The 57671-nt window shown below is 36.1% G+C and carries 59 protein-coding genes, 5 tRNA genes and 2 riboswitches (1 of these 66 running past the window's edge); of the genes, 44 read left to right on the top strand and 20 right to left on the bottom strand.

Features of this window, described 5'->3' with window-relative positions; genetic code table 11:
• The 14 genes from gyrA to dnaA form a co-directional block, all read right to left on the bottom strand.
• Nucleotides 1-1817 carry the 5' portion of a DNA gyrase subunit A gene (gene gyrA, locus ACESM9_RS02300; RefSeq protein ID WP_372994878.1) on the bottom strand. Its footprint begins 616 nt before the window's first position, so only the first 1817 of its 2433 coding nucleotides appear in the window; the start codon lies at nucleotides 1815-1817; its stop codon lies off the left edge, out of view.
• Between the two features lie 232 nt (nucleotides 1818-2049).
• Nucleotides 2050-2886, bottom strand: a complete 837-nt coding sequence (locus ACESM9_RS02295) for a MetQ/NlpA family ABC transporter substrate-binding protein (protein ID WP_372994876.1) — start codon at nucleotides 2884-2886, stop codon at nucleotides 2050-2052.
• A gap of 120 nt (nucleotides 2887-3006) precedes the next feature.
• Nucleotides 3007-3675, bottom strand: a complete 669-nt coding sequence (locus ACESM9_RS02290) for a methionine ABC transporter permease (protein ID WP_372994874.1) — start codon at nucleotides 3673-3675, stop codon at nucleotides 3007-3009.
• Nucleotides 3659-4681 carry a methionine ABC transporter ATP-binding protein gene (locus tag ACESM9_RS02285; protein WP_372994872.1) on the bottom strand — a complete coding sequence of 341 codons (1023 nt, stop codon included), beginning with the start codon at nucleotides 4679-4681 and terminating at the stop codon, nucleotides 3659-3661. Before ACESM9_RS02285 ends, ACESM9_RS02290 begins: the two co-directional genes overlap by 17 nt.
• Nucleotides 4682-4754: 73 nt before the next feature.
• Nucleotides 4755-4861, bottom strand: a riboswitch (SAM riboswitch).
• 60 nt (nucleotides 4862-4921) lie between these two features.
• A riboswitch (SAM riboswitch) is annotated at nucleotides 4922-5028 on the bottom strand.
• A 65-nt stretch (nucleotides 5029-5093) separates the two neighbouring features.
• Nucleotides 5094-5888, bottom strand: coding sequence for an ABC transporter ATP-binding protein (locus tag ACESM9_RS02280; RefSeq protein ID WP_372994894.1), 795 nt, complete (start codon nucleotides 5886-5888; stop codon nucleotides 5094-5096).
• A complete protein-coding gene (locus tag ACESM9_RS02275; RefSeq protein ID WP_372994869.1) occupies nucleotides 5863-6750 on the bottom strand; it encodes an ABC transporter permease in 888 nt (295 codons plus the stop codon). Before ACESM9_RS02275 ends, ACESM9_RS02280 begins: the two co-directional genes overlap by 26 nt.
• Nucleotides 6747-7781: an ABC transporter substrate-binding protein gene (locus ACESM9_RS02270; RefSeq protein ID WP_372994867.1), complete on the bottom strand. Its 1035-nt coding sequence runs from the start codon at nucleotides 7779-7781 to the stop codon at nucleotides 6747-6749. The genes ACESM9_RS02275 and ACESM9_RS02270 overlap by 4 nt, the downstream gene beginning before the upstream one ends.
• Nucleotides 7782-8000: 219 nt before the next feature.
• A complete protein-coding gene (locus ACESM9_RS02265; RefSeq protein ID WP_372994865.1) occupies nucleotides 8001-8417 on the bottom strand; it encodes a HutP family protein in 417 nt (138 codons plus the stop codon).
• A gap of 106 nt (nucleotides 8418-8523) precedes the next feature.
• Nucleotides 8524-10446 (bottom strand): DNA topoisomerase (ATP-hydrolyzing) subunit B, encoded by a 1923-nt coding sequence (gene gyrB, locus ACESM9_RS02260; RefSeq protein WP_372994863.1) that lies wholly within the window; start codon nucleotides 10444-10446, stop codon nucleotides 8524-8526.
• A gap of 20 nt (nucleotides 10447-10466) precedes the next feature.
• Complete coding sequence (gene remB / locus ACESM9_RS02255; RefSeq protein WP_372994861.1) at nucleotides 10467-10736, bottom strand: extracellular matrix regulator RemB; 270 nt, start codon at nucleotides 10734-10736, stop codon at nucleotides 10467-10469.
• Between the two features lie 33 nt (nucleotides 10737-10769).
• Nucleotides 10770-11879, bottom strand: coding sequence for a DNA replication/repair protein RecF (gene recF, locus ACESM9_RS02250; protein WP_372994859.1), 1110 nt, complete (start codon nucleotides 11877-11879; stop codon nucleotides 10770-10772).
• A 19-nt stretch (nucleotides 11880-11898) separates the two neighbouring features.
• The gene (yaaA, locus tag ACESM9_RS02245; protein WP_372994857.1) at nucleotides 11899-12105 is read right to left on the bottom strand and encodes a S4 domain-containing protein YaaA; all 207 of its coding nucleotides are present in this window, start codon (nucleotides 12103-12105) and stop codon (nucleotides 11899-11901) included.
• A gap of 15 nt (nucleotides 12106-12120) precedes the next feature.
• Entirely contained in the window at nucleotides 12121-13212 is a 1092-nt protein-coding gene (dnaN, locus tag ACESM9_RS02240; protein ID WP_372994855.1) for a DNA polymerase III subunit beta, read from the bottom strand.
• A 228-nt stretch (nucleotides 13213-13440) separates the two neighbouring features.
• Nucleotides 13441-14775, bottom strand: a complete 1335-nt coding sequence (dnaA, locus tag ACESM9_RS02235) for a chromosomal replication initiator protein DnaA (protein WP_372994853.1) — start codon at nucleotides 14773-14775, stop codon at nucleotides 13441-13443.
• Nucleotides 14776-15278: 503 nt separating this feature from the next.
• Here dnaA and rpmH point away from each other — a divergent pair.
• From rpmH to noc, 9 genes are all read left to right on the top strand, one after another.
• Entirely contained in the window at nucleotides 15279-15413 is a 135-nt protein-coding gene (rpmH, locus tag ACESM9_RS02230) for a 50S ribosomal protein L34 (RefSeq protein ID WP_372994851.1), read from the top strand.
• Between the two features lie 52 nt (nucleotides 15414-15465).
• Complete coding sequence (gene rnpA / locus ACESM9_RS02225; RefSeq protein WP_372994849.1) at nucleotides 15466-15819, top strand: ribonuclease P protein component; 354 nt, start codon at nucleotides 15466-15468, stop codon at nucleotides 15817-15819.
• Nucleotides 15816-16025 carry a membrane protein insertion efficiency factor YidD gene (gene yidD, locus ACESM9_RS02220; RefSeq protein WP_372994847.1) on the top strand — a complete coding sequence of 70 codons (210 nt, stop codon included), beginning with the start codon at nucleotides 15816-15818 and terminating at the stop codon, nucleotides 16023-16025. Before rnpA ends, yidD begins: the two co-directional genes overlap by 4 nt.
• 85 nt (nucleotides 16026-16110) lie before the next feature.
• Nucleotides 16111-16776 carry a YidC/Oxa1 family membrane protein insertase gene (locus ACESM9_RS02215; protein WP_372994845.1) on the top strand — a complete coding sequence of 222 codons (666 nt, stop codon included), beginning with the start codon at nucleotides 16111-16113 and terminating at the stop codon, nucleotides 16774-16776.
• Nucleotides 16777-17457, top strand: coding sequence for an RNA-binding cell elongation regulator Jag/EloR (gene jag / locus ACESM9_RS02210; protein WP_372994843.1), 681 nt, complete (start codon nucleotides 16777-16779; stop codon nucleotides 17455-17457).
• A 52-nt stretch (nucleotides 17458-17509) separates the two neighbouring features.
• On the top strand, nucleotides 17510-18889 hold the full coding sequence (mnmE, locus tag ACESM9_RS02205; protein WP_372994841.1) for a tRNA uridine-5-carboxymethylaminomethyl(34) synthesis GTPase MnmE: 1380 nt from the start codon (nucleotides 17510-17512) through the stop codon (nucleotides 18887-18889).
• Between the two features lie 13 nt (nucleotides 18890-18902).
• Nucleotides 18903-20777, top strand: a complete 1875-nt coding sequence (gene mnmG, locus ACESM9_RS02200; protein ID WP_372994839.1) for a tRNA uridine-5-carboxymethylaminomethyl(34) synthesis enzyme MnmG — start codon at nucleotides 18903-18905, stop codon at nucleotides 20775-20777.
• 7 nt (nucleotides 20778-20784) lie between these two features.
• Nucleotides 20785-21504 carry a 16S rRNA (guanine(527)-N(7))-methyltransferase RsmG gene (gene rsmG / locus ACESM9_RS02195; RefSeq protein WP_372994837.1) on the top strand — a complete coding sequence of 240 codons (720 nt, stop codon included), beginning with the start codon at nucleotides 20785-20787 and terminating at the stop codon, nucleotides 21502-21504.
• Between the two features lie 288 nt (nucleotides 21505-21792).
• On the top strand, nucleotides 21793-22590 hold the full coding sequence (gene noc, locus ACESM9_RS02190) for a nucleoid occlusion protein (RefSeq protein WP_372994892.1): 798 nt from the start codon (nucleotides 21793-21795) through the stop codon (nucleotides 22588-22590).
• 147 nt (nucleotides 22591-22737) lie between these two features.
• Here the strand turns inward: noc and ACESM9_RS02185 are convergent, their stop codons facing one another.
• Entirely contained in the window at nucleotides 22738-23007 is a 270-nt protein-coding gene (locus tag ACESM9_RS02185) for a TMEM165/GDT1 family protein (protein WP_372994835.1), read from the bottom strand.
• 1 nt (nucleotide 23008) lies between these two features.
• Nucleotides 23009-23281, bottom strand: a complete 273-nt coding sequence (locus tag ACESM9_RS02180) for a hypothetical protein (protein ID WP_372994833.1) — start codon at nucleotides 23279-23281, stop codon at nucleotides 23009-23011.
• Nucleotides 23282-23384: 103 nt separating this feature from the next.
• Between ACESM9_RS02180 and ACESM9_RS02175 the strand changes: the two genes are divergently transcribed.
• The 5 genes from ACESM9_RS02175 (at nucleotide 23385) to ACESM9_RS02155 (ending at nucleotide 26859) form a co-directional block, all read left to right on the top strand.
• Nucleotides 23385-24158 carry a ParA family protein gene (locus ACESM9_RS02175; protein ID WP_372994831.1) on the top strand — a complete coding sequence of 258 codons (774 nt, stop codon included), beginning with the start codon at nucleotides 23385-23387 and terminating at the stop codon, nucleotides 24156-24158.
• Nucleotides 24155-24991, top strand: coding sequence for a ParB/RepB/Spo0J family partition protein (locus tag ACESM9_RS02170; RefSeq protein ID WP_372994829.1), 837 nt, complete (start codon nucleotides 24155-24157; stop codon nucleotides 24989-24991). Before ACESM9_RS02175 ends, ACESM9_RS02170 begins: the two co-directional genes overlap by 4 nt.
• A gap of 107 nt (nucleotides 24992-25098) precedes the next feature.
• Nucleotides 25099-25965, top strand: coding sequence for a PhzF family phenazine biosynthesis protein (locus ACESM9_RS02165; RefSeq protein ID WP_372994827.1), 867 nt, complete (start codon nucleotides 25099-25101; stop codon nucleotides 25963-25965).
• 69 nt (nucleotides 25966-26034) lie between these two features.
• A complete protein-coding gene (locus ACESM9_RS02160) occupies nucleotides 26035-26532 on the top strand; it encodes a DUF4446 family protein (RefSeq protein WP_372994825.1) in 498 nt (165 codons plus the stop codon).
• A 45-nt stretch (nucleotides 26533-26577) separates the two neighbouring features.
• Complete coding sequence (locus tag ACESM9_RS02155) at nucleotides 26578-26859, top strand: YkuS family protein (RefSeq protein ID WP_372994823.1); 282 nt, start codon at nucleotides 26578-26580, stop codon at nucleotides 26857-26859.
• On the opposite strand, the gene yyaC is transcribed toward ACESM9_RS02155, so the two are convergent.
• Entirely contained in the window at nucleotides 26860-27480 is a 621-nt protein-coding gene (gene yyaC, locus ACESM9_RS02150) for a spore protease YyaC (protein ID WP_372994821.1), read from the bottom strand.
• Between the two features lie 163 nt (nucleotides 27481-27643).
• Between yyaC and ACESM9_RS02145 the strand changes: the two genes are divergently transcribed.
• Genes ACESM9_RS02145 through ACESM9_RS02135 form a run of 3 tightly spaced genes read left to right on the top strand, consistent with a single transcriptional unit; the run spans nucleotide 27644 to nucleotide 29986 of the window.
• Nucleotides 27644-28723 (top strand): DUF5711 family protein, encoded by a 1080-nt coding sequence (locus ACESM9_RS02145; protein WP_372994819.1) that lies wholly within the window; start codon nucleotides 27644-27646, stop codon nucleotides 28721-28723.
• 13 nt (nucleotides 28724-28736) lie between these two features.
• A complete protein-coding gene (locus ACESM9_RS02140) occupies nucleotides 28737-29342 on the top strand; it encodes a CvpA family protein (protein ID WP_372994817.1) in 606 nt (201 codons plus the stop codon).
• A gap of 11 nt (nucleotides 29343-29353) precedes the next feature.
• Nucleotides 29354-29986, top strand: a complete 633-nt coding sequence (locus ACESM9_RS02135) for a hypothetical protein (RefSeq protein ID WP_372994815.1) — start codon at nucleotides 29354-29356, stop codon at nucleotides 29984-29986.
• Nucleotides 29987-30156: 170 nt separating this feature from the next.
• Here ACESM9_RS02135 and ACESM9_RS02130 read toward each other — a convergent pair whose 3' ends face one another.
• Together ACESM9_RS02130 and ACESM9_RS02125 are read right to left on the bottom strand one after the other, a co-directional pair.
• Complete coding sequence (locus ACESM9_RS02130) at nucleotides 30157-31317, bottom strand: DUF4097 family beta strand repeat-containing protein (protein WP_372994813.1); 1161 nt, start codon at nucleotides 31315-31317, stop codon at nucleotides 30157-30159.
• Between the two features lie 15 nt (nucleotides 31318-31332).
• Nucleotides 31333-31695: a DUF2089 domain-containing protein gene (locus ACESM9_RS02125; RefSeq protein ID WP_372994811.1), complete on the bottom strand. Its 363-nt coding sequence runs from the start codon at nucleotides 31693-31695 to the stop codon at nucleotides 31333-31335.
• 309 nt (nucleotides 31696-32004) lie between these two features.
• Here ACESM9_RS02125 and yedF point away from each other — a divergent pair, with 309 nt between their 5' ends.
• From yedF to ACESM9_RS02040, 17 genes are all read left to right on the top strand, one after another.
• Nucleotides 32005-32586 (top strand): sulfurtransferase-like selenium metabolism protein YedF, encoded by a 582-nt coding sequence (gene yedF / locus ACESM9_RS02120; RefSeq protein WP_372994809.1) that lies wholly within the window; start codon nucleotides 32005-32007, stop codon nucleotides 32584-32586.
• 156 nt (nucleotides 32587-32742) lie between these two features.
• Nucleotides 32743-32955, top strand: a complete 213-nt coding sequence (locus ACESM9_RS02115) for a DUF951 domain-containing protein (RefSeq protein WP_372994807.1) — start codon at nucleotides 32743-32745, stop codon at nucleotides 32953-32955.
• 104 nt (nucleotides 32956-33059) lie between these two features.
• On the top strand, nucleotides 33060-33344 hold the full coding sequence (gene rpsF / locus ACESM9_RS02110; RefSeq protein ID WP_372994805.1) for a 30S ribosomal protein S6: 285 nt from the start codon (nucleotides 33060-33062) through the stop codon (nucleotides 33342-33344).
• Between the two features lie 18 nt (nucleotides 33345-33362).
• Nucleotides 33363-33770: a single-stranded DNA-binding protein gene (locus tag ACESM9_RS02105; RefSeq protein WP_372994803.1), complete on the top strand. Its 408-nt coding sequence runs from the start codon at nucleotides 33363-33365 to the stop codon at nucleotides 33768-33770.
• Nucleotides 33771-33824: 54 nt separating this feature from the next.
• Nucleotides 33825-34040: a 30S ribosomal protein S18 gene (rpsR, locus tag ACESM9_RS02100; RefSeq protein ID WP_372994890.1), complete on the top strand. Its 216-nt coding sequence runs from the start codon at nucleotides 33825-33827 to the stop codon at nucleotides 34038-34040.
• Nucleotides 34041-34302: 262 nt separating this feature from the next.
• The gene (locus tag ACESM9_RS02095; protein WP_372994801.1) at nucleotides 34303-34614 is read left to right on the top strand and encodes a MazG-like family protein; all 312 of its coding nucleotides are present in this window, start codon (nucleotides 34303-34305) and stop codon (nucleotides 34612-34614) included.
• A gap of 11 nt (nucleotides 34615-34625) precedes the next feature.
• Nucleotides 34626-35591, top strand: a complete 966-nt coding sequence (locus ACESM9_RS02090) for a YybS family protein (RefSeq protein ID WP_372994799.1) — start codon at nucleotides 34626-34628, stop codon at nucleotides 35589-35591.
• Complete coding sequence (locus tag ACESM9_RS02085; protein WP_372994797.1) at nucleotides 35591-37588, top strand: DHH family phosphoesterase; 1998 nt, start codon at nucleotides 35591-35593, stop codon at nucleotides 37586-37588. The genes ACESM9_RS02090 and ACESM9_RS02085 overlap by 1 nt, the downstream gene beginning before the upstream one ends.
• Nucleotides 37588-38034, top strand: a complete 447-nt coding sequence (rplI, locus tag ACESM9_RS02080; RefSeq protein WP_372994795.1) for a 50S ribosomal protein L9 — start codon at nucleotides 37588-37590, stop codon at nucleotides 38032-38034. Before ACESM9_RS02085 ends, rplI begins: the two co-directional genes overlap by 1 nt.
• 15 nt (nucleotides 38035-38049) lie before the next feature.
• The gene (lonC, locus tag ACESM9_RS02075) at nucleotides 38050-39864 is read left to right on the top strand and encodes a Lon family ATP-dependent protease (protein ID WP_372994793.1); all 1815 of its coding nucleotides are present in this window, start codon (nucleotides 38050-38052) and stop codon (nucleotides 39862-39864) included.
• A gap of 24 nt (nucleotides 39865-39888) precedes the next feature.
• Nucleotides 39889-41217, top strand: a complete 1329-nt coding sequence (gene dnaB, locus ACESM9_RS02070; RefSeq protein WP_372994791.1) for a replicative DNA helicase — start codon at nucleotides 39889-39891, stop codon at nucleotides 41215-41217.
• A gap of 497 nt (nucleotides 41218-41714) precedes the next feature.
• Entirely contained in the window at nucleotides 41715-43124 is a 1410-nt protein-coding gene (locus ACESM9_RS02065; RefSeq protein WP_372994789.1) for an NAD(P)/FAD-dependent oxidoreductase, read from the top strand.
• Nucleotides 43125-43328: 204 nt separating this feature from the next.
• Nucleotides 43329-43404: transfer RNA gene (locus ACESM9_RS02060), tRNA-Lys, on the top strand.
• Nucleotides 43405-43410: 6 nt separating this feature from the next.
• A tRNA-Glu gene (locus tag ACESM9_RS02055) sits at nucleotides 43411-43485 on the top strand.
• A gap of 8 nt (nucleotides 43486-43493) precedes the next feature.
• Nucleotides 43494-43569 (top strand) — tRNA-Val (locus ACESM9_RS02050).
• A gap of 16 nt (nucleotides 43570-43585) precedes the next feature.
• Nucleotides 43586-43662 (top strand) — tRNA-Asp (locus ACESM9_RS02045).
• Nucleotides 43663-43670: 8 nt separating this feature from the next.
• Nucleotides 43671-43746, top strand: a tRNA-Thr gene (locus ACESM9_RS02040).
• A 38-nt stretch (nucleotides 43747-43784) separates the two neighbouring features.
• Here the strand turns inward: ACESM9_RS02040 and ACESM9_RS02035 are convergent.
• Nucleotides 43785-44693, bottom strand: coding sequence for a LysR family transcriptional regulator (locus tag ACESM9_RS02035; RefSeq protein ID WP_372994787.1), 909 nt, complete (start codon nucleotides 44691-44693; stop codon nucleotides 43785-43787).
• Between the two features lie 367 nt (nucleotides 44694-45060).
• Here ACESM9_RS02035 and ACESM9_RS02030 point away from each other — a divergent pair, with 367 nt between their 5' ends.
• From ACESM9_RS02030 to ACESM9_RS01985, 10 genes are all read left to right on the top strand, one after another.
• Nucleotides 45061-46236: a Gfo/Idh/MocA family protein gene (locus tag ACESM9_RS02030; protein ID WP_372994785.1), complete on the top strand. Its 1176-nt coding sequence runs from the start codon at nucleotides 45061-45063 to the stop codon at nucleotides 46234-46236.
• Between the two features lie 219 nt (nucleotides 46237-46455).
• Nucleotides 46456-47370: a hydroxymethylglutaryl-CoA lyase gene (locus ACESM9_RS02025; protein WP_372994783.1), complete on the top strand. Its 915-nt coding sequence runs from the start codon at nucleotides 46456-46458 to the stop codon at nucleotides 47368-47370.
• Between the two features lie 48 nt (nucleotides 47371-47418).
• Nucleotides 47419-48891 (top strand): aldehyde dehydrogenase family protein, encoded by a 1473-nt coding sequence (locus ACESM9_RS02020; protein ID WP_372994781.1) that lies wholly within the window; start codon nucleotides 47419-47421, stop codon nucleotides 48889-48891.
• A gap of 39 nt (nucleotides 48892-48930) precedes the next feature.
• Nucleotides 48931-50724 carry a thiamine pyrophosphate-binding protein gene (locus ACESM9_RS02015; protein ID WP_372994888.1) on the top strand — a complete coding sequence of 598 codons (1794 nt, stop codon included), beginning with the start codon at nucleotides 48931-48933 and terminating at the stop codon, nucleotides 50722-50724.
• 26 nt (nucleotides 50725-50750) lie between these two features.
• A complete protein-coding gene (locus tag ACESM9_RS02010; RefSeq protein ID WP_372994779.1) occupies nucleotides 50751-51572 on the top strand; it encodes a sugar phosphate isomerase/epimerase family protein in 822 nt (273 codons plus the stop codon).
• Nucleotides 51573-51628: 56 nt separating this feature from the next.
• Complete coding sequence (gene aroE, locus ACESM9_RS02005; RefSeq protein ID WP_372994777.1) at nucleotides 51629-52507, top strand: shikimate dehydrogenase; 879 nt, start codon at nucleotides 51629-51631, stop codon at nucleotides 52505-52507.
• A gap of 49 nt (nucleotides 52508-52556) precedes the next feature.
• Nucleotides 52557-53135 carry a TRAP transporter small permease gene (locus tag ACESM9_RS02000; RefSeq protein WP_372994775.1) on the top strand — a complete coding sequence of 193 codons (579 nt, stop codon included), beginning with the start codon at nucleotides 52557-52559 and terminating at the stop codon, nucleotides 53133-53135.
• Nucleotides 53135-54418: a TRAP transporter large permease gene (locus ACESM9_RS01995; protein ID WP_372994773.1), complete on the top strand. Its 1284-nt coding sequence runs from the start codon at nucleotides 53135-53137 to the stop codon at nucleotides 54416-54418. Before ACESM9_RS02000 ends, ACESM9_RS01995 begins: the two co-directional genes overlap by 1 nt.
• Nucleotides 54419-54467: 49 nt before the next feature.
• A complete protein-coding gene (locus tag ACESM9_RS01990; RefSeq protein ID WP_372994771.1) occupies nucleotides 54468-55547 on the top strand; it encodes a TRAP transporter substrate-binding protein in 1080 nt (359 codons plus the stop codon).
• Nucleotides 55548-55640: 93 nt separating this feature from the next.
• Nucleotides 55641-57380 (top strand): methyl-accepting chemotaxis protein, encoded by a 1740-nt coding sequence (locus ACESM9_RS01985; RefSeq protein ID WP_372994769.1) that lies wholly within the window; start codon nucleotides 55641-55643, stop codon nucleotides 57378-57380.
• Nucleotides 57381-57671 lie beyond the last annotated feature (291 nt).

Genomic DNA, 57671 nt, shown 5'->3' with positions numbered 1-57671 from the left:
TCAAACCCTTTTATAGGTATTACAGCATTGACCGCTTCATTCCTATCCAGTTGAAGCAGATTTACCAACGCAGTGCCTTTCGCCTGTCTTCCTGCCTCAGGAATTTCATAGGCCTTGAGTCTAAACATTCTACCCTTGTTTGTAAAGAATAGCAAGTAATTATGTGTTGAGGTGATAAACAAATGTTCGACAAAATCATCTTCTCTCGTCTGAAGAGCAGTGATGCCTTTGCCTCCCCTCCTTTGGCTCTTATAGGTGTCTGCAGGAAGCCTCTTTATATAGCCAAAATGGGTTAGAGTAACTGCAACCTCTTCCTCTTCTATGAGATCTTCCTCATTTACTTCCTCAACAGAGTGAGTTATTTTGCTTCTTCTTTTATCTCCATATGTCTTCTTTATATCCAGAAGTTCCTGTTTTATTATATTGGAAACCATGAGTTCACTGGCTAATATGGACTTATAGTATTCAATGTCCTTTATCAAACCAAGATATTCTTCTTCAATTTTACTTCTTTCCAAACCTGTAAGACTCTTTAATCTCATCTCTGCTATAGCAGTTGCTTGAGCATCAGATAAGCCGAATCTTTCCATCATTCTCTCTTTTGCCTCGGGTACTGTTTTTGAGCTTCTGAGAATGTTAATAATTTCATCTATATGATCCAAGGCAATTCTTAAACCTTCTAATATATGAGCTCTTTCTTCTGCTTTCCTTAAATCATACTGGGTTCGTCTGATTATTATTTGTCTTTGGTGGTCTATATATTTTTGTATCATATCCCTCAGGTTCATAACCTTAGGTTGACCATTATCCAAAGCCAGCATTATTATGCTGAAGGAACTTTGCAACTGGGTATGCTTATATAATAGGTTCAATACTATATTGGCATTGGCATCTCTTTTCAGCTCAATTACAATTCTCATACCTTCTCTATCAGATTCATCTCGCAAATCAGAAATGCCTTCGATTTTTTTATCCTTTACAAGATCCGCAATCTTCTCAATCAGATTGGCTTTATTCACTTGGTAGGGAATCTCAGTGACAACTATTCTTTGCCTATTGCCAGACATGCTTTCGATTTCGGCTTTAGCCCTTATTATTACCCTTCCTCTTCCGGTAGCATAGGCCTTTTTGATTCCATCTCTACCCATTATCAAAGCGCCTGTTGGGAAGTCAGGACCTTTTATGTGTTTCATTAACTGGTCCAATTCTATTTCTGGATTATCTATAGTAGCAATAACCCCATCTATTACCTCGCCTAGATTATGAGGCGGGATAGATGTTGCCATACCTACTGCAATTCCGTTGCTTCCATTGACCAATAAATTTGGAAATTTAGAAGGGAGCACAGAAGGTTCCTTTAAGCTTTCATCATAGTTTGGAACAAAATCAACAGTTTCTTTATTGATATCCCTCAGCAACTCCATAGATATTTTGGACATCCTGGCTTCTGTATAACGCATTGCCGCAGCGCTATCTCCATCTATGGAACCAAAGTTTCCGTGGCCATCAATAAGAGTATATCTATATGAAAAATCTTGTGCCATTCTTACCATGGTATCATATACAGCAGCATCACCATGGGGATGATATTTACCTAAAACTTCACCGACAGTAGTTGCTGATTTTCTGTGAGGCTTATCAGGAGTAAAACCCATAGAGTGCATGGCATACAGTATTCTCCTGTGTACAGGCTTAAGACCATCTCTCACATCTGGAAGAGCTCTTTGTACAATAACGCTCATGGCATAATCAATAAAGGAATTCTTCATCTCATCTTCTATATTAATCTGTAATACATTTCCCTCTGTATTTTCCAAAATATACACCTCCTTCAGTTATATTACAATTAATTGATTTTTGACCATAATACTATAATTATAATTCTATGAAAGATTTTTGTCCAATCAAGATTATTATCGAGTATTTTAAATATTATTACCCTTATATTTTGTATTAAAATTGGTTCAGACAACAATATAGGCAGCCATCTATATTATTATTGGCCACCTATATATTATACTTCAAATTTGAAATTTTGTCCTTTATTGATTAAAATGCAGGAATTATAGCACCTTCATATTTTTCTTCGATGAATTCTTTTACTTCATTGCTGTTCAACACATTTGCCAACTCTTTCAAATCTTCTCTGCTTTCCTCTCCTTGTCTAATAACCAGTATGTTGGCATAAGGAGAGTTTCCATCTTCTATTATAAGAGCATCTTTAAGAGGGTTCAGGCCAGCAGGTATAGCAAAGTTTGTATTTATTACTGCTGCATCCACATCTTCCAAGACTCTGGGTAATTGTGCCGCTTCAATGGCTTCAAATTTAATATTTTGGGGATTTTCCACCACATCTAGCTCTGTGGATGTAATAGTTCCTCCGTCCTTTAGTTTGATAACTCCATTAGCCTGGAGGAGCAGCAAAGCTCTTGCATTGTTTGTGGCATCGTTAGGGATTGCTATAGTACTGCCATCTTTTAATTCATCTATATTTTTTATAGTCTTAGAATAAAGTCCCAATGGCTCTACATGCACTTTAGCTAAAGACACAAGATTCAAATCTCTTTCTGCATTGAAATTATCTAAATAAGGCTGATGCTGAAAGAAGTTTGCATCTATTTCTTTATCTGCCAATGCAGTGTTTGGCTGAACATAATCATCAAATACAACCACTTCAAGTTTTATACCCTTTTCTTCCAGTAAAGGCTTAACAACTTCAAGTATCTCTGCATGAGGTACAGGCGTTGCCCCCACTTTCAAGACTTTTTCTCCTTTTTCTTCTCCTGTTGCAGTTCCTGGTGCAGGTGCTGGTTGTTCTGTTGAACAGCCGATTAATAATGTACTAAATAAAGCTATTGCTATAACTAGTGATAATATCTTTTTCAATTTTTAACATCCTTTCATTTTTCATTGTTTTGATTTTCTTATTCAACTGGCCAGGTTGAATTAGAATTAAGTATATTTTAATTATCGATAATTATTTTTGAGTTGATATTATTATTAAATCTATTTTAGAAGTTTTCTGTATATCCTTGTTCCTATATCCTGAATTATTTGAACCATTAAAATCAGAACGATTACTGTCCCTATCATTACATCTTCCTGAAATCCCTGATAACCATATCTTATTGCCAGATTTCCCAATCCTCCGCCTCCGATAGCTCCCGCCATGGCAGAATAGCCAATAAGGTTTATTATAGTCAGTATTATTCCCGAGGCTATGGAAGGTAAAGCTTCAGGTATCATAACCCTGAACACAATCTGTTTTACATCAGCTCCCATAGATAGAGCAGCTTCTATGATGCCCGGGTTTATCTCCTTTATTGCAGTTTCAACAAGCCTGGCAACGAAAGGTATTGCGGCTATAGTCAACGGCACTATAGCCGCTGTGGTACCTATTCTTTTTCCTACTATCAGCTTTGTCAGAGGAAATACGGCAATCATCAGTATTATGAAGGGAAAAGATCTTGTTATATTTATTACGCTATTTAGAATTCTGTTTAAATTCTTCTTCTCCCAAATATTACCCTTCTCAGATATTGCTGTGATGATGCCTAAAGGCATTCCAAATATTACAGAAAACAATGTGGATGCAAATACCATATAGAAGGTTTCAAATAAAGGTACCGGCATTAAGAGTACAACTTTTTTTATTGATTCAATTAGAGCTTCCATTATGTTTCAATCCCTCCACTACTAATCCTTCATCTTTCAAATAATCTATGGCATCCTTTACATTTCCATTGGATCCTCTCAGTCCAACAACCAGATTTCCATAGGTCCTTCCCTGTATGCTGCTCATCTTTCCAGACAATATATTTGCTTCCACATCAAAATTTTTGATAATCTTGTATATCAAAGGCTCCTTTGCCTTGTGATCGAAGAATGTAATTCTCACTAATTTAGTATTTTCAGGATCATCTAAAGAATCTTTATCTATGTTTAGTGTTACATCTTTTAGAAAGCTCTTCGTTATTTCATGAGAAGGCTTAGAAAATACATTGTAGGTGTTACCCTGTTCTACTATGCTTCCATTAGATATTACAGCAACTTTATTGCATATTTCCTTGATGACCTCCATCTGATGGGTTATTAGGACAATTGTAATTCCTAAGGTTTTATTTATGTTTTTTAATAACTTAAGTATTGAAGCTGTGGTATTTGGATCAAGAGCAGATGTAGCTTCATCACAGAGGAGTATTTTTGGCTTGGTAGCCAATGCTCTTGCTATGGCTACTCTTTGCTTTTGCCCACCGCTTAATTGACTTGGATAAGCCAATTTTTTATCCTTTAGCTCTACAATGTCCAGAAGTTCATCAACTCTTTTCTCAATTTGCTCTTTATCGTATTTCATAATTTTTAATGGGAAAGCTATGTTTTCCTTACAATTTTTCCTGCTCAATAGATTAAAATGCTGAAATATCATGCCTATGTTCCTTCTCATATCCCTAAGTTGGTTCTTGTCTAGATTAACTACATCCTTACCATCAATGATAATACTCCCCTTTGTAGGTTCTTCCAGTCTGTTTATACATCTGATAAGGGTTGATTTTCCAGCTCCGCTCAGACCTATTATGCCAAAAATATCTCCCTTTTCAATTTTAAGGTTAATATCCTTTAATGCTTCTATACCGCCTTCAGTATCTAAAAATGTTTTATATAAACCTTCTATGCTGATCATTCTAACGCCCCCTCTTGCTGCTGCTTTTTTTAAAAATAAAAAATCCCTCAACGATAAAAGAGGGATAACGCCTCTCTTATCTTTCAGCTTATGCTGCTGGAATTGACACCGCTGCATTCGAATGAGAATGCCGGTTGTCGGGTTTCATTGGGCCAGTCCCTCCACCTCTCTGGATAAGAGCATGATATTCTATTTCTAAAAAACAAAAACTCTCCTGAAAAACAGAAGAGAATAATTTCCTTTCTATCTTTCAGCTTATGCTGCTGGAATTGACACCGCTGCATTCGAATGAGAATGCCGGTTGTCGGGTTTCATTGGGCCAGTCCCTCCACCTCTCTGGATAGAATAAATATTCATTTGAAAAGTAGTATAGCATCATACCACAGTTTTGTCAATTACTTTTTTATCCTATTTACGCCAACATCAACCGGTCACTCAACATATCTGACTTTTCTTTATCACTAAATAGTACCATGAGCCTTTCTGGTGTCAAAGATTTCTTTTCTTCTCCCTCGATGTCTAAAATAATCCTTCCTCTATGCATCATTATCAATCTGTTTCCCATGCTTATAGCCTGTTTAAGATTATGGGTAACCATTAAAGTAGTTATTTTGCTGTCAGTTACAATTTTATCTGTAAGTTGGGCTATTATTTCAGAAGTATTGGGATCTAAGGCTGCCATATGCTCATCCAATAATAAAAGACAGGGATTTGAGATTGTAGCCATAAGGAGGGCCATAGCCTGCCTTTGACCTCCTGATAAAAGTCCCACCTTTACTTCTAATTTATTTTCTAAGCCTAATGATAACTTTGAAAGTGAATTCTTTATTTCATTAATTTTTTTCCTTTCTATGCCCCAGGAAAAACCAAATAATTTATTTTTATTCAATGCCATAGACATATTTTCCAATACAGTCATTGAAGGAGAAGTTGCCATTTTAGGGTCCTGAAATACCCTTCCCACTAACTTGCTTATTTTATGCTCAGGAATATTTGATATATCCTTTTCATTAAGGAATATGGAACCTTCATCACAGGGTATGGTTCCTGATATAATATTCAAAAGTGTTGATTTTCCAGCCCCATTGCTCCCTATTACAGTAATAAAATCTCCTTTTTTTACATTGAGGGATAATCCTTGGAACAGCTTATTTTCATTTACTGTATCCTTATTAAATGTTTTATACAGATTTTGAATTCGTAACAGTTTTCACACCCCCTAAGTTAAAACTCCCCTTCAATTTCATTTTCAATCCTCCGTTATATATTACAAGAGCAGCTATAACTATAACAGATGTGATAAGCCTCAGGTCTGTAGCCGGCAAACCTGCCCTGAGAGCGGCTGCTATACTTCCTTTGTAGAATAAAGAGCCTAACAGTGCACAGGAGGTACTAAACCTGATTGGAAGCGCTTTCAATACAGATTCTCCCATTATTATTGATGCCAAACCCATAACCATTACACCTGTTCCCATGCCCACATCAGAAAAGCGCTGATATTGAGCCATTACAGAACCGGACAGAGCTACTATACCGTTTGCAATCATTATTCCTATAATTTTAATCATACCGATATCCACGCCTAATGTAGTAACCATATTGGGATTATCCCCTGTGGCTTTTAATATGAACCCGAATTTTGTCCTGAACATAATATCCAACAATACTTTAACAACCAAAGCCAAGGAGATTATAACCACTATTGATGGAGCATTCGCCGAAAAGATTGTCTTTTCAGTAAAAAAGGGTGTGTTTGATTTACCCATTATTCTTAGATTAATTGAATATAAACCTAGCATTACCAATATCCCTGATAACAGATTTGTTATTTTGAACTTTACATGGAGTATACCGGTTACTAAACCTGCTGCCATTCCTGCAATAATTGAAATAATACATGCAAATACTGGGTCTGCTCCTTTTATAAGCAGCATTGCAGTTACGGAGGCACCTAATGGAAAGGTGCCATCCACAGACATATCAGGAAAATTCAATATCTTATATGTTATATAGACTCCAAGGGCCATTATAGAAAATATGAAGCCTTGCTCTAATACTCCTCCAATCACTGTACTTCACCGCCTTTTACTATTTCAGCCCTCTCCAACATTTCTTTTGATATTTCTATATTAAGCTTTTCTGCTGTATCCATGTTTATGGTAAGGGTTGTATCTTTCAAAGTCTCTATAGGCATATCTTTTGTGCTGGCTCCCTCCAATACTTCAACAGCCATAATTCCTGTTTGGAAACCCAATTTGTAGTAATCTATTCCTTCTGTTGCAAGGGCTCCCCCTTCTACATGGCCTTTTTCAGAGCCAATTATAGGTATGTTATTTTCTATACATTTTTCAGATATTATTGCTATAGCCGAAGCTATAAGATTGTCTGTAGGAACATAAAGCACATCAATCTTATTCATTAAAGAATCAAGAGCCTGAGGTACTTCATTGGTGCTTGTAACGCCACTGGCTATTATCTCAATATCAAAGGAATCGGAAAGCTCCTTTGCCATCTCTACTTGTATTTCCGAATTTCTTTCGCTGGTATTATATAAAATTCCTACTTTCTTTGCATGGGGTATTAAATTCTTTAATAGTTCCATCTGTCTTTCCATAGGTGCTGCATCGCTTGTACCCGTTACATTTGTTTCTGGTTTTTCCATTGATTTAACTAAACCTGCGTCCTCTGGATCAGTTACAGCCGTTATGAGTATTGGTATATCCTTTGTAGCATTGAATGCTGCCTGAGCTGAAGGTGTGGCAACAGCAAATATCATGTCTTTCTTGCTGCTTGCGAAATTTTGTGCAATAGTCTGAGCTGTAGGAATATCACCCTGGGCATTTTGGAAATCTATTTTAAGGTTTTCACCATCTCTATAGCCTTTTGAAGCCAATGCATCAATAAAGCCTTGTCTTGCTGAATCCAAAGCCGGATGTTCAACTATTTGGGTTATTCCTATTTCTATGGGTTTGTTTGATTTAATTGTGGATTCTGAATCTTGATTATTTACCGTTGCTGCATTATTGCTGCAGCCGGATAACAATGAAATGATTAATAAAAGAACCACAAAAAGAACTGAAGATTTTTGTTTTACTACCATACTACCATCCTCCATTTTTATGTTTGAAATATTGTATTGTATAAAAAAACTGACCCTGATAGATCAGTCTTTTGACAAAATATACTGTAAACTACCATTCTACTAAACTACAAACTAACAAGTAACCATATTGTACATGATCTCTTAATATAAATAAATATGAATATGATTTTATAAGAATTCTTTACAGTTGTCAATACCTTATCTTTATAAAATTTTCTAAAGTTCTGGTACGGCTCTATGAGCTAACCCGATAACCACATCGTTTAAGTACAGCAATCCTAAACTCATAAATATGCATATGCTTAGGTGTTCGCCTGATCTGGCTATGCCAATTTTTCCACCTATACTATAACCGCTTGCTTTCATACTAATTTGCACAAGCGCTTCTCTCGTTGCACCTGCAACAGCACCTTCATGTACATGACATTCCTTTATGATTCCGCTTCTTTTTGCAGCTACAACAGCCCTTTCAATTATTTTGGGAATCGAAGAGTTAAAATCTCCGCCTATATCCACTGCAGCACCGATTATATTCCTGGTTCTAAGTTCCTTTATTATGGTTTCCTCTGAAGTCCTTGAAGATATGGCCAGATTTATAGCAGCCTTAGCAACATCAGAACTATCATATGGCATGATATTACCTCCATTTGCTTTCAAATATATTTATATCTTAGTTTATAATATTTTGCTTGGAAAATAAAGAAAAAAAGGTTTCTGAAAGGCACAGAAACCTTTAAAATCATATATCTAAATTCCTTACATACTTTGCATTTTCTTCGATAAATTCTCGCCTTGGTTCTACTTTATCTCCCATAAGAATAGTGAATATTTCATCTGCCGCTACTGCATCCTCCAAAGATACCTGAAGCATAGTCCTTGTCTCAGGATTCATTGTGGTATCCCAAAGCTGCTCAGGATTCATTTCACCGAGACCTTTGTATCTCTGTATTGAGGTATTATCTCTGCCTATTTGTTTTAAAACATTTTCCAGTTCTTTATCGCTGTAAGCATAATAATCCTTTGCTTTTCCTTTGCCTGTTTTTCTTATTCTATAAAGCGGCGGCTGAGCTATATATACATACCCTGCTTCCAGCAAAGGCCTCATATATCTGTAGAAGAATGTGAGCAGCAGTGTTCTTATATGAGCACCGTCTACATCCGCATCCGTCATGAGAATTATTCTTCCATATCTCATCTTTTCTATGTTAAAATCATCACTTATGCCGGCACCAAAAGCTGTTATCATGGCTCTTATCATTTCACTTGATAAAATCCTATCTAATCTTGCTTTTTCAACATTCAATATCTTGCCTCTCAAAGGCAGTATTGCCTGAAATCTTCTGTCTCTACCCTGCTTAGCAGAGCCTCCCGCAGAGTCTCCCTCAACTATATAAATTTCACACAGTGAGGGATCCTTTTCAGAACAATCTGCAAGCTTGCCTGGCAATGTGGTGCTTTCTAAAGCTGTTTTTCTCCTTGTAAGCTCTCTGGCTTTTCTTGCAGCTTCTCTAGCCCTGGATGCAGTAATAGCCTTTTCTATAATAGTCTTTGCTATAGACGGATTCTCTTCCAAAAATGCTTCCAATGCTTCAAATACAATACTGTCAACAATTCCTCTGACTTCAGGGTTACCTAGTTTTGTTTTAGTTTGCCCTTCAAATTGTGGGTTAGCTATCTTGACACTCAAAACTGCTGTTAAACCTTCCCTTGCATCCTCACCCTGAAGGTTTGATTCATTATCCTTTAAAATTTTATACTTTCTTGCATAATCATTTATTGCTTTTGTTACAGCATTTCTAAAACCAATGGTATGAGTACCACCTTCTATGGTGTTTATATTATTGGCAAAACTGTATACATTTTCATTATAGCTGTCGTTATACTGAATAGATGCTTCAACAATAACATCATCTTTCTTTGCTGAAATATAAAGTGGTTCGGGATGAAGAACTTCTTTATTCTTATTTAAGAATTTTACGAAAGAAACCAGGCCGCCCTCATATTGATAAACCTTTACAGTATCTGTTCTTTCATCTTTTAAAGTTATTTTTATACCTTTATTCAAAAAGGCCATTTCTCTAAGCCTGTGTTCCAGCACATCGAAGTTATATTCCAATTCATCAAATACCTGTGGATCAGGCTTAAATGTTATTTTTGTACCTGTTGATTTAGATTCACCAACAACCTTAAGTTCCGTTACAGCTTTTCCTCTTTCAAATCTTTGATAAAATATTTTGCCTTCCCTTTTTACTTCTACCTCAAGATATTCGGAAAGGGCATTAACTACTGATACACCTACACCATGAAGACCGCCGGATACCTTGTATCCGCCTCCTCCAAATTTACTTCCTGCATGTAGCACAGTCAAAGCTACTTCTACTGCAGGTTTTTTTAGTTTTGGATGCATACCTACCGGAAAACCTCTACCATCATCAATGTTTGTAACAGAGTTATCCTTGTGGATTATTACTTCTATATTTTTACATACACCAACCAAGGCTTCATCTATGCTGTTATCTACAACTTCCCAAACCAAGTGATGAAGACCTTTGCTTCCGGTGCTTCCTATATACATTCCAGGCCTCTTTCTTACCGCTTCCAGGCCTTCCAGTACCTGTATCTGTTCAGCTTCATACTGCTGATTTTGCTTTTTTTCTGCCATAAAAATTCCCCCTGTTTTATCTACTTTAGTGAAACATCATCTAAAAATCTGGATCTCTTATAAAGAGTGGCAGATGATATGGGAGATAAATAAATAACTGTTTTATTATCTCTCTCAGAGAGAACAAAAGATTTTGGCTTATCTTCTGAAATCTTCACTATAAAATCTTCATCATCTGCTGTTTCTAGAAATTCCTTTGTATTGTGAGAAATAGCACTTAATTCTATATCCATTATTGCTATTATATCTTTAACAGGAACTACTACATCTCCTCCAAGGTGAACAAACATAAATAAATCCCTCCCTTTATTATAACCTTTTAGTCACTCCCTGTATACTTTTCCACTTTTTACATTGAAAATTTTATAATCTAATTTGTCTCCCAAATATAAATTTTCATATTCTGTACAAGTAAGAATTATTTGCACATTTTTTATAAATGAAATTAAAAAATCCTGCCTGTTTCTATCCAACTCAGAGAAGACATCATCAAGCAGTAAAATAGGCATAGACCCTATTTCATCTTTTATATAATACATTTCGGAAAGCTTCAAGGATAAGAGGGCTGATCTTTGTTGTCCCTGGGAGCCATAGTTTCTTACTTCTTTATCATTTATATAAAGATTCAATTCGTCTCTATGGGGTCCATAGTTGGTTATGCTGCGCCTTATATCTATATCCCTGGCCTCTAAAAGCTTTTTATAAAATGCTTCTTTTATACCTTTAATATCATTTTTACCTTCACCTACAGAAGGCATGTATTTTAAATGAAGATTTTCTCTGCTGCCTGATAGTTCCTTATTTATTTCCCATGCCTTCTTATCTATGCTGTTCAGGAATATTTGCCTTTCCAGTATTATTTTCGAACCATATTCCACTAACTGATTATCCCATATATCCAAAACTTTTTCTATGGATTTTTCATTTTTATTATTGCTCAAAAGCATATTTCTTTGAGCCAAAACCTTTAAATACTGACTCAGGTTATAATAATATTTTGGTTTTGTCTGAGATAATATGGAATCAATAAATTTTCTTCTTTCTGATGGACCTTCTTTAATAATTTTCATATGATCGGGAGAAAAAATAACTGAATTAAGCTTACCGATTATATCGCTCTGTTTTTCAAGTCTTATTCCATTTATCTTTATCTGTTTCTTTTGGTTTCTCTTTAATACATAATCAATATCATATTTAAAATCATCTTTATTAAATCTTAGGCATATCCGGCAATCCTTTTCATCCCACTTTACCAACTCATTATACTTATTGGTTCTGTGGGATTTACCCATGGTAAGCAAGTATATTGCTTCTACAATATTCGTTTTCCCTTGGGCATTTTCACCATAAAATATATTTAAACCTGGATTAAATTCTATATACTCTTCACTGTAATTTCTAAAATTTAGCAAAAATATGCTCTCAATATTCAATAAAAGCACTCCCTGACAGTTAAACTATCTTGTATTTGCGTCCACCCAATTCAACTATATCATCGACTCTCAATTTTTTTCCTCTTGCTCTTTCCACTTCTCCGTTTACCATTACTCTGCCTTCCATAATAATATTCTTTGCTTCTCCTCCTGTATTTACCAAGCCTGTAAATTTAAGAAATTGATCTAGCTTTATAAATTCTGTATCTATTTTAATTTCCAACAAATAAATCACCTTCTTTTATCTTCTGCGAACAGGCAACACTAAATATAAAAATTCAGAATCCTTTAAGGGCTTAATTATACTAGGGCTTACACTTGTTGTAAACTCCACCACGATTTCTTCTCTATTTATAACTCTTAATGCATCGATTAAGTACTTGGGATTAAAAGCTATTTCTATATCATCCCCGGTTTTAGATATATTTATCTGTTCATGGACATCTCCATTATCGCTATTGGATTTGATGTTCATCATATCGTCATATATTTCAAATTTTATACTATTATTGGAATCTTTAGCAAATAATGCCGCTCTATCACAAGCATCCAGCAGGTTTTCCTTTTTTAATACAATCTTGGTTTTATATTCTGTTGGAAGCAGCTGCTTGTAATTTATGAATTCGCCCTCAAGTAGTCTGGAAACAACTGTTGTTTCTCCTATATGAAAAAGTATTTGATTTCTGGAAATAAAAATACTCACTGGATCTTCAGTATCGTTTAATATCTTTCCTATTTCTACCAATGTCTTTCCAGGTATTACAGCTTTAAAGTTTTCATCATTCAAGGCACTTGCAACCCTGACAGCCATTCTGAATCCATCCAATGCTACCATGGTCACCTGATTACCATCAACTTCCATTAAAACGCCTGTCAGTATTGGCCTTATCTCATCATTTGAAACAGCTACTATAGTTTGTTTTATCATCTCCTTTAGCATAGAGCTGGTTAAACTCAGTCCCTTTTCCCTGCTTACACTAGGAAGTTCAGGAAATTCTTCTGTAGAGAAGGATAAAACTTTAAATTCAGAATTTTCACTTTTTATGTAAACAAAATTATCTATGGTCTCTATTTCCACATCTGAATCAGGAAGTTTTCGTACAATTTCACCGATTATTTTTGAAGAAACTACAGTGCTTCCTTGTTCTATAACATCTACACTTGATGTGGTTTCAATACCCATTTCCAGATCTGTTGATACAAGGGTCAACTTGCCATTTTTAGCTTGGAATAAAATGCCTTCCAATATAGGAAGAGTAGTCTTAGAAGGTACAGCTTTTTGAACAATATTTATGCTTTCAAGCAGAGTCGATTTATCTGTTATTATTCTCATTTGTGGATAACCTCCCGTTTTTCTAATTAAATAAATAATATTAAATATAATATTAGTAATAGTAATAGGGCCTGTTAATTTGTTAAAAAGTTGATATAACAGTCAAATAGCTTAATTTTAACTGTTGATAGTTTGTTGAAAAGTAAAGCTTATTCTAACATTACTGTTGAATAGCTTTTTTGTGGTCTTTAAATATCAACAACTTATATGCAGTTTATCAACAATTAATTAAGTACTTTCAATTTTCTTTATAAGATCATTTATTATGTTTTTCAATTCAGGATCTATTTCCATGTCTGCAGATATTTTGTCATAAGCATGCATTATAGTAGTATGATCTCTTCCAAATTCCTCACCGATCTTGGGTAGAGAAAGGTCAGTCAATTCTCTGCAAAGATACATTGCAATTTGTCTTGGGTATACAATGGATTTTGTTCTCTTTTTTGCATTAAAATCTTCGATTTTAATATTGAAAAATTCCCCAACCTTTTCTTTTATAAGAGTTGGAGTGATGAACTTAGGTTTTGTATTAGATATTATATCTTTTAAAGCTTCTACTGCCAGTTCTTCATTTATTTCTCTGTTTGTAAGAGATGAATATGCTACTATTCTTATCAGGGCCCCCTCAAGCTCTCTTATATTGGATAAAATTTTCTTTGCTATATAAAGAAGCACATCATCAGGTATGACAAGATTCTCTAGTTTTGCTTTCTTTTTTAATATTGCAATTCTGGTTTCTAAATCTGGAGGCTGAATATCTGCAATAAGGCCCCATTCAAATCTAGACCTGAGCCTGTCCTCTAGTGTGGGAATTTCTTTGGGCGGTCTATCACTTGAAATAATTATTTGCTTATTTGCTTCATATAAAGAATTGAATGTATGGAAAAATTCCTCTTGCGTTCTTTCCTTGCCAGCAATGAATTGAATATCGTCAACAAGAAGTATATCAATATTTCTGTATTTGTTTCTAAACTCAATATTTCTATCATCTCTGATTGAATTTATTAATTCATTAGTGAAAGTCTCTGATGATACATATACGACCTTTGTTTTCTTATTCTGATTTAAGGCATAGTGGCCTATGGCATGCATTAGATGGGTTTTTCCCAATCCTACACCTCCATATATAAATAGAGGATTATAGGCTTTAGCCGGAGATTCAGCTACCGCCACAGAAGCTGCATGTGCTAGTCTATTGCTGTTGCCAATAACAAATGTATCGAAAGTATATCTGGGATTTAAAGAAGTATTGATCACTTCGTCCCCCTCTTTTTTTCCAGTGTTATCGTTGCAGCTTTGAGCATCTGCTTCTGTTTCATTGACTGTGAATTTTATATCAAAATGTTTGGAAGCAACCTGCTTTAAGGCATTCTTTATAAGAGTGGCATATCTAGTTTCTATGATACCCTTAGTAAAATCGTCTGGAACATGAAACAGTATCATATCATCTTTAATAAGTATAGGTGTTATAGATTTAAGCCAAGTATTAAAACTTACTTCTGTCAATTCTACTTTAATAATTTCAAGGGTTTTGTCCCATATCTCAAAATTCTGGGGGTTCATTTCCATCCTCCTCATAGTGCATATTAAAAAAGCATAGCAACTAATCAAAAAAAGCATTGTGTATAAAAATATTGATAAATTGTTAATATAATATTAAAAATATTTTTGTCCACAAACGGGGCAAAAAAATATTAACATTTTTAACATATAAATATTAGTTGTTTTTGTTAGATTATTGACTAATATATTAAAATTAATACACAAAATATATTAGTTATGCACAAATTTATACACATCTTGTGCATAAAAAAGTAGGTTTCGTAAAAATATAAAAGTTATACACAACCCCAAACTAATATTAACAAATTAAGAAGGGGAATTCAATTGGATTTTGAAAGTTATCCACAGCAAATAATCTTATATTGAAATTTATAATGAACAAAACAAGATTTGTCTTAAATTTCTTGACAGTAAATATTAATATATATATAATTTTAATGTACGGTGGCGTATTATGCTTTATATGCATATTCATATACATGTAATCGTTGGGGGGTGTAGCAATGCTAAGGACATATCAACCTAAGAAAAGACAACGAAAGAAAGTTCATGGTTTTAGACAAAGAATGAGTACTTTGAATGGCAGACAGGTTTTGAAAAGGAGAAGAAGAAAAGGTAGAAAGAGATTAACAGTATAAGGCCGCTTATTGTGGCCTTTTTCTCTACATGCCTCAATTGTGGAGGATGACTATGAATATCCCCGAAAAAATAAAGAAAAATTACTTGTTCAGAAAGGTTTATTCAAAAGGAAGATATTATGCTGAGACTTGCTTAGTGCTTTATGTTTTAAAAAATGATGAAGATACTACTAATAAGGTAGGGTATTCAGTAAGCAAAAAAATAGGCAACAGTGTAAAACGGAATCGAGTTAAAAGATTGATGAGAGAAAATTTTAGAAAGATTAGTGATAAAATAAAACCAGGATATCTCATTGTGTTTACAGCGAGGCCTAAGAGCAGTGAAGCGAGCTACTATGACATTGAAAGAGAAATGATAAACGCTATGAAGAGGGCCAGATTATTCAAGGAAGATGTTAAGAAATGAAATATGTAATTATTCTTTTTATCAGGGCATACCAATTGATAATATCTCCCATGGGCCCGGGAAAATGCCGATTTATTCCAACTTGTTCGAATTATACTCTTGAAGCCGTAAGAAAATATGGGAGTATAAAGGGAACTTTTTTGGGAATAAAGAGAATATTGAAATGCCACCCATTTAATCCGGGAGGGTATGATCCGGTACCATAAGATATGTGGTTTTGCCTGGAAGGCCGTTAGTTCTAGTTGTGTATCATTTTAATATAGCACTAGTCTAATATTAGGGGGAGATGTTTTGTTTGATATAATTTCTAGACCGTTTGGTGCGTTACTTAGGATAATATTTGATTTTACAGGAAGTTATGGTTATGCCATAATACTATTTACTATTTTGACTAAAGTCCTATTATTACCCGTCAATATTAAGCAGACCCAATCAACCAAGAAGATGAATGAAATCAATCCAAAGATGAAAGAGATACAGACTAAATATAAGGGTAATCCGGAAAAGATGAATGAAAAGCTAATGGAGTTATATAAGGAGCATAACTATAATCCAGCTTCTGGTTGTTTACCGATTCTTATACAGCTTCCCATTATTATAGCTTTATTCGGTGTTCTGCAAAATCCTACCAAGTTTGTATTTACTCCCGAAGAATTCGATGCTATAGCTAAAAGTTTCTGGTGGATTGCAGACTTAGGAAAACCGGACCAATTATATATTCTCCCTGTTTTATCAGCAGCTACCACTTATTTTCAGACAGCTATGCTCTCTGCAAAAGGAAATGTTGATTCTTCAATGAGAACCATGAATATTGTAATGCCATTGATGATTGGATGGTTTACTCTAAAATTCCCCTCAGGTATAGCTTTATATTGGGTAGTTGGTAATATACTAACTATAATACAGCAGTATTTTATGACCAAGGTTAATATTGGTCATAAGGGAGGCGAGAAATAAATGAAATGGGTCGAAAAAACGGCTAAGACTATTGATGAAGCTGTTGAGATGGCTTTACAGGAACTAAATATAACTAAGGATAATGTAGACATAGAGGTATTGGAGCAGCCTAACAAAGGTTTGTTTGGATTGATAGGTACCAGACTTGCTAAGGTTAGGGTCACTATAAGAGAAGAGCAAAAAGAAGAACTTCCTATTGTAGAAAAAATAAACAATGAGGAAGATAAAAAAAAAGAAAAGGATATTGCCTACAAGTTTTTGCGTGAAGTCCTCAATTGTATGGATATAAAAGCTGAAATAAAGATAAAATATAAAGAAACAGGCCTTTATATCAATCTTATCGGTCCCAGGATGGGAATGATAATAGGAAGAAGGGGACAAACTTTAGATTCTTTGCAGTACTTAGTCAGTCTTGTGGTTAATAAAAATAAAGGCAAGGACGAATATGTAAGAATTGTATTAGATACAGAAAACTACAGGAAGAAAAGAGAAGAAACTCTTGTGAGGCTTGCAAACAGACTTGCCGAAAGAGTTGTTAAAACAAGAAAAAAAGTTGAATTAGAGCCGATGAATCCATATGAGAGAAGAATAATACATTCAACTTTGCAAAATCACCCCTCTGTTTTTACATATAGCGAAGGGGAGGAGCCTAATAGGAAGGTTATTATTGCGTGCAAATAACCCAGTATGAAAATACTGGGTTTATCATATTTGATTTGAAAGAGGTGATAGGGTGCTGGATGATACTATTGCTGCCGTAGGAACTGCTCCAGGGGAAGCGGGTATTGGAATAGTAAGGATAAGCGGTAGGAAATCACAGGAAATATTAGGCCAGATATTCAGAGGCAAAAAAGTAAAAGATATGAATGAAATGCCGTCCAGGTATATGACCTATGGTTTCATATATGATGATGAAGGGAAAAAAATAGATGAAGTTCTTGCTGTGATTATGAGAGCACCATATTCCTATACAGGAGAAGATGTGGCTGAGATACATTGCCATGGGGGTATGATATCCATAAGAAAGATTATGGATCTTGTACTGAAAAAGGGGGCTAGAATGGCAGAAGCAGGAGAATTTACCAAGAGAGGTTTCCTAAATGGCAGAATTGATTTAGCCCAATCAGAAGCAGTAATTGATATAATCACTGCAAAAACTGATGAAGGCCTTGAAAATGCAATGAATCAACTCCAGGGAGAGCTTTCTGTGAAAGTAAAAAATGTTATGGATATATTGCTATCCATGTTGGCCCATATTGAAGCTGCTGTTGACTTTCCAGAGCATGATATTGAAGAAGTAACTGCTGAAAACTTAAAGATAAAGGGTATGGAAGCAATGGGTATACTTAAGGAGCTTCAGGATACCTATTATGAAGGCAAGATTCATCGAGAAGGACTTAGCACAGCCATAATAGGAAGACCCAATGTAGGCAAGTCCTCTTTACTCAATCTGCTTCTTAAGGAAAACAGAGCCATAGTTACAGACATCCCAGGTACTACAAGGGATATTATTGAAGAGTACCTGAATATTAAGGGTGTGCTTATTAAACTTATAGATACTGCTGGTTTGAGAGAGACAGAGGATATAGTAGAAAAGATAGGTGTAGAGAGAACAAAGGAAGCGTTGAATAAAGCTGATTTAGTTGTTTATATAGTGGATGCCTCAAAGGAATTGACTTCTGAAGATATGGCTATAGCGTCATTGATAAAGGATAAAAAAGTTATAATAGCTGCCAATAAGATAGATAAGGGAATTGAGGCCAATTTGGAGATGTTGGCGGAGACATTTAACAAGGATAATATAATAAAGATGTCTGTAAAGGATAAGATAGGAATTGACCTATTGGAAAATGCTATTTATGATATTGCATACAGCGGCAGTATTAAAAGCAAATCCAGTGCTGTAGTATCCAATATCAGGCATAAGTCCCTTATAGATAAGGCTCATGAAAGCATTGGAAAGGCTTTGGAAGCCATAGATGAAGGCATACCTGTAGATTTGATATCGGTAGATATAAAAGATGCATGGAGTTTTCTGGGAGAGATAACGGGAGATACGGTGGAAGAGGATATAATAACTGAAATCTTCAGCAGATTTTGCATAGGCAAATAAAGTAGGTGATAACATGGAATATTATGGAGGAGAATATGATGTAATAGTTATAGGCGCAGGACATGCAGGCTGCGAGGCTGCTTTAGCGTGCGCCAGAATGGGTATGAAAACCCTTGTAACAGCTATAAATCTGGATAGTATTGCCATGATGGCCTGCAACCCATCACTTGGAGGACCTGCCAAGGGCAATTTAGTAAGGGAAATTGATGCCCTGGGCGGAGAAATGGGTATAAACGCAGACCACACTATGATACAGATAAGGACTTTGAACACAAAAAAAGGTCCTGCTGTAAGAGCATTCAGAGCCCAAATAGATAAGAAGATGTATTCGGAAAGAATGAAGTGGGTTCTTGAGAATCAGGAGAATCTATACATTAAACAGACCGAAATAGTAGATATACTGGTAGAGGATAGGAAAGTAACAGGAGTTATAACAAACCTAGGAGCCAGATATGAGTGTAAGGCTGTAATAGTAGCTACAGGGGTATATTTGAACGGTAAAATAGTAATAGGTGATGTGAGCTATGAAGGGGGACCAAATGGTCTTTTTCCTGCTAAAGGACTATCCAAAAGTTTAAAAAACCTTGGCTTTGAATTGAGAAGATTCAAGACTGGTACTCCAGCCAGAATAGATGGAAAAAGCGTTGATTTTAGCAAAATGATGGAGCAGCCAGGGGATGAAGAGATGAAGCTCTTTTCTTTTGCATCAAAAAATATAGAGATAAGACAAAACAGCTGCTATCTAACCTATACTAACGAAACTACCCATAAGATAATAAGAGATAATATTCATAGATCTCCCCTTTATACAGGTGGTGTTGAAGGCGTAGGCCCCAGGTATTGTCCTTCAATTGAAACCAAGATTGTTAATTTTCCTGAGAGGGAAAGCCACCAAATTTTTATAGAACCAGAAGGATTAAATACCAGGGAAATGTATGTCCAGGGATTGTCATCCAGTTTACCTGAGGATGTACAGATTGACATGCTCAGATCCATAAAGGGTTTAGAAAACTGTGAGATGATGAGGACTGCCTATGCTATAGATTATGACTGCATAAATCCTCAAGATCTGAAATTAACTTTAGAGGCTAAGCATATAGAAGGGTTATTTTTTGCTGGGCAGATAAATGGGAGTTCAGGTTATGAGGAAGCGGCAGCCCAGGGGCTTATGGCAGGCATTAATGCAACTTTAAAGCTTAAAGGAAAAGAACCTTTGGTATTGGACAGATCTGAAGCTTATATAGGCGTTCTTATAGATGACTTAGTAACAAAAGGTACAAATGAACCCTACAGAATGATGACATCCAGAGCTGAATACAGGCTGATTTTAAGGCAAGACAATGCGGATCTTAGACTTACCCAAAAAGGCTATGAGGTTGGGCTTGTGACCGAAGATAGGTATAGGGATTTTGTTAGAAAGAAAGAGAATATAGAAAGAGAAATTGAAAGATTGAAAGGCAAGTCTGTAAATCCCAATGACAGAGTAAAAGGTTTTTTGGAAAAGTATAATAGTGCAGATATAAAGAGCGGTATAACTCTATATGAACTCCTGAAGAGACCGGAGATAACATATGCATCATTGGCGGAAATAGATGAAAATATGCCTGATTTGGATGATCAGGAAGCTGAAGAAGTGGAAATATTGATTAAATATGAGGGCTATATTAAAAAGCAGTTGATGCAGATTGAGCAGTTTAAGAAACTGGAAGGTAAAAGGCTGCCCGATGACATAGATTATAAAGGTATAAAAGGCCTTTCTACAGAAGCTCAGCAGAAACTATCAGAGGTAAGACCTTCAAATATTGGGCAAGCATCCAGGATATCAGGTGTATCTCCTGCTGATATTTCTGTGTTATTGGTATATCTGGAACAATTGAGAAGGAGATAGGGTTTGTATGGATAATTTAGATGTTTTGGATAAGGGATTAAAAGAGTTAGGTATAGATACAGACTCAGAAAAGTTAGGTAAACTCATAACTTTCAAGAACATTCTATTGGATTGGAATGAAAAAATTAACCTTACTTCAATAACAGATGAAAAAGAAATATTCATAAAACATTTTATAGACTCAGCCACATGTCTTTGCCCCGGATTAATTAAGAGCGGAAGCAAAATAATTGATATAGGGACGGGGGCTGGCTTTCCTGGAGTGGTTATAAAAATATTAAAAGAAGATGTAAGTATGACTTTGTTAGACTCTTTGAACAAAAGAGTTGTTTATTTGAGAGAAGCAGCAGATAAGCTAGGTTTAAAGCAAGTAGACATAATACATGGTAGAGCGGAAGAATATGGAGTAAAGAAGGAGCATAGAGAGAAATATGATATAGCTTTATCGAGAGCTGTAGCTCCTATAAATGTATTAGTAGAATACTGCATTCCGTTTGTAAAAAAAGGAGGTTACTTTATATGTCAAAAAGGCCCATCCTACAAGGATGAGCTGGAGGAAGGGAATAAAGCCATTGAAATACTGGGAGGAAAATTGGAAAAAGTGGAAGGCTATTTATTGCCCTATAGCGATATAAAACATTATATACTGCTTATCAAAAAAATAGAAAATACTCCGACAAAATATCCAAGAAAACCTGGAAAACCCTCATCAAACCCAATAAAATAATAGAACATTGGTAGAACTTAATAGATATTTGACATAATATGAAGGTCAAAAGTAATGGTTAATAAGAAGGAACACAATGAACAATGGCGAATAAATTAGATAGGCAATCCATAAGATTTTGGGGAATATATATTTCTGTTTTTGAACGATATTCTAATCACTTGGGATTTAATCCCCAGTGAATGTTAGTCGAGTCTATACAAGGTGAATTACCCGCAAGGCAAGAGAAGGTGCTCTGGGCACTGGACTTAGAGCGGGCTAGTTCAGTGTTAAATGTGTAGGGGGATGATGAAATTGAATGAGAACAAATCCATAATCAATATACCTATAGAAAGTATTGCGCCTAATCCATACCAGCCTCGCAAAAACTTTAATAATATATCTCTGGATGAGCTTTCAGAGTCTATTAAATCATATGGTGTGCTCCAGCCTATTAATGTGCGAAAAATTGGAGAAGATGGCTATGAATTGATTGCTGGAGAAAGAAGGCTGAGAGCAGCTAAGATAGCCGGCATGAAGGAAATACCCGCAATTGTTGTAGAAGTGGTGGAACAGGATTCTGCAGTAATCGCACTCATAGAGAATCTGCAAAGGGAAGATTTAAACTTTCTTGATGAAGCAGAAGGATATTATAATTTGATTCATGATCATGGTTTGACACAGGAGGAATTATCCAGGAAAGTAGGAAAAAACCAATCAACAATTGCCAATAAATTGAGACTGTTGAGATTGCCTCAAGAAATCAAGAATGAAATTTTGAAAAATAAGCTTACAGAAAGACATGCAAGAGCATTGTTAAAACTTCCAGATGAAAAGCTTCAGCATAAGGCTATAAAAACTATAGTAAAAAAATCATTGAACGTAAAAAAGACTGAAGAGCTGGTAGAGAAGTTTTTGGATGAAATTGCAGTTACTAAGGAAAAGCCCGCAGAAAAAAGGATAAGAGGCAAGATTAACTATAATATTTATGTGAACACCATAAAGAATACATATAAACAAATATTGAAGACCGGATTTAAAATGCAATATAATCAGGAAGATAAAGGGGACTATATAGAGATAAATATAAAAGTACCAAAAGTATAAGACAGAGCTTAGGCTCTGTTTTTTAATTGTGAAGAAAGTATACTTTACTTCACAATGGGGAGTGCAAGGGGGAACTCCCCCTATCGTCTAAGGAGGGTGTTCCCCATGAAGACCACAAAGGAATATTCCAGGCAATCTACTTAAAGATCATATCTTATTTAAAAGCGTCAATATGCCCATTATTATGAACAATATTCCTGCTGCATTTTGGATGTAATTAGGCGGAACATACTTTGTTATATATGTACCAGCAAATACTCCTAAAACAGAAGAACATATTAAAGCCAAAGATGCACCTATAAAAACAAGAATAGGCGAATTATTTTTTGCAGTCAAGAGCATGGTCTGCAATTGTGTCTTATCCCCTAGTTCAGCAATAAAGACACATAAAAATGTGGAAATGATTACCTTTAACATTCTAATCCTCCCGTATTGCAGATAATATGAGCCCAAGTATTGAGGCAACAATGAAACCTATAAAGCCGCCCCACAAAACAGTGAGTATAAAAATACTCTTGTCATAAAGAATTGTATTCTGGTTTATAATTGCTCTCCCTATGCCAATGGATAAAAACACTGGAACAGAGCTGATTACTGATGGAATGTCATTGTGCTTAAAAAAGTCTATCCAAGCAAATATTCCCCAGACAAATCCTAGACAAATGCATTTTGAGTAAATTTTCTTATACATAAAGCCCACCTTCACAATTCTTTCTATAATAATATTCATTTTGACTTTAATATATTATCACTTTGTATTAATATAATTATATGGAGAAGGTGAGGTGTGGATTATGTCGAAATCAATTGCAGTTTTTAATCAAAAAGGTGGGGTAGGTAAAACAACAACGGTAATAAATCTATCTGCATGCCTTGCCAGCCTTGGTAAAAAGGTTTTAATGATAGACATTGACCCCCAAGGCAATACCACAAGCGGCATCGGTATTGATAAGAACAGTCTAAAATACACTATATATGATGTATTGATTAATAATATTTCTCCTAATGAATGTATACAACCTACTGAACAGGAAGGATTGTATCTAATACCAGCCAGTGTACAGTTGGCAGGGGCGGAAATAGAGCTTACTTCTTTACAAGGTAGGGAACTTAAGCTGAGAGAGTGCATATCAGGAATAAAGGGAAATTTTGATTACATATTCGTAGACTGTCCTCCATCCTTAGGACTTCTTTCGGTGAATGCTTTATCTGCAGTGGATAGCGTTTTAATACCTATTCAGTGCGAGTATTATGCTTTGGAAGGAGTAAGCCAACTGATGAACACTTACTCCCTGGTTAAGAAAGGCTTAAATCGAAACCTGGAAATAGAGGGAGTTGTACTAAGTATGTTTGATGGCAGGACCAACCTTTCAATACAAGTAGTAGAAGAAGTTAAGAAATACTTCAAGGGAAAAGTGTATAGGACAATGATACCGAGAAATGTGAGATTAGCTGAGGCACCGAGTCATGGTCTTTCAATAATTTCATATGACCCCAAGTCTAAAGGAGCAGAAGCATATCTTGAACTTGCTGAAGAATTTATAGAATTGTCAGAGGAGGCGATATGATGGCTAAGAAGGCTTTAGGCAAGGGTTTAAGTGCTCTTATTCCAGACAATCCGGAAGTGGATGACGAAAGCAGTATACTTCAATTAAAGATAACTGATATAGAAGCTAATGAAAATCAACCAAGAAGAAAATTCGACGAAGAAGCATTAACCAGTTTAGCGGAATCAATAAAAGAACATGGTATTGTTCAGCCTATAGTAGTAAGAAGAGAGGGAACAGGATATCAAATAGTGGCAGGAGAGCGTAGATGGAGGGCAGCTAGAATAGCTGGGCTGAAAATGGTTCCTGTAGTAGTGAAGGATTACAGTGATTCCCAAGTCCTTGAAATTGCTCTTATAGAAAATTTACAAAGAGAGGACTTAAATCCTGTTGAAGAAGCTAATGCCTATAAAGTACTGATGGAAGAGCATTCCCTTTCTCAAGATGAGATTGGCAAAAGAATAGGAAAGAGCAGATCAGCAATAACAAACTCTTTGAGATTGTTGAATCTTCCATCACAAATAATAGAATATTTAGTTTCAGGTAAACTGACAGCTGGACATGCCAGGGCATTATTAGCTTTTCAAGATGATAATAAGAAAATTGAAGTTGCCAATAGAATAATCAATGAAAATTTGAATGTAAGACAAGTAGAGAAATTAGCAAAGGAAAAGCAGAGGATTAAGAAGCCTAAAACTAAATCTGCAGAGATATGTGATATTGAGGAAAGACTAAGAAATATTCTTGGGACAAAAGTTACTATAACCCACAGTAAAAAGAAAGGGAAAATTGAAATAGAATACTATGGTATAGATGATCTGGATAAAATTTTAAATATACTGGAGAAACAATGACCTTTTTATTTCGTTTTAGAGCTATTTTAATTTATTATCTAATATCTAAACATTAGAAAATACAAAATATCGTTAAAATCAAAAATTTTAGCTTTGGAGGGTATTTCATGAAACAATATATTTTAGACTCCTTTGTCTCAAAAAAAGGAGGAGGAAATAAAGCTGCTGTTGTCCTAGATGATAAAGGCCTCACTGAAAAAGAAATGAAAGATATTGCAAGATATAATAATCTTTCTGAAACTGCCTTCATAAGCATGAAAAAATCAAGCTACCCTGATTTTACTATCAGATATTTTACTCCCACTGAGGAAGTGGATATTTGTGGTCATGCCGCGCTGGCTTCCTTTTATATATTGGACAAGTTGGGCTTTTTAAAAGGTGATGAAGCTTTTCATTTGACTAAAGCTGGCAGATTGAAGGTGATTAGAAAGGAAGATATTTTTTTAATTGAAATGAAGGAACCGGAAATAGCAGGTTATGCGGAAATAGACGATGTTGAAAGAATAACTAGTTTAAAGAAAGATGATATAATTCCAGATATGAATGGAAAAATATCCATAGTGTCCACAGGATTAAAGGATGCTATAATAGAAGTTACCGATTTGATGATTTTGAAGAATATGAAAATAAAAAAAGAAGAAATGATTGCCTTCTGTAATAGTAAAAGCATAGTGGGAGCTCATGTTGTTTCACGTGAAACATTAGAAGAAGATTCTGATTTTTCCTGTAGAAATTTCGCTCCTGCCTATGGAATAGATGAAGAATCTGCCACAGGAACCTCTAATGCTTCTTTGGTGTTCTACATAAAAAACCTGGCGATAAACAAAATAAGGAAGAATCAATTTAAGATAGAGCAAGGTTATTTTATGGATAGTCCTAGCAACATTTATGTGTTTAATGATGAAAAAGAACCAAACAGACTGTATGTGGGTGGAAAGGCTCAGATTATTGAAACCCAACAGCTAAACTATTAATGTTTCACGTGAAACATTAATAGAAGGAGACTAATATTCAGTGTTAAATCTAGAAGATGAGGTAAAGGTATGAACTTATTAGAATTAGTAAAAGATAACCAAATAATCATATTAGTTTGTGTCACAGCCATTGGGTTATTATTGATATGGAATATTATTTTGTCTGTTAGTTTGTCCAGGTTAAAGGGAAAGTACAAAAAAATGATGAGGGGAAGTACAAACAAAAATCTGGAGCAAATGATGGTGGATTTTATGTCCAGTGTCGATTCTTCGATGGAGAGGGTACAGATGCTGAATCAAGAAATAATTCACCTAAAAGAACAAACTGACAGATGTATACAAAAGGTAAATATAACAAGATATAATGCCTTTTCTGATACAGGATCAGATATGAGCTATTCAATAGCTATGCTGGATAATTATAATAATGGAGTCATATTGACATCTATATATGGTAGAAATGAATCTGTCACATATGCCAAACCCATTGAAAGCGGTAACTCAAAATATCCATTATCTGTGGAAGAAGAAATGGTCTTGGACAGGTGTTTGAAAAACAAAAGATAGTATAATACCACCTCGCTAAAGGGATAATAACCTAGAGGTGGTATTATGATTATTGCGATAGAAAAAGGTCTCGAAAACATCAAAGAACAATTGGAAAGCAGAGGTTATGAATGCTTTTATATTGGTGAAGGCGGTGCAGCAGATGCAGTTATATATAAGGACAAAGATTCCCATCCCTATTTCGAGGTGAACAAGTCTTCAATGATAAACGCATACAATTCACTCAATTCAACATTACCAGGAGCATTATTAATAAATGCTGAAAATAAAAGCATGGATGAAATAATAAGGATATTGACAACTAGAACATATAGTCCTTTATTTTAATCATATTGTTTGAAAGATACTTTCTGTGTTTTTGCTTTCCCCATCAATATCCGCGGCTACAGAAGAATTAGGACCGAAATACTTCCATAAGTTATATCTTATTCCGCTGGATATTATATTAGCCAGGTTCATGACAAGACTTAAGCGGGTGTTCTGGAGTACAGCTATTTCCATAAAGCCACTAACATTGACAATGCCCGTAATACTTATATGGCCTACTGAAGGAAGTTTCTTGTTTACACCTGCGCCAGGAGATAAAGGTCCTTCCTTTATACTTATAAAACCGATTCTATCCACTTTACCTAGACAAGCATCTATGGCTATTATAAAAGGATTGGTATAGATATTTAATTTATCAATATACATTTCCAGGTTTTTTGCATGCACCGGTTCATCTAGGGATCCTAAAACATGTACATTTTTTAATTTCATATCTTTCAGTTTATAACCTACCAAAGGTCCCAGACAATCTCCTGTTGATCTGTCTGTTCCAATGCATAAGACAACAGTATCAGAGTAGCTGTTATTATAATTTTTTTTGAAAACTTCTTCGAAATAGGAAGAGAAATATATAAATGAAAAAGGTTTAGATATATCAACTGATCTTTCAAATATGCTCATATCCTGTACTCCTTATAAAATTATCAATTTAAGTATTTCCAAAAAACCATATTTGAATACAATATTAAAATGCTAAAAGGGATATAAAATGATATAATCAGTGTATAGAGTTGGGTAATTGACATTGCATGGATTCGGCTAACATTTAGTGGGGGTAGATAGAATGACAAGGAAAAAAGCATTACCATATTTAGTGCTGATAATAGCCGTTTTTGCCTTTCTGGTTTTATTAGTATTCAAGGATATAATTATAGGAGATAAACCTTTATTGGGTGAGGTGAAAAGACTAGAAGTATATGAAGAGCTTGTCCCCGTTTCCAATAATAGCGTCATATATAATGGTATAGATATAATGATTGAAGGAGAAAACTCGAATATTAGAGCAAAAAATATGGAGGGCACTATATTATGGAGTATGAAGCTCCATGGTGATGTGAGCAGCATCAAAGGCTGCGGTGAAGATTTTGTCGTAAATATAGAGAATAAAAGTATTACAACAATATCAAAGTCCGGAGAAATGTTGTGGCAGTACGAGATGGTGATTCCGGCTTCAGATATATATTGTTCTGACAAAGGGCTACTTCTGATTCAATATAGAGAGAGCAGTTATAATTACTTTGAGATATTCAATATGAAAGGTGTGAAATACTGCCAAGGAGTAATTAATAATGCCCAAGTGATTTCTTTTGATGGAACAGCTGATAAAAACTATTCAATATCAATGATCGATACTTCTTCCGATAAGATTATTACTAGATTGGCTACATATAACAATAAGGGTGAAATAACATGGGCTCAGGATTTTGAAAATATTATAATACCGAGTATAATATACAATTCTAAGGGAGAATTGATAGCTATATCTGATAAATCAATGATGAAGTTTAGAGCAGACGGCAAGCTAATTAAAAAAGAAGACTTTCCAAATCCCTTAGTAAAAGTGTCTTTCAGTGATGATTTAATGGTAATAATACAGAAAAACAGCGAGTTTTATGATGTATTTGTATATGATTTAAATTATAGGCAAATTGGATCTGCTGCTGTCAAATCAAAACCTGAAGGTGTATTTGCCGGGCATAAGTACTTTCTGATTTATGATAAAGACAATTTGACCATGTTTTCCAGGCAGGGAAATATAATGGCTTTATATGAATCAAACATAGACATAAATAGTGCATATATATATGATGATACTAGCATATATATAGTATCCAATAGAAAGCTTCAGAAACTTGGTTATTGAAAAGGGTGATAATATGAATTGGTTAGATTATATAATCTTATCTGTAATAACCATAGGAGTCTTATATGGTGCTGCAAGAGGTTTTATACATGGCTTATTCAGTGTTGGTGGTCTTATCATATCTATTATTGCGGCAAGGAAATATTATGGGCATTTTGCTGAGTTTCTAATTGAAAAAACCGGGATAGAAGATACCTTATTAACTTTCATAGAAAAAAATAAAGTATCGGAAGCTTTTGCATTAACGCTGCCTTTGGATAAGGGGTTCAACAACATATATCAGTACATAACAATAGTAATCATAAATTGTATAGCAATATTTCTGGTCTTTCTGGCAGTAAGAATATGTATTTCACTTTTAGAAGCTTTGCTGAAGGAAGTGTTCAGGCTTCCTGTACTTAGCACAATAAATCATAGCTTTGGTGCAATACTTGGATTGATACATGCCATACTCCTGATACTTTTCTGTTTCGCCATGCTTATGCCTCTGGCTTCTTTAGAAAAGTTCGATTTTATTCATCAGGCTATGTCCAACTCTCTACTATCAAAATATTTCTATCAATATAATTTCATATTTGGATGGGCATTGAATACTGCCTTGAACATATTAATAAAGTAGAGGTGATAAACATGAATAGAAGGCGTTCCATATTAGGATTTATTCTTATATTAATTGGATTATCAGCGATATTAAAGAACTTAAAGTTAATGCCAGATAACTCTTTGCTTATTTTTGTAGGAATATTTTTATTCTATTTATGGCATTTAAATAAGCAGAATCTATTCCTTGTGCTGGGAACCTTAGGCATAATATTTGGATTGATATCTTTACTTGATTACTATGGTATTTTTCACCTAAGGATGTCAACAGAGCTGGTGCTTCTTACATTGGGTATAATATTCCTTTATTTTTACTATTCCAAAAGGATTTTTGGATTTGTTTTTCCTGGCGCAATATTAATTTCACATGCTATATACTTGTTTCTGATGAGCAATTTTAATTCAGGAAAAATGTGGCCCAGCTACTTTCTCCTATTGGGCTTTGCTTTCTATCTTATATATTTTATAGCCTTTTATGAGAAGAGCAGCTGGCCATTAGTGGTTGGTACTATTTTAATCCTATTAGGTATTGTGTTTCTTGGATTCAGTTTCGGCATATTGAGCTGGAGAATATATAAATACTATAACTATATAATACCTGCAGTACTAATTCTTATAGGCATAATATTATTGATGAAGGTTTTCAGCGGTAAAGGTTCCTAACACTGAACTAACTCGCCCTAAAGTTTCTAGACTCTAGAAGCTGCTAATATAAAAGGGCGACTAAGTCTGGTACCCCAGGGCACCTTCTCTTGCCCTCAGTCGGGCAATTCACCTCGCATGGACTCGACTAACATTCAGTGGAGATTTCTCACCCCTGAATAAAGTCTCGTTCAATCATTGCTGATATTTATTGATGAATTGGATGTAGATGCTTCAATAAATAATCTTTTGCTAAAAGATTCATAATCTGTACTTGTTATGGCAGCTTCTGCTTTTATGTTTCCTTCTCCTCTATCGATTATATAAGATGAACCTAAGTCTGAAATATTAATATTGCCAAGGGAAGTTCTGGCTTTTATTTTATAGCCGGAACTATTATTTTTAGGTAGATTTATTTTTATTTTTCCATTAGAAGTGTGAAGCATATATAATGCTTCTCCAATATCGGGGGAGTCAAAACGACTCAAAGTTATGCTGCCGTTGCTTGTATTGGAAACAAGTTTACCGAAAAATGAATTTTCAATTTCTATATTGCTGTTTGAAGTATGGATTTCTGCTTTATCAGATTTTAAGCCATAAACATATATTTTGCTATTATTTGTTCTTGCTTTAAGCTCTGATGCATGACAGTCCTTCAATTCGATTTTTCCATTGGAAGTGGAGCAATTTAATACTTTACCGCGGAAACCTTCTAATATGCATTTTGAATTGCCTGTTTCTACTTCCATTACCTCCACATTCTTAGGAAGATTTATAATCAGACTGCCCCAGGTTCTTATAGGAAAGTCAGTATGGAGATAAATAACACCGTTTTCGTATTTGGCGGAGATAAAGCTATCAATATCGGCACTTTCAAAAAGGAAATTAAGCTTCATTTCCATAGTAACTTCAGAAGTATCTGTGTAGTTTGTAGTTATGGATAGATTCTGAGTCCTTATAATTAGCTTTACATTTTCATCAGTACCTAATGGAAAACAATAATTCTTTGTTATAGTCTTATATACATCTGAATTATTAAAACCAGAGTTAATATAGTTCACTATTTTATCTGCGAATTTTACTGCTGCATTTGCAAAATCAGTGCTAATACTTTCAACCTTTGCAATAAAATCAGGGCCGAATTTGTCCGCAAATTTCTCAGCCTTCTTGCTGAACTTATTTATTGTGTCATTAAACTTATCACTAGAATTGCTCTGCTCTGTTTTATTCATCTTAATGGTATCAGAATCTGATAGTTTTGCTTTCTCCACGGATTCAAGAAGTTTTAATGCTTCTTCTGAAGTAATTTTACCTTCCTCCAGCATTTTAAGAATCATTATTTTCTCTTCCATTCTAAATTGCTCCTCCTAATCATTGATTAACTTGATTGCCTCATCGGCGGATATTTTGCCATCATATAGCTGTTGAAGCACATCTTTCTTATAATCTCCATCCCTGGGCTGACTTTTATAGCCTAAGGCCTCTATGAGGTTTTCCAATTTGTTCTTGACTGTAGGATAAGAAATACCCATTTCCCTTTCTATTTCTCGGATGTTGCCCCTATTCTTGATAAATATTTCTGCAAATTCTTTTTGCTCCTTTGATAGCATACAAAACTTGCATAATTCAAAATCTCCTTCAATGGAAATACCACAGTTCCTACATTTAAGTTTTGCTACTTCCAATTTACCAGAGCATACAGGGCATGTACCTAGCACTTCTTTTTTCATGAAAACAACTCCTGACTAAAATATGGATATTATTGTATTCATTTTACATCAAAATTTAATAATGTCAATAGCATAATTAAAATATTTAATTAATAATAAAAAAATAATTAAATATTTTAATCTTTACATTTAATAATAATTTAATATTTAGGATTTTATGCATCCATGAGGGAGTAAATTATATTCTGTATATAGATTAAATCTATTATTAATGGAATTGATATTGATTATATCTATATCAATTCTTCTGAAGGTGAGAAAGTATTAGAATAAAAGTATAAAAGGCATATGATTGAGGAGGAAAAAATTATGTTAAAGATAGATTGCCGAGGTTTAAAATGTCCGGAGCCGGTTATAAAAACTAAGAAAGCTTTGGAAGAAATAAATGAAGGCATTGTAGTATCAATAGTTGACAATTTAACTGCCAAAGAAAATGTAAGCCGTTTGGCTTCAAATTTAAATCTCCCATATGATATAGAAGAGAAAGAAGGTTGCTTCTATATTTCAATAAATAAATCCAAGGAAGAAGGGCAAAAAGGTGATAATAATAATGATGATATAGTCATAGTGATCACAAATGATAAACTTGGAAGCGGAAATGATGAGTTGGGAAAAGTTCTTATGAAAAGTTATTTGTATGCTTTGACTGAAGTATCGCCAATGCCCAAGGTTTTGATTTTTCTCAATGGAGGTGTAAAACTTACCTCAGAAGGCTCTGAGGTTTTGGACAATCTGATTAAGCTGGGAGATGCCGGTGTCGAAATAATAAGTTGCGGTACATGTTTGGATTATTATGGCTTGAAGGAAAGCCTTAAGATAGGAGTAATAGGAAATATGTATTCCATAGTAGAAAGAATGCACACTGCGGCAAAAGTAATAAATATTGGATAAGTCATGGCCGATAGATTAATTCTATCGGCTTTTATAATATGCGGGTATGATTATTTACCATTTTGTTGAATTTTAATAGGGGTTTTTAATGGAACTATAGGCTGGATTATGATATTATTAAATATAACTTCAATGAAAAGGAGTAAGGAGGCTGCTATGTACTATCCGAAGAAATTTAATGTTGGCGATATTGTTGAAACAAGAAAGGTTCATCCCTGCGGCAGTAATCAATGGGAGGTTACGAGAGTAGGTGCTGATTTTAAGATGAAATGTCTAGGATGCGGCAGAGTAGTTATGCTTCCAAGGGTGAAGTTTGAGAAATCTGTAAAAAAAGCAATAAAATCTGCTGAATCAGAAGAAAATATTTAGATAGACAGTTGATGAAAAAAAATAATAGTGTTATAATATTATGGCGTAAATTCCTCGCTCTGCAAATGCAGGGCCGTTAGTCCGAGGGGAGGAGGTGAATATTAATGAATTTATACGAGACTATTTATATAATTAAGCCTGATGTGGAAGAAGAGGCTATAAAAGCCCTTGTGGAAAAGTTTAAGGCTCTTATTGAGGAAAATGGAGAAATTGACACCATTGATGAATGGGGCAAGAGAAAACTTGCTTATCTTATCGAAGATTATGCAGAAGGCTACTATGTTTACATGAAGTATAAAGCAGAAAGCCATGTTCCAAAGGAATTGGACAGAGTTTTTGGTATAACTGAGGACATAATCAGACATCTAATCGTAAAATTAGAGAAATAACAAAAGGCGGTGTAATATATGAATAGAGTTGCCCTTGTTGGTAGATTGACTAGAGATCCTGAAATCAGGTATACTCCTGACAGTCAAATGGCAATCACCAGGTTTACAATTGCAGTAGATAGAGTATACAAAAGAGAAGGACAACAAAGTGCCGACTTCTTACCTATTGTAGTATTTGGGAAAATAGCAGAAAATGTTCATAAGTATATTGGTAAAGGCAGATTAGTGTCCGTATCTGGTAGGCTTCAATCCAGAACTTGGGATGACCAAGAAGGCAAGCGTCATTATTCATATGAGGTAGTCGCCGATGAAGTTGGTTTTTTGGATAGAGCCTCTGATTCTAGGGGCCAAACCGGACAAATGGGTTTTGGCGCTGAGACAGAAGATTTCCATCCTGTAGACGAGGAAGATGATCTTCCATTTTAAAATGGATAGGAGGGAATAACTTTGAATAAACACGGAAATTCAGGTGGTGGTAGAATGCGTAAGCCTAAGAAGCGTGTTTGCAACTTTTGCATAGATAAAGTTGAAAATATAGATTATAAAGATGTTAATAGATTGCGCAGATATATTACTGAAAGAGGTAAGATTATACCAAGAAGAATTTCAGGCAACTGTGCAAAGCATCAAAGACAGCTTACTGTGGCAATAAAGAGAGCAAGAAATATTGCATTATTGCCTTTTACAGCAGAATAATATATAACCCGGATAAAACCGGGTTTTTCTTTTATAGCGAAAAAAGTTAGGGAGCAACCTTTTTATGGACTATAGAAAAGTTCTAGTATTTCTTAGTGTTAACTTGACCTAATGAATTACAATGAAAGCCTTCCTTATTGTGAATAAAAAGCTAGTGTGTTATTATAATGATTAACACTAGTAATGACTAAAGGCATTTATTACTTGAAGGATAATGATAAAATACATAGAACTATTTAATAGTTGCTGAGGGGGGATGGTAATGCAGAAAGAGACTGATATTACCAGAAATATAAGATTAATTGAGTTTCTAAAAAGCGAACTGCTGACATCAGTGGCTTCCTTATTTCAAATATTACTAAAAGGTACTAAAGCAAGCCGGGATGCTCTTTTAGATATTTTGGCAAATCTTATACTTGTTACATATTTATTAGGCAAAAGGCTTGGCTTATCTTATGGTGTAATTGATTCTAAAATAATGGACAAAATAAAAATTGGTATGTTGGAAGGTCACGAAACGGAAAAGTGGTATGGAGATTTGTCGGACCTATCTGAATACCTACATAAGCATTAAAGAGGTGCAGAATGAACAGGATTAATACAAAGGCCCTTGTAGAAGGTGCCATATTTGCTTCAGTTACAGCTGTATTAGGAATAATGGTCTATTATATGCCCTTTTTTTCGTTACTAGGTATGTTTTGGCCAACCCCTATAATAATCATAGGTTTCAGGAATGGATTAAAGGTTAGCTTTGTTTCTGCAGTGGTGGCAGCACTAATAGTTGCCATATTCACAGAACCATTTAGTGGATTATATCTTTTCCTGGTTTTCGGAATAGCAGGCATAATCATGGGATATTTGATGCACAAAAAGGCAAACCCGGCTTTAAACATAACCGTTTCTGGTTTGGTATTGGCTGTATGCTCTGTATTTGGCATATTATTTGGATTCTTTTTGGCAGGACAATCTGCTGGGCAGGCTATGGAACAGATGATGAGTATTATGAGTGAATCTATTGATTCAGCTGCCAGCCTTTATAAATCCATGGGAATATCAGAGGAGCAATTGAACAGTACTATTACCACCATGAAAGAATCTCTAGTTGCTATACAACATGTGATACCTACTCTTTTTCTTCTAAGTGGCATGTTTTTCTCTTTCGTGAACTATAAATTTGTTAAAGTAGTATTAAAGAGAATGAAATATGAGGTAGCAGATGTCAAACCATTTTCACAATGGAGAGTGCCTAATAATTTTTCTTTGGGTATGTTAGTAATATTGCTTTTGTCAATGGTAGCTACATATTTTAAAGTACCAAATATGCAAACGGTTCAAATAAATATAATATATATTATAAAGTGGGTATTTACCATAATAGGATTATCGGCAGCGTATTTTTTACTTGATAAGTATCGCATCAGCAAAGCACTTAAGGTTATTATCATGTTTTTCCTGTTTACTAGTTTATCAAACTACCTTGCATTAATAGGACTTATTGATACAGTTTTTGACTTTAGAAAACTAAATAAAAGGCATATCGGGGGGATATGATGAAAGGCAGGTTTTTCCATAGAATGTTAATGCCTGATTCCAATATCTATCTATGGATTATAGGTATAAGCGTTCTTATTATTGGATATTACAATCTGTTTGTTGGATTACTGGGAACAGCGCTGCTAGTTTATCTCGTTTATTACAATGTAAAGCAGAAGGTTCAAAAGAAGGAAGAACTAAGACTTTATATTGAGAAGCTATCGGAGAGTGTGGATTTTGCAACAAAGAATGCTATACTTAATCTGCCTTTTCCGCTGGTTATCTGTGATGAAGAAGGCAATATAAGCTGGTACAATTCATTATTCCTGCAGATGTTCAAAGGAGATTATCTGCTGGATGAGAATGTAACAAACTATTTGCCTGGCTTTGACTTGGATATGGTATTAAAAGAAGAGAAAAGAGAGTTTAAGAACACAAGTGTCAAAGACAGATATTATGATTTACACTGTGAGCCCTTTGATATATCCGAAGATGATAGTGAAAAAAGAATAATAATAATATATTTAATCGATAAGACGGAATATGTGATGCTTAAAAATAGATATCTGGAAGAAAAAAATGTGGTCGCCATTCTGGAAGTCGACAATTTGGAAGAAGTACTAAAGGATGTGGAAGAAGCTTCTCAACCGGTTATACTGGCAGATTTGGATAGAATTATAGGTTCTTGGGCTGCGTTGCATAATGCTTCTATACAGAAATATATGAATGGAGAATATATACTTCATTTTAACCAGAAGCAGCTGTCAATAATTGAGGAAAAGCGTTTCGAGATTCTGGACACCATCAGGGAAATAAGCTCCGGCAACAAGATTCCTCTCACATTAAGCATAGGCGTAGGTGTCAATGGGAAGACTCATGCTGAGCTTCAAAAATTTGCAAAGAGCGCTATGGATATTGCTTTAGCCCGTGGAGGGGATCAGGCTGTAGTCAAGAATCATGATAAACTTTCTTTTTATGGAGGCAAGTCAAAAGCAGTAGAAAAGAGGACAAAGGTAAAGGCGAGAGTAATCGCTTATGCTTTGAGACAGCTCATTGAACAGGCCCAGGATATTCTCATATTAGGCCACGAAATGCCTGATCTGGATTGCTTGGGCGCTTCTTTGGGAATATATAGGTGTTGTAAAAACCATAACAAGCCGGTTAGAATAGTATTGAACAAGGTTAATGCAGGTATAGAAAATCTATGGACAGAACTAAGAGAAGACGAAGAATATGACGATGCATTTATCAGTGGCGATGAAGCCTTAACTTATGATAGTAAGGGAACCCTTCTCATCATTGTGGATGTACATAGGCCTAGCTTTACAGTAGAACCGGAATTAATTAATAGAATAGAGAAAAAGGTGATAATTGATCACCATAGAAGAGGTACTGAATTTGTAGATGATGCGGTACTCACATATATAGAACCCTATGCCTCATCTACCAGTGAGCTGGTTACTGAGATTCTCCAATATATGTTTGAAAAACCCAAGATTAAACAGATTGAGGCAGAGGCGTTGTTGGCAGGCATCTTTATAGATACGAAGAACTTCTCCTTCCAGACAGGAGTCAGAACCTTCGAAGCTGCGTCCTTCTTGAGAAGGGCTGGAGCTGATACCACTCTGACAAGACAATTATTTCAGGATAATATGGATACATTCCTGATTAGGGCTGAGGTTGTAAAGAAGGCGCAGATGTATAAAAATAATATTGCCATTTCATATATACCGAAAAATGTAGATAACCCTGCACTAATTGCGGCTCAAGCTGCAGATGAGCTATTAAACATAAAAGGAATAAATGCGTCTTTTGTATTATCTGAGATTGAGGGGTATATTTTCATTAGCGGAAGATCCCTTGGTGAGATTAATGTACAGGTTGTATTGGAGAAACTGGGTGGCGGAGGTCATTTAACTGTTGCAGGTGCCCAACTCTCCGGTATTGATATGGAAGAAGCCATCACAATGATTAAGAATGCAATAGATGAATATATAAAGGAAGGTGAGAGATAATGAAGGTTGTTTTACTGCAGGATGTAAAATCTTTGGGGAAAAAAGATGACATTGTAAATGTAAGCGATGGATATGCAAGGAACTTTTTATTCCCAAAGAAGCTGGCGGTTGAAGCTACTGTAGGCAAGCTCAATGAAATATCCGATAAGAAGAGTTCCTTGGAAAATAAAAAGAAAAAAGAGCTGGAAAAAGCTAAAGCACTGGCTGAGAAATTGAATAAAATCGAGATATTAATCAAGACAAAGGCTGGAGTAAACGGGAAGCTCTTCGGCTCAATTACAGCTAAGGATATTGCAGATATAATAAAGCAAAAACATAAAATAGAAGTAGATAAAAAGAAGATAGTTCTTGATGACGCAATAAAATCTTTGGGAACTCAAGAAGTTGAGATAAAGGTTTATCCAGAGGTTACAGCAAAGGTGAAAGTAACTGTTGCACAAGAATAGGGAAGAGGGGTCACATTGGAATATAGCATAGTATGCAGCAATAATGAATTATTAGATGTACTTATTGATTACAGCAAGAAAATCTACGGAGACATGAAATGTAAAGGCATAGATGATTTAAAGGATCCTAAGGCAAAGGCAAAGAAACTCTGGCAAATACTTAATCCGGAAGAGGCTGCGTCATTTCAAGAGCAGATGGATTTGGATTATATGTTGGAATCTATAAGGGACAAGCTATCAGATAAAGCTGCCAGAGTGTATACGGAAAAGTTAATTAAGCAGGAAATACTCCATAAAATAGAGGAAAATGAAAGAGAATATTTAAATCAAATAAAGCTTCAGATTATAAAAAAGCACTCAGATAATGAAAATCCATCAACTCTGAAAAAGTATGCAGAATTAGAGAAGAAGAAAAGGATATCTTTGACAAAGCAAATATCAGATATATTAAGGCCCCAAAAAGAAGAAGAAATTATTGGACAGTATAGGGGCGTAAAAACATTGATATCAAAGATTGCTTCTCCTTTTCCTCAGCATGTTATTATCTATGGACCTCCTGGTGTAGGAAAAACATCTGCTGCCAGAATAGCGCTTAAAACAGCTAAGGAGAAACCATATAGTCCTTTTGATAAAGACGCGCCTTTTATCGAAGTAAATGGTACTACATTGAGATGGGATCCTAAAGAGGCGGTAAATCCACTCCTTGGCTCTGTACATGATCCTATATATCAAGGAGCAAGAAAAGATTTATCTGATATAGGGATACCAGAGCCAAAACCTGGGCTGGTGACGGAAGCACATGGAGGTATTTTGTTTATAGATGAAATAGGTGAATTGGACTTAATGCTCCAAAACAAGCTACTAAAAGTGCTGGAAGACAAAAAAGTTGATTTTGATTCTTCATACTATGATGAAAGCAGCATTGAAATACCAAAATACATCCATATGCTGTTCAAGGAGGGAGCGCCAGCAGATTTTATACTAATAGGCGCTACAACCAGAAGACCAGAGGAGATAAACCCTGCATTAAGATCCAGATGTGCCGAGATATTTTTTGATCCGCTAAGCCCAAAAGATATTGAAGCTATATTGGAAAATGGTGCCCAAAGGCTTGATATAACCATAGACGATGATGCTAAGAAACTAATAAGCAAGCATACCTATGACGCAAGAAAAGCCATAAATATTTTGTTAGACTGTTATTCCAGTCACCTTTATGAAAAGCCGAATCAGAGAGTTATCATAGATTATGACAGAGCAAAGCGAGTATTAGGCCCTCTTGTCAGGGAGGAATATACAGAAGAGAGAGTAGGCTTTGAAACAGGAAAGGTATATGGAGCTGGGGTAAATGGATATTTAGGAAGTATTATAGAATTTGAATCCTTAGCCTTTAAAAGAGATGATGAGATGGGTTCTGTAAGATTTAATGAAACAGCTGGCTCAATGATACGAGATTCTCTTTTCAATGCCCTTGCAGTTCTTAAGTATAACATGGGCATAAATCCTGACAAATATGATATACATGTTAACTGCATTGGTGGAGCCAAAGTAGATGGACCATCAGCAGGTCTGGCTATAACATGTCTTTTGTATTCAGCAATCATGCAAAAACCTTTGCGCAGAGATTGCTGTATAACGGGGGAAATATCTATAGGCGGGGACATAAAAGCAGTAGGTGGAATAAGAGAGAAAATTAACGCTGCCATAAGGGCAGGTTTTAAGCATATGATAATACCCTATGAAAATAAAAAGGATACCATAGACATTGAAGGTATAAACATAATTGAAGCAGGCAATATAAAAGAAGTAATGGAATTTTTGACCATATAACCCTGGGGTTTGTGAGGTGTAATTATGAGTGAGCTGATACAAAAGATACCGCCAAACAACTTAGAAGCAGAACAGTCTGTTTTAGGTGCAATGCTTTTGGACAAGGAAGCTATATCAGCAGCTTCTGAAATATTGAAAGGCGATGATTTTTATAGGGAAGTCCACAAAGAAATTTTTGAAGCAATTATTGATATTTATAATGATAATAATCCTGTGGACCTAATTACTCTTACAGAAAAGTTAAAGGGTAGAAATACTTTAGAGGCAGTGGGAGGTATAACTTACCTTACTCAGCTTATGAATATTGTACCTACAACCAGCAATATAGATCAATATGTAAAAATTGTAGAAGAAAAATCCTTATTAAGAAAGCTGATAAAATCATCCAATGAAATTATATCCAAATGCTATGATAATCCAGAAGACCCTATAGAGGTAGTGGATCAGGCAGAAAAGAGCATATTTGATATTTCCTTGAGCAAATCCTCTCAAGGCTTTGTACCTATTAAGCAAATACTAACAACCAATTTTGACAGAATTGAGGAACTTTACCTAAATAAGGGTAAAATAACTGGGATACCAACAGGTTTTGTGGACTTGGACCAGAAGCTGTCGGGCTTGCAAAGATCAGACCTTATATTGATTGCAGCAAGACCATCTATGGGTAAATCAGCGCTTATGATGAACCTGGTGCAACATGCGGCTGTGAGGGAAAACATTCCTGTGGCTATATTTTCATTAGAAATGTCAAAGGAGCAGCTTTCACAAAGGCTTCTCTGTGCAGAAGCATTGATAGATGCACATAGACTTAGGACAGGAGATATAACGGAAGATGAATGGATAAAGCTTGCCAGAGCAATGGGGGTACTTGCTGATAAACCCATATTCATAGATGATACTCCTGCAATATCTATTACTGAGATGAGAGCAAAATGCCGAAGATTGAAAATAGAGCATGGTTTAGGCTTGATAGCCATAGACTATCTACAGCTCATGTCCGGCAGCAGTAAATATGACAGCAGGCAACAGGAAGTCTCCGATATATCCAGATCCCTAAAAGCATTGGCTCGTGAACTGGATGTACCGGTAGTGGCTTTGTCTCAGCTTAGCCGTGCACCTGAAATGAGAGCAGATCACAGGCCAATATTATCTGATTTAAGAGAGTCGGGTGCCATCGAGCAGGATGCAGATGTGGTTATATTCCTTTATAGGGATGAATACTATCATCCTGATACAGAAAAAAAGAACATAGGAGAAGTTATAATAGCAAAGCAGAGAAACGGCCCTACCGGTGTTGTAGAATTGGTATGGTTGGGACAGTTTACTAAGTTTGCAGATAAAGCAAAGTTGTAAAACCGCGATATTCGCGGTTTTTTTTACTCCGTGTCATGTCTTACTCTTAAGTTATCCACAATATTTTATGTAACAAGTGGATAACTTGAATAAAGTCAAAAATGCCGATTCTACATCCATTGAAATTACATATATACAAAAGGCTATTCGAACATATGTGCATATCTCTGTGGATAATGTGGATAATGTGGATTCGAAAATCAAGAATTAGGGAAACAAGAAAATACAGAATATTCAACTAATATGATAAAATATGACAAATTAACATAATATATGTTGAAACGTGTTATCGGTTGATGACATAATAATCTATTAGTAGTCAAAAATAGATATATAGAATAAAATAATATTATGAATAATAAGTGATGGTTGTTAATAAGTTGTACACAAGTTGACTCTATAATACACATCTGTTAATATAAGAAAGGCTTCTATGTAAACATTATGCTTATACACAAAGGCAGAAAAAATATACTGATGAATAAAGGGTGAAATTTATGAAAAATAAATATGATGTCATCATAATAGGTGCTGGTCCGGCAGGTATATTTACGGCTCTTGAGTTGGTAAATAACAACAAGGATTTAGACATACTTATTTTGGATAAAGGTAGGACTTTGTCTCAGAGGAAATGTCCGGCAAGAAGCATAGGCAGATGTGTGAGCTGTGACCCTTGTGGTATTACTTTTGGTTGGTCAGGAGCAGGAGCCTTTAGTGACGGTAAGCTGTCTTTAAGTCCTGAGGTCGGTGGCAATATTACCGATTACATGACAGAAGATGAAGCAAAGGAATTGATAAACTATGCAGATTCCATCTATTTAGACTTTGGAGCTCAAAGTGAAGTTCATGGTTTAAACAGTAAAAAGATTGATGATGTAAAATATGAAGCTTCGAGACATAATATACAGCTGATTCCCTGTCCAGTAAGACATCTAGGCACAGAAAAAGCTTATTATGTTTTGGAAGGCATGTATAAATACCTGGTAGAGAATCCAAAGGTTGATTTCTCTGAATTGACAACAGTAGTAGATATAAATGAGGAAAACAGCATAGCAAAATCTGTAACAATAAATATAAAAGGTAAGGAAACAATAGTTATTGAAGGAGAATATATTGTTGCAGCTCCTGGCAGGGGAGGCGCTGAATGGCTTTCTGAACAAACTAGAAAACTTTCAATAAAAACTGCTAACAATGCAGTTGATATAGGAGTAAGAGTAGAAGTTCCTAATAGCATTATGGATCATCTTACAAAGGATCTCTATGAGGCCAAGCTTGTTTATTATTCAGATACTTTTGACAACAAAGTAAGAACATTCTGTATGAATCCAGGCGGAGTGGTATCTCAAGAAAATTATGAAGGCGGTCTAGCTTTAGTAAATGGCCATAGCTATGCAGATGACAGCCTTAAAACTGATAATACTAATTTTGCCATGTTAGTTTCAACAAGATTTACAGAACCTTTCAAAGAGCCCATTGAGTATGGTAAATATGTAGCAAGGCTGGCAAATATGTTGACAGGCGGTGGTATACTAGTTCAAAGACTTGGAGATTTGCTTCAGGGAAGACGAACAGATAGGGATAGATTGAAGAAGTCTACAACTATACCAACTATGAAAAATGCAGTGCCTGGAGATTTAAGTTATGTATTGCCTCATAGATATCTGGTATCCATCATAGAAGCAATGAAGGCATTTGACAATATAGCACCTGGTCTATATTCAAAGAATACTCTTCTATATGGTGTAGAATGTAAGTTTTATTCTAGCAAGGTACAGGTTAATAATAAATTTGAAACTTCAGTTAAAAACCTTTATACAATAGGTGATGGAGCAGGTATTACCAGAGGGCTTATGCAAGCCTCTGTAACCGGCATAGTTGTGGCAAGAGATATAATTAGTAAGCTTTAATGATAATTTTGTATATAAAAACAAAGATTTGCCATTGCAAAAAATTAAAAATCCAATTATAATATCATTATCTCACTTAATACTGCATGTTAAAAAACGCATTAACTCAACATAAAATTGGCAATAAAAAAATATAAAAATAATGTTGACAAAATGGTTTGAAACATGTAGAATGTATAAATGTGAGCGCTAACACTCACAGAGGATCCACTAGCTCAGTAGGTAGAGCACATGACTTTTAATCATGGTGTCCGGAGTTCGACTCTCCGGTGGATCACCATCAAATGGCCCGTTGGTCAAGCGGTTAAGACATCGCCCTTTCACGGCGGTAACAGGGGTTCGATTCCCCTACGGGTCACCATTATAATTGGGCGCATAGCTCAGCTGGGAGAGCATCTGCCTTACAAGCAGAGGGTCATAGGTTCGAGCCCTATTGTGCCCACCATTTTAAAATTTTATTCGGCCCAGTAGTTCAGTTGGTTAGAATGCCAGCCTGTCACGCTGGAGGTCGACGGTTCGAGCCCGTTCTGGGTCGCCATTAAGTAGGCTGGTGTAGCTCAATTGGCAGAGCAGCTGACTTGTAATCAGCAGGTTGGCGGTTCGATTCCGTTCACCAGCTCCATATGAAAGATAACACTGCAAGTAATTGCAGTGTTTTTTTTATGTATTATTGACAGCACTTTTATTTGACCTGAATGATTTGCAAAAGTTCAGGAAGCTTTTGAGAGCATGAGAATGCTGTATGCTATTATTCCAGAAAATCCTGATAGTCCTGTTTACTGTTCTATCTTGAAAGGGAATAGCAGTTACCTTATAGCTGTCGAGGGCAGGTATTTTAGGCATAATAGCTATTCCAAGCTGTGCTCCTACAAAAGAAGCCATAGAGTTGCATTCGTCAACTTCAAAAAAGATGTTTGGGATTATATTGTATTTTTTGAATAAGGAATTGGTTTGATAGAATAGATCAGTTCCTTTTTTGATCATTATGAATCTTTCATTCTTAAAATCATCTATTGTGACTGATGTATACTTTGCTAAAGGATGACTATTGTATACAACAAGATAGAGCTCCTGTTCAAATAAAGGGATAGATTCGATGCACTCGTTAACTACTCCACTACACGGAGCCATGACAACATCAAGGGAGCCTTCTATCAGCTTTTTCATTAGGAACTCAGTTATATTAACCTGGAAACTGAAACTAATATTACGGTTACCCCTATAGATGTAGAATTCATCGATTAATTGTGGAATTGCATCAAAGCTGACAGAGTAGATGTATCCTAGATTGATGTTCCCGTTTGAAGGATAATACATTTTATTAAGCTGGGCTTCGCCCTGGACAAGTATGTTAAGAGCACTTTCAGCATATGGGAGAAAGGCTTCACCGTATTCTGTCAATGAAACATTTATACCTTCCTTTTTAAAAAGTGGTACACCTAATCTCTTGCTTAGTTGGGAAATTGCATAACTGAGGCTGGGTTGAGATATATTGAGATTCTCAGCTGCTTTAGTAAAATGCAGTGTACGTGCTGTTTCAACAAAATATCTCAATTGCTGTAAGGTCATAATATCACCTCCTGTGGAGTTGAAAGTTATAACAGCATAATTAAATCATAGAGAACTTTTATTAAATTATATAAAACAAGTATTAGACAGTCAAGGAAAAGGGACATATAATTATTATAAAATAAATAATATTTATACAATTGATAAATCAGTGACTGCCTATAACTAGGAAAAGTTACATGTGAGCAAATAAAAAAGACTATGATTAATGGCCTTTCACATAATTCTTCTCCAAATTGCTTATCTGCTTTAAGACTCGTCATAACACAGAGAACGACCAGATGAAAAAAATGATTATTTATTCTATTAAAAATAACATTCTAAAACTCACAATAAAAAGATTATATATTGAAGGAAGGGATTCAATATGAAAACCATAAATATTGCATTAATAGGCTCAGGTTACGGAGGAGTTTTGCATGCAAATGGTTATAGAAAGGTCAGCAAAGTGCCTGTGAAGATCAAAACGGTAGTAGATGCCTATGATTTGGAAAAGGCACAGAAATTAGCCAATAATTATGGAATTGAGAATGTATCAAGGAATATAGAAGATATACTCAATGATCCGGAAATAGATATAGTTGATATTTGTACTCCTCCCATGTCCCATGTAGATATAACAATGAGAGCTCTGAAAGCTGGAAAGCATGTTATCTGTGAAAAACCATTGACTGGTTATTTCGGAGAAGAAGATGATGAAAAACCTATAGGAATAAAAGTCTCTAAAGCAAAGATGTATAAAAAGGTTATTGAGCAGATCGAAGAACTAAAAAAAGTAGTTGATAAAAGTGACAAGTTGTTTATGTATGCGGAGAACTATGTTTATTGTCCTGCGGTTACAAAGGCTGCAGAGATTATTAGAAATAAAAAGAGTAAAATTTTGCTCATGAAAGGTGAAGAAAGCTTAAGAGGGTCTTCATCACCAGTTGCAGGGCAATGGGACAAAACTGGCGGTGGATCCCTTATAAGGATTGGGTCTCATCCACTAACAGGGATATTGTGGTTGAAGCAAGTTGAAGCTGCTGCAAGGAACGAAAAAATTGATGTGGTTAGTGTAACGGCTGATATGGGCAATACTAGCTCTAATCTTACCCAATATGAAAAAAGACATTTAACAAGTAAACCATACGATGTTGAAGAATTTGCAAATGTAACATTAACTTTTTCTGATAATACAAAAGCTATTGTAATAGCCAGTGATAATGTATTGGGAGGGACTAAAAATTATATCGAAATCTATGCAAATGACGGAACATTAATGTGCAACATAACTCCTGCAGATAATCTTAAGGCTTACTTCCTGGATCAAGAAGGTTTAGAAAACGTGGAGTTTTCAGAAATGCTTCCAGAAAAAACAGGTTGGAATAACTTATTTGTATGCGATGAAATACTACGGGGGTATGTATATGAATTGCAGGACTTTGTTGAATCTGTAGCTTATGGCAGAAAACCTGTTTCTGGTTTTGATTTAGCTTACGAAGCTATAAAAGTCATATATGCAGCATACCAATCTGCAAGCGAAGGAAGAAAGATTGAACTATAGCTTGAATTGATTTGAAACTAAAGAGTAATACATGCACCAGCCATCAAAGCGTTTAAAACTACATTGGCATAAAAGCCAATTATCTAATACGAAAGCTTAGACAAATCATAGAGAATTTCTATCAAGTTATACAAAACCGGTATTAGACAGCCAAATAAATGTTATTTAGAATTAAATTAAAATAAAAAATATTTAGTTAATTAACAAGGGGGGAAAAGCATGAACCTTCCATCAAAGGTAACTATTTGTGAAGTTGGCCTTCGGGATGGTTTGCAGAATGAAGCCAAGATATTGCAAACTGAAGAAAAGCTGGAGATAGCCAATGATCTTATAGATGCCGGTTTCAAAGTAATTGAATTGGGTTCATTTATGAGTCCAAAGGCAGTACCTCAAATGGCAGATACCGATGAGCTTTACAAGCATTTGAATAAAATTGATGGCGTAGAGCTTAGGGCATTGATTGCCAATAAAAAAGGTATAGAAAGAGCAATAAACTGCGGGTGCCGCAAGGTCAAGCTTAATGTATCAGCAAGCCGGGGACATAATCTGGCAAATTTGAACATGACACCTGAACAAAGTGTTGCAGGCTTTAAGGAAATTGTTGATATTGCATCACAACATGAAATTGAGGTATCCGGATCTATATCCATGCCCTTTGGTTCTCCATGGGAAGGCAATATACCACTAGATGATGTACAGAGTATAGTTGAAGCATACTTGAATGTGGGAGTAACTGAAATATCCCTGTCGGATGCATCTGGAATGGCTGTGCCAAATCAGGTTTATGAAATGTGCAACAAAATGCATGAGCGCTATCCACAGGTGAAATGGTGGCTGCATTTCCATAATACGAGAGGTATGGCTATGGCCAATATCCTGGCTGCAATGCAGGCAGGCATAACTCAATTTGACTCTTCCTTCTGCGGCTTGGGTGGTTGTCCTTTTGTTCCTGGAGCGGCGGGGAATGTATCATCCGAGGATGTGGTACATATGATGGATGAGATGGGAATAGAAACAGGTATCGATATTATTAAGTTAATAGAGATTTCTAAGAAGGTAAGGCAAATGATAGGCCATGACACTGATTCCTATATACTTAAGGCCGGCCGTTCGAAGGATTTAATTAAAAAATAAACCAACGCACATATATAAAGGAAAAACATTTGATTAGGGGGAATTAATATGAGCAGGATGAATTCAATGGATGAAGTCTATGCAAAGCTTACTCAGGATCAGATAGATGAGATAGAAGAAAAGTTTGCAAGGGCTGATGCTGCACAAAAGATATTTGAAAAATGGAGCCAGGAGGAAGTTGACCGCACCATCAGAGCTATAGCATGGAAAGTAGCAAATACTCAGACATTTAAAGAACTGGTTAAAATGAGCATAGAGGAAAGCGGAATGGGTGATCCTGTAACCCGTGAGAACAAGAAATACAAGATTAGAGGCGTGCTGAGGGATGCACTTCGTCAGAAGAGTGTAGGTATCATAGAAGAAATACCAGAGAAGGGTATAGTTAAGTATGGAAAGCCTGTAGGAGTTATTGCCTGTGTTATTCCAGCTACCAATCCAGACCTGACACCTGCAGGTAATGCTATATATGCACTTAAAGCACGAAACGCTATAATTTTCTCGCCTCATCCCAGAGCAGCTAAGACAGGAGGACGAACAATTGAGCTTATGCGTGAAGGCTTAAGACAGGTAGGCGCACCGGAAGACCTAATCCAGATTCTTGGTCAGGGAAAAGCTAAAATAAACAGGGCTATGTCTGAAGCCCTCAATACAAAATGCGATTTGGTAATTGCCACTGGCGGACAGGGTGTTGTAAGAAGAGCATATTATTCAGGTACTCCAGCCTATGGTGTTGGCGCCGGAAATGCTACCATGATTTGGGATGAAACAGCTAAGCAGGACCTTCACAAAGCTGCATACAACACCATGCTTTCCAAGACATCAGATTTCGGTTCTGGATGCTCTGCTGATGGAAACATCATTATTCATGAAAGTATTTACGACGATGCAATCAAGGAGTTAATTGCAGTAGGAGGCTACTTGCTAAGTGAGGAAGAACAGAAAGCTATCAAGAAGATTATGTGGGATGAAGAGTGCCACCGTTTACCAGAATCAGTAGCCGTGTCACCTCAGAGAATGGCTGAGTTAGCAGGATTCTCCATACCCGAGGATCGCAAATTCCTTATAGCTAAGGGTACAAGCTCTTACACAACCAGCTATGAGGATGTATGGTGCAGAGAAAAATTAACAACTTTATTGGCAGTACACAAATACGAAGGCGAATTCCAGAATGCCATAAATATAGTTAAAGCAATACATGAAGTAGGCGGCAAAGGTCACAGCGTAGGTATATTCTCATTTGATGATGACCATATACACAGACTTGCTCTTGAAGCTTGTGTAGGTCGTATCATGGTTAGACAGCCACAATCAAAATCCAATGCAGGATCCTTTACTAATGGAATGCCTATGACTTCAAGTCTTGGATGCGGAACCTGGGGTGGCAATGCAACATCAGAGAATGTTCATCTACACCACTATATGAATGTTACATGGGTATCAAGAGAAATACCTGAAGATAGACCCAGTGATGAAGAATTATTTGGTGAATTCTACGAGCCCGAAAGAGAAGGGCGGGCATAGAAAGGGGGAAATGTCTTGAAAAAACTAGTTTCTGATCTGATGGTGGATTATTTGGAGCGTCGCGAAGTTGAATATGTATTTGGTCTCTGCGGCCATACTGTAATAGGCTTTCTGGACGCACTATCCAGGAGCAAAAGCGTAAAATATATATCCTTTAGAAATGAGCAGATTGCTGCTATGGCAGCTGATGGGTACGCTCGAATAAAGAAAAAGGCCGGGGTTGTACTGTGCCACTTAGGTCCCGGTATTATGAATACAGTAACAGGAGTTGGAAATGCATCATTTGACTCAATACCTATGGTATTGATAGCAGGAGATGTTCCAAGGTATTATTATGGGAAGCATCCTCATCAGGAAGTAAACCTACATGCTGATGCTTCTCAGTATGAAATACTAAAACCTTTAGTAAAGAGAGCCTGGAGAGTTGATGACCCTGAGGCAATGCCGGAAATACTGGACAAAGCCTTCCGGCTGGCTGAAAGCGGAAGACCTGGTCCGGTTCTCATATCTGTACCCATGGATGTCTTCTCTGAAAAGATTGAAGAAGATCTTTTCGCCCGTACTTATCGTGATAGCCATGAGACAATTAAACCTGCACTGGCACCTTCAGCTGCAAAGGCCATAGCCAAAAAGCTGGTGGAAGCTAAGAATCCGGTTATTCATGCTGGCGGAGGAATACTATCTGCAGGAGCATCCAGGGAGCTTCAGGATTTGGTGGAGTTCCTTGATATACCAGTATCTAGAACACTGATGGGACAGGGCTGCATATCTGATACTCATCCATTGATGCTTGGTCAGACAGGATTCTGGGGTCTTGAATTTACCCATAGATTTACTGCCAATGCAGATGTATTGCTAGGTCTCGGAACTCGATTTGCTGAAGCTGACAGTTCCAGCTGGTATCCCGGTGTGACCTTTGATATGAATAAGACAGAATTTATACAAATTGACATAGATCCAGCAGAAATTGGCCGCAACTATCCAGTGAGCATTGGTGCAGTAGCTGACTTGAAAGAGGCGCTTGTGCAGATTCTGGAAGAAGCAAAAATACTGTGTCCAGAGGGAATAAAAAGACCAGAACTGAGAGAAATGATCAAGAAAAATCGTGAGTTATTCAAAGAATCCAATAAAGCAATATCTGAGGATGGACGCTTCCCTATGACTCCTCAACGAATTTTGAAGGATGTAAAGGAAGTCATTCCTGAGGATGCAATCATATTTACTGATGTAGGTTGGAATAAGAATGGTGTGGCTCAGCAATTTGACATAACTATTCCTGGGACCATTCACCACAGTTCAGGACTAGCAACCATGGGTTTCGGAGCATCGGCGCTTTTGGGTGGCAAGCTGGCGGCACCTGATAAGGTTGTAATCACACTTGTCGGAGACGGCGGATTCGGAATTAATCCAAGCACACTTGCAACAGCAGTGGAACAGGATATTCCAGTAATATGGATTGTTATGAACAACTCTGCATTCGGAACTATCGCAGGTTTGGAATATTCCAATTATAAAACTAAGTTCGGAACGGTATTTACCACACCTGATGGAAAACAGTATTCTCCAAACTGGGCAGAAGTTGCTAAGGGGTATGGAGTGGAGGCAATTCGCATAGATTCGGCTGATGCCTTCAAGCCTGCATTAGAAAAAGCCTTGGCCAGCAATAGGCCCTTCCTGTTGGATGTTCCAATGGAAAATATCGCTGTACCTACACCTGGCTGCTGGAATATAAATGATATTTATACACCAAAACCAAATGTAATTAACGGGAAAGTGATAAAGAACGAGAAGGGCGAATATGAAGCCCCAAATCATTCCGGTTCACATAAATAAGTAGAGAGTTTGAAAGGAGAAAAATTATGTCTAGAAAGTTTTCACTTGCTTATCTTACAATACCCGGAACTAACCCAGTTGATCAAATACGCATAGCTGCGGAGGCGGGATATGATTTTGTCAGCCTCCGCCCAATTCCTATGCATCTTCCTAATGAACCTCTTTTCCAGTTTGACAAGGATAAGAATTTATTCAATGACATAAGGAAATCTCTTTCAGAAAACAATATTAGACTGATGGACATCGAGTTGGCCAGAGTTAGAGAGGATCTGAAGGTTGAGGATTATGAATCTGCATTCTCTGCAGCGGCAGAACTTGGAGCCACAGATGTACTTTCAAGCATATGGTCTAAGGACAAAGACTACTACTATAGAGAATTTGCTAAAATATGTGATCTAGCTGCAAAATATTCATTACGTGTAAATCTGGAGTTTGTTACTTTTGCAGGAGTTACAAATCTTGTTGAAGCCTTAGATGTACTTAATAAAGTGGAACGGCCTAATGCATACCTTATGGTGGATACCCTTCATGCTCACAGATCAAGAGTAACCGTAGATGAAATAGCTAAGGTGGAGCCTTCAAAATTTGGATTTATTCATCTTTGTGATGGCCCGGGCCCCATACCTGCATTGGATGATCCAAGTATGACTGGAGTTGCAAGAGAAGGAAGGCTCTATCCAGGAGAAGGGGAAATAGATTTAAAGAGTATGCTTGCTGCAATGCCTCCAAACCCAATATCAATAGAATTGCCAAACTCCAAGGAAATGGCTTTGAGAGGAGCATCAGGGCATGCTTCTCAGTGTCTAATCAAGGCAAAGCAGTACTTTGCGGAGAACGGAATCCAGTAGATAAGCTTACAGTTATCCTTGATTATAGATATAATGTATAAAAGGAGGAAACTAAGATGCCCGTTAATATTAATACTAAGATGGTTACTCTTCTGGGAAAACCATTATCACAATCCTATGCTGCCAGGATGCAGAATGCTGCCTACAGAGCAGCTGGAATAAACATGTTGTATTTTTATACGGAGGTTGAAAATGACCATTTACCTGATGTAATCAATGGCATTAGACATATGAACTTTGCTGGATTTGCGGTAACTAAGCCCAATAAGGTGGAAGTCATGAAATATGTTGACGAAGTGGATCCTCTATGTGAAAAAATGAATGCAAGCAATACTGTAGTACTCAAGGACGGAAAACTTAAGGCATACAACACTGATGGTATTGGTTTCTTCAGATCTTTGCAAGAAGAAGCACCTGAAATAGATGTCAAAGATTCTGTATTCTTCTGCCTTGGAGCTGGAGGAGCTGCCAGAGCCATATGCAGCGTACTTGCATATAACGGAGCAAAGAAAATATACATTGCAAGCAGAACTATATCAAAAGTCAAGGAACTGGTAGATGATATCAATGATAAATTTGCACCTGTAGCTGAAGTGGTAGACATGCAGAACACAGATCTGATGAAAGAAAAGGTAGCAGCATCAGATGTAATCATGAACAATACAGGGTTGGGCATGCCTGTAAGCATTGACAAAACACCAATTCCGAAAGAATATCTCAGACCTGGACAGTTATGCTTCGACGCAATCTATAACCCATCTAAGACCAGGTTCCTCATCGAAGCTGAAGAAGTTGGATGTAAGATAATGAATGGATTGGGGATGTCTCTTTATCAGGGAGCCGCGCAGATTGAACTTTGGAGTGGTATGGAGGCTCCTATCGAAGCAATGCGCCAGGAACTTCTTGATATTCTCTCGGGCAAGGAAGAAAAATAGTGGCAATCAGAATCTAATCTCACTTGGACAATGGGAAGGAGGTAACAAGATGAGTAGGCTTAAATGGTTGAATGATCACTTTGAAGAAGCAATCATGGTTTTTTTGCTAGCAACTATTTCATCTGTGATGATGGCACAAATTATTGCAAGGACCTTCGCAGTTTCAATGACCTGGCCTGAGGAGTTTTGCAGATATTGCTACATATGGACAGTATTCCTATCCCTTGGGTATACAATCAAAAAGGGAAATATGCTGCGGGTAGGAATACTTATGGACTTGCTTCCCCAAAAAGTGCGAAAGACTATTGAGATTATTGTAAACATTATAATGCTAGTAATATTTATTATATTGTTCAGATACTCAATAGTATATACCGGCAAGGTCAAGGCTACAGGGCAATTTTCACCAGCTATGCATATACCTATGTGGATTATGTATATGTCTACAGTTATAGGTTTCGGCTTGAGTGTCCTTCGTATGATACAAGAGTTAATTTCCAACTTCAAGAACTTCAATAAAAAAATTGAAACGACTCTAGAAGCAACATTAAAGGAAGCAAAGCAGGAAGTGGAGGCTACTAGAATTGATTACGCTGAAAAAGCAGATTTAACAGGGGGTGAAATCTAATGGCATTATGGGTATTTGTTGTGTTTTTAGCAGCACTTGCGTTTGCAGTTCCTATTGCTATGAGTATGGTGATGGGAGCACTTACACCCCTTGTTTTAGGCGGAACAGGAAGCTCTATACAGCAATTAATTGCAAACAGCTTTTCTGGATCTGATACTACACCGATACTAGCAGTACCTCTTTTCATCCTCGGAGGAGTGCTTATGGCCGAGGGTGGGATATCTCGAAGGTTGTTTAATTTCTTTGCTTATTTTGTCGGTAATTTGCCTGGTGGGCTACCATGTGCTGTTATTCTTACATGTCTTTTTTATGGAGCTATTTCAGGTTCAGGTCCTGCTACTACAGCAGCAGTAGGATCAATGACTATTCCCTTTCTGATAGATATGGGCTATGACAGGACTTGGTCTTCGGGTATGGTTGCTACTGCAGGTGGCCTTGGAGTTATAATACCTCCTTCTATACCTTTTGTTCTGTATTCATTGGCTACAGGAGTATCAACTGGAGCCCTCTTTCTGGGAGGAGTTCTTCCAGGTATACTAATCGGACTTAGCATGATGATTTATGCTGTTGCATACTGTATGCGTAAGGGAGAAGATAAAGAGAAAATCAAAGTAAAGATGAAAGAGCTGCGCTCTAAAGGGTTCCTTAATCTATTTAAGGAAAGCTTCTGGGCTTTGCTGTCTCCTGTAATAGTATTAGGAGGTATCTATTCAGGAATAGTAACTCCGACAGAAGCTGCATGTATATCGGTATTTTATTCCTTGTTTGTTTCTTTGGTAATCTATAAATCATTTACAGTGAAGGAAATAATTCCTTTTCTAGGAAATGCAGTAAAAACCTATGCACCGCTATGTTTTGTGCTTGCCTTTGCAACCGCATTTGGAAGAGTGCTGGCTCTAGCTAAAGCTCCGGCATTGATTGAGAACTTTATACTGAACAACTTCTCATCAAGCTTTTCTGTTTTGACAGGAATTGTAGTGATATTCTTATTGTTGGGAATGGTTATGGATACAGGACCTGCCATAGTTATACTGGCACCCATATTACTTCCAGCTGTTCAATCTTTAGGAGTTGATCCGGTTCATTTTGGTGTTATTATGGTGTGTTGTCTGTCAATAGGATTAGCAACTCCACCTTTTGGACTTGATCTTTTCGTAGCAGGAACATTATCCGATACACCTCCCATGTCTGTTGCTAGAAAAGCGATGCCTTTCATAATTGCATTTGGTATTGCACTATTTATTATCACTTATATACCCTGGTTTAGCCTTGTTCTCCTGTAAAAGGGAGTCAGGAAATAAATAAAATAAATGAAATAAAGGGGGAAAGAAAATGAAAAAATTACTTATCTTATTATTGGTACTAGTTATGGCATTAGTTCCAGTAGGATGTGCTAAAGAAGCGCCGACAACACAACAACCGTCAGAACAACCAGCAGAACAACCGGCAGAAGGTGGAAATGAATACTCTTCTTTGGAACCTGTAGTTCTCATCGGCGCTGACAATGCAGGAGTTGGTGCCGCAGCACAGCTTTATGGCGAACTGATTGCTAAAAAGGTAGATGAGATCACTGGTGGAAAGCTGAAAATCGATTATTATCCAAACAGTCAGCTTGGAAATGACCAGGAACTTCAGTCACAGATGCTTGCAGGAGACATTGACTTTGTAATATGTCAGACAGCTCAAACTGTAAACTTTGTACCGGAAGTAGCAATATTTGACCTTCCAATGGTATTTGCAAAATACGATGCCAAGACTGTTGACTATGCGCTGAATAAGAGCCCTTTCTATGATAAGATAAATGAAGCTTATAAAGCAAAGAATATGCGTATTATGCATTATCTACAGGCAGCTACATTCCGTGAAACAACCTCCAACAAGAAGATAAGCAGTATAGATGATTTTAAAGGCTTGAAGATAAGAACAATGGAGAATCAGAACCATATGGCTTTCTGGAAAGCCCTTGGAGCAGCTCCAACACCACTTCCATGGCCAGAAGTATATGTATCATTGCAGCAAGGACTTGTAGATGCACAGGAAAATGCAACTGATACTTGTGTTGGTGCAAATCTGCAGGAAGTTCAGAAGTATCTGATATTGACTCACCACATACTTTACTGCAACCAATTCATCATCAATAACTCTAAGTTTGAAAGCCTTGATCCACTATATCAAGAGGCTCTCACACAGGCAGTAAAAGAAGCAGCAGTAGAAATTGAAGCTAAACTGTCAACTATAGACACAGAAAACAGAGAGAAGTTGGTTGCAGGTGGAATGGAACTTATTGAATTTGATGCCAGCTTCATAGATCAAGTTCTCGAAAAGGCACAAGTCGTATATGACTCCATAGGAAAAGATATAGGACAGGAATATGTCGACGCTCTACTGGATGCTCTTCAGAATGCAAAATAATCAACTCCTCAAATATACGGTTCGAAATAAGCGCCAACAATTGTTGGCGCTTATTATACAAATGATAGAGTGAAACAGGGGAGGATTTTTTTCATGAAACTATCAAAGAGCTTCAAAATACGCACGAAGTTGATATCAGCTTTTTTATTTGTAGCATTAATTGTAGCAGTAGTAGGAGTTATAGGATATAACGCCACATATAATATGTACAATATTCAGGAGGAATTCGCCGAAAGAAGGCTTCCTTGTGTGCAATCATTGCTTATTATATCAGAAGCACAGACTTCAATTAATAATTCAGTAAATCAAATTATGCTTAATGCAATTAATGGGAAAGATTATAAGTCACAGTTAGAGAATATTGATGGCACTTTTAAAAAAGTAGAAAGTGAATGGAAAGCATATACTAGCATGTCGGCAACAGCAGAGGAAGAAAAAATGCAGAAGGATTTCATGATGTTTTGGAATGTATGGAAAAAGAATATAGAGGATTTTATTGAACTTGCAAATGAATACAATGCTTCCCAATCGGAAGACATTAAAGTAATGATGATTATAAAAAATATTGGTGGAAACGATAGATACTATGCCAATTCTAAAGAACAACTAGAAAAACTTGTTGCATTGAATGTAGAATATACTAATACTGCAAAAGTAGATACAGGAATAATGTACGAAAATATATCAAAATTGCTCATAATGGCTGTTATATTTGGTTTTCTATTAGCTGCCTTACTAGGTTTATTCATGAGTTCAACTATAAGTAAACCTATTATTGCATCAGCATCTATTACCAGTGAAATTGCCAAAGGGAATCTGGCAGTTTCTATAAAAAAAGAGCAGGGGACAAGGGAAATTAGACAAATGTTTATGAGCTTAAGCCAAATGGTGGAAGGATTGAAGGAGCTAGTTTTAAAAATCAGTATGGCTTCTAAAACTCTGACTTCTTCAAGTTATCAATTGGCAACTGCTTCAGAAGAAGCATCTTCAGTAAGCTCAAACATTGCAACCACTGTTAATCAGCTTTCCGAAGGCTCCTCTGAGCTGGCACAGGAAATGCAGAATATCAGCAATAATATAAACCATACAAGCAGTGAGATTGAGAATATGTCCATTAATGCAGCTAGAGCCGTTGAGGGCAGTAGAAAAGTTCTGGAAACATCAAATAACGGTCTTTTAGTATCGGAAAATGCAGTTAATAAAATAAAAGCAATACAAGAAACTTCCATAGAAACATTTAAAGTGATAAATTCACTTGGAGAAGAGTCAATAAAAATAAATGAGATCGTAGATGTTATAAAGGACATATCTGAACAGACAAATTTATTGGCATTAAATGCAGCAATAGAAGCAGCACGAGCAGGTGAATATGGAAAAGGCTTTGCTGTGGTTGCTGATGAAGTAAGGAAGCTTGCTGAACAGAGCAGTAATTCTGCGCAACAAATTGCTGAACTTATTGCAAAGATTCATCAAGAAATCGAAAGAGCGGTAAATAACATGACAGTCAGTACAAAAGAGGTTGATGAGGGCGTTGTAATAGTAAATGAAGCCGGAAATTCATTTAAAACAATAGTCAGCGAAATAGAAAATATTGCTTTACAAATTGAACATATCAATGGTTCAATACAATCGGTTGCAATCAGCAGTAAAGACATTGCTAAATCTATAAGCAGTGCGGCTGCAATAACTGAAGAAGCAGCTGCATCTACAGAAGAAATTTCAGCTGCATCCGAGGAACAGGCAGCTGCTATTCAGGAAGTTGCATCGTCCTCACAGGAGCTGGCAAAAATGGCAGAAGAGCTTAATTCAGTTGTGAGCAGATTTAAATTATAAGCAGGTATAAGTAAGGAGTAGCTGATACCTTATAAAAGATAACACTGCAAGTGATTGCGGTGTTTTTTTTGTTCTTTCACATGAAGTTGATTACTATATGCTTTATCACTATTATTATTCTTGAGTATTTTGAATGTACCCATTTTTGTTACAAGAGAAAAAAACTGTGATATACTAACAAATAATGATTAGAGATAAAAGTCTATAGAAATAATAAACCATGTCTACAAGGAGCTTAAAGAAATTAAATAAAAGGAGTGTAGTTCACCGTGCATGAAGCCTTTATGAAAG

It is taken from the genome of Lutispora sp. (genome assembly GCF_041687175.1).
Taxonomy (GTDB): Bacteria; Bacillota; Clostridia; order Lutisporales; family Lutisporaceae; genus Lutispora.
Note: the sequence above shows the minus strand (reverse complement) of the source record. Positions and strands in the feature narration are given on the sequence as shown.

Bases quoted from the DNA above. Each gene is read 5' to 3' on its own strand.
- ACESM9_RS02135 (WP_372994815.1), top strand. From the start codon at position 29,354: ATGAATAGAAGGCGTTCCATATTAGGATTTATTCTTATATTAATTGGA.
- ACESM9_RS02180 (WP_372994833.1), bottom strand. From the start codon at position 23,281: ATGTATAAGAAAATTTACTCAAAATGCATTTGTCTAGGATTTGTCTGG.
- gyrB (WP_372994863.1), bottom strand. From the start codon at position 10,446: ATGGCAGAAAAAAAGCAAAATCAGCAGTATGAAGCTGAACAGATACAG.
- ACESM9_RS02065 (WP_372994789.1), top strand. From the start codon at position 41,715: ATGAAAAATAAATATGATGTCATCATAATAGGTGCTGGTCCGGCAGGT.
- ACESM9_RS02145 (WP_372994819.1), top strand. From the start codon at position 27,644: ATGACAAGGAAAAAAGCATTACCATATTTAGTGCTGATAATAGCCGTT.
- ACESM9_RS02035 (WP_372994787.1), bottom strand. From the start codon at position 44,693: ATGACCTTACAGCAATTGAGATATTTTGTTGAAACAGCACGTACACTG.
- ACESM9_RS02085 (WP_372994797.1), top strand. From the start codon at position 35,591: ATGAAAGGCAGGTTTTTCCATAGAATGTTAATGCCTGATTCCAATATC.
- aroE (WP_372994777.1), top strand. From the start codon at position 51,629: ATGCCCGTTAATATTAATACTAAGATGGTTACTCTTCTGGGAAAACCA.
- ACESM9_RS02115 (WP_372994807.1), top strand. From the start codon at position 32,743: ATGTACTATCCGAAGAAATTTAATGTTGGCGATATTGTTGAAACAAGA.
- rplI (WP_372994795.1), top strand. From the start codon at position 37,588: ATGAAGGTTGTTTTACTGCAGGATGTAAAATCTTTGGGGAAAAAAGAT.
- ACESM9_RS02125 (WP_372994811.1), bottom strand. From the start codon at position 31,695: ATGAAAAAAGAAGTGCTAGGTACATGCCCTGTATGCTCTGGTAAATTG.
- remB (WP_372994861.1), bottom strand. From the start codon at position 10,736: ATGTTTGTTCACCTTGGAGGAGATGTAGTAGTTCCTGTTAAAGATATA.
- ACESM9_RS02155 (WP_372994823.1), top strand. From the start codon at position 26,578: ATGATTATTGCGATAGAAAAAGGTCTCGAAAACATCAAAGAACAATTG.
- ACESM9_RS02130 (WP_372994813.1), bottom strand. From the start codon at position 31,317: ATGGAAGAGAAAATAATGATTCTTAAAATGCTGGAGGAAGGTAAAATT.
- ACESM9_RS02095 (WP_372994801.1), top strand. From the start codon at position 34,303: ATGCAGAAAGAGACTGATATTACCAGAAATATAAGATTAATTGAGTTT.
- jag (WP_372994843.1), top strand. From the start codon at position 16,777: ATGAAATGGGTCGAAAAAACGGCTAAGACTATTGATGAAGCTGTTGAG.
- ACESM9_RS02290 (WP_372994874.1), bottom strand. From the start codon at position 3,675: ATGGAAGCTCTAATTGAATCAATAAAAAAAGTTGTACTCTTAATGCCG.
- rnpA (WP_372994849.1), top strand. From the start codon at position 15,466: ATGAATATCCCCGAAAAAATAAAGAAAAATTACTTGTTCAGAAAGGTT.
- ACESM9_RS02105 (WP_372994803.1), top strand. From the start codon at position 33,363: ATGAATAGAGTTGCCCTTGTTGGTAGATTGACTAGAGATCCTGAAATC.
- rpsR (WP_372994890.1), top strand. From the start codon at position 33,825: ATGCGTAAGCCTAAGAAGCGTGTTTGCAACTTTTGCATAGATAAAGTT.
- ACESM9_RS01990 (WP_372994771.1), top strand. From the start codon at position 54,468: ATGAAAAAATTACTTATCTTATTATTGGTACTAGTTATGGCATTAGTT.
- mnmG (WP_372994839.1), top strand. From the start codon at position 18,903: ATGGAATATTATGGAGGAGAATATGATGTAATAGTTATAGGCGCAGGA.
- ACESM9_RS02000 (WP_372994775.1), top strand. From the start codon at position 52,557: ATGAGTAGGCTTAAATGGTTGAATGATCACTTTGAAGAAGCAATCATG.
- ACESM9_RS02265 (WP_372994865.1), bottom strand. From the start codon at position 8,417: ATGCCATATGATAGTTCTGATGTTGCTAAGGCTGCTATAAATCTGGCC.
- ACESM9_RS02090 (WP_372994799.1), top strand. From the start codon at position 34,626: ATGAACAGGATTAATACAAAGGCCCTTGTAGAAGGTGCCATATTTGCT.
- yyaC (WP_372994821.1), bottom strand. From the start codon at position 27,480: ATGAGCATATTTGAAAGATCAGTTGATATATCTAAACCTTTTTCATTT.
- yedF (WP_372994809.1), top strand. From the start codon at position 32,005: ATGTTAAAGATAGATTGCCGAGGTTTAAAATGTCCGGAGCCGGTTATA.
- ACESM9_RS02285 (WP_372994872.1), bottom strand. From the start codon at position 4,681: ATGATCAGCATAGAAGGTTTATATAAAACATTTTTAGATACTGAAGGC.
- ACESM9_RS02020 (WP_372994781.1), top strand. From the start codon at position 47,419: ATGAGCAGGATGAATTCAATGGATGAAGTCTATGCAAAGCTTACTCAG.
- ACESM9_RS02270 (WP_372994867.1), bottom strand. From the start codon at position 7,781: ATGGTAGTAAAACAAAAATCTTCAGTTCTTTTTGTGGTTCTTTTATTA.
- noc (WP_372994892.1), top strand. From the start codon at position 21,793: ATGAAATTGAATGAGAACAAATCCATAATCAATATACCTATAGAAAGT.
- dnaN (WP_372994855.1), bottom strand. From the start codon at position 13,212: ATGAGAATAATAACAGATAAATCGACTCTGCTTGAAAGCATAAATATT.
- ACESM9_RS02015 (WP_372994888.1), top strand. From the start codon at position 48,931: ATGGTGGATTATTTGGAGCGTCGCGAAGTTGAATATGTATTTGGTCTC.
- ACESM9_RS02140 (WP_372994817.1), top strand. From the start codon at position 28,737: ATGAATTGGTTAGATTATATAATCTTATCTGTAATAACCATAGGAGTC.
- ACESM9_RS01995 (WP_372994773.1), top strand. From the start codon at position 53,135: ATGGCATTATGGGTATTTGTTGTGTTTTTAGCAGCACTTGCGTTTGCA.
- rsmG (WP_372994837.1), top strand. From the start codon at position 20,785: ATGGATAATTTAGATGTTTTGGATAAGGGATTAAAAGAGTTAGGTATA.
- ACESM9_RS02030 (WP_372994785.1), top strand. From the start codon at position 45,061: ATGAAAACCATAAATATTGCATTAATAGGCTCAGGTTACGGAGGAGTT.
- ACESM9_RS02160 (WP_372994825.1), top strand. From the start codon at position 26,035: ATGAACTTATTAGAATTAGTAAAAGATAACCAAATAATCATATTAGTT.
- rpsF (WP_372994805.1), top strand. From the start codon at position 33,060: ATGAATTTATACGAGACTATTTATATAATTAAGCCTGATGTGGAAGAA.
- dnaA (WP_372994853.1), bottom strand. From the start codon at position 14,775: ATGAACCCCCAGAATTTTGAGATATGGGACAAAACCCTTGAAATTATT.
- ACESM9_RS02165 (WP_372994827.1), top strand. From the start codon at position 25,099: ATGAAACAATATATTTTAGACTCCTTTGTCTCAAAAAAAGGAGGAGGA.
- ACESM9_RS01985 (WP_372994769.1), top strand. From the start codon at position 55,641: ATGAAACTATCAAAGAGCTTCAAAATACGCACGAAGTTGATATCAGCT.
- dnaB (WP_372994791.1), top strand. From the start codon at position 39,889: ATGAGTGAGCTGATACAAAAGATACCGCCAAACAACTTAGAAGCAGAA.
- rpmH (WP_372994851.1), top strand. From the start codon at position 15,279: ATGCTAAGGACATATCAACCTAAGAAAAGACAACGAAAGAAAGTTCAT.
- ACESM9_RS02185 (WP_372994835.1), bottom strand. From the start codon at position 23,007: ATGTTAAAGGTAATCATTTCCACATTTTTATGTGTCTTTATTGCTGAA.
- yidD (WP_372994847.1), top strand. From the start codon at position 15,816: ATGAAATATGTAATTATTCTTTTTATCAGGGCATACCAATTGATAATA.
- ACESM9_RS02010 (WP_372994779.1), top strand. From the start codon at position 50,751: ATGTCTAGAAAGTTTTCACTTGCTTATCTTACAATACCCGGAACTAAC.
- ACESM9_RS02025 (WP_372994783.1), top strand. From the start codon at position 46,456: ATGAACCTTCCATCAAAGGTAACTATTTGTGAAGTTGGCCTTCGGGAT.
- ACESM9_RS02170 (WP_372994829.1), top strand. From the start codon at position 24,155: ATGATGGCTAAGAAGGCTTTAGGCAAGGGTTTAAGTGCTCTTATTCCA.
- ACESM9_RS02175 (WP_372994831.1), top strand. From the start codon at position 23,385: ATGTCGAAATCAATTGCAGTTTTTAATCAAAAAGGTGGGGTAGGTAAA.